This window comes from Aquibium microcysteis (genome assembly GCF_014495845.1).
Taxonomy (GTDB): domain Bacteria; phylum Pseudomonadota; class Alphaproteobacteria; order Rhizobiales; family Rhizobiaceae; genus Aquibium; species Aquibium microcysteis.
The window spans coordinates 6,064,208-6,109,263 of sequence record NZ_CP061080.1 but is presented as its reverse complement, the minus strand read 5'-3'; the positions used below and the strand labels follow the sequence as shown (position 1 = coordinate 6,109,263).

Below are 45,056 nucleotides of genomic sequence, written 5' to 3'. Positions count from 1 at the left end.
GTCGATCTCCGTCGATCAGAGGGTCTTCGAGGTCCGGAACCCGCCGATGAGGCGGTCCACGGCGGCGTTGAGATAGAGGCCGTTGGCGACGTGGACGCGCAGCCCCGCGGCGGCGGGGTGATGCGCCCAGAGCGGGAACAGCGACTGCGCCACGGCGATCAGCCCGAAGGAGCCGACGGCGACGACGACGAGCGCCCATTCCAGCGGCCCCGGTGCGGGCGGGGCGGGAAGGCTGGCGCCCCAGAGCAGGCCGGCGAGCACGTGGAAGCCGAAATAGCCGAAGGCGGCGGCGAGCGCGGCGAGGCCCGTCCGCCGCGTGAGCGCTGCCGGCGCGGCGTCGGCCAGGCCCTGCGCCACCAGATAGGCCACGCCGAAGATCAGGATGGCTCCCAGCGCCAGCGCCTGCGGCGCCTTGGGCGCGGCGAACCAGCCGAAGACGAGCGCCACGACGGCATAGACGGCGAGCGCCAGCGCGAAGGCGCGCAGGACGGCCCCGCCGCCAGGCACCGCGACGGGACCGGGGCGCCGCGTGGCGGCGACCGCTTCGACCGCGCCGCCCGCCGCCAGGAAGGCATGCGCCTTGTAGAGCGAATGGGCGACGATGTGCAGCAGCGCCAGCGTCCAGAGCCCGAGGCCGCACTGCAGCAGCATGAAGCCCATCTGGCTCACGGTCGACCAGGCGAGCGCGGTCTTCACCGCGCTCTGCGTCAGCATCACCATGGCGCCGAAGAGTGCGGTGAAGCCGCCGAGCATGACCAGCGCCGCCATGGCGCCCGGGCTCGCCTGAACCGGCTCGGCGAGCCGGATCAGGAGCACGCCGCCCGCATTGATGATGCCGGCGTGCAGCAGGGCGGAGACCGGCGTCGGCGCCTCCATGACCTCGGTCAGCCAGCCGTGCAGCGGGAAGGCCGCCGTCTTGAGGGCGGCGGCGATCACCACCAGCGCCACCGCGACCTGAGCGGCCGGCGGCATGGCGAGGGCGACGGACTGTGCGAGCGTCGCGAGATCGGTGGTGCCGTAGGCAATCCAGAACAGCGCCGCGGCGAGCGCGAGCAGGAGGTCGCCGCCGTGCCAGACGAGCGAGAACTTGGCCGCTGCCCGCCGCGCCTCCGGGCGGCCGGGGTAGAACATCAGGAGCCGCCGGAGCACGACGCCGATCGTCACGAAGACGAGGAGCATCAGCGCCAGACTGCCGGCCTGCACGAGCAGGAGCACGGCGGCGAGCGCGGCGAGCATCAGGCCATGGAAGGAGCCCTCGCGCGCCTCGCCGTCGAGGTAGCTGCGCGAATACCGCACCACGACCCAGCCGACGAAGGAGACGAGAGCCGCCATGGTCGCACCGACCGCGTCGAGCCGGAAGGAGAGGATGCCCTGCGGTCCGAACGCCAGTTCCGTCGTTCCACCGGTCGCGACCTGGACGATGCCGGCCAGGGCGAGCGCGAGAGCCGCCAGGGCGGCCGCTTCGGCCAGGCGCGGCAAGCTCCCGGGTCGCGCCCCCGGACGCAGGAGGAAGACGGCCGCGACGGCCAGCAGCAAGGGCGCGGCCAGCAAAGGCAGGGGCAGCATGGGCATTCCGGATCTCCGATTGGCGGGATGGGCCGGAGATAGCGCTTGCCGAACTTCCAGAAAAATACATAATATAGGAGATATAGTTCTATCAGATCGAATTATGTCCCTGCTGAACCTGCACCATTTGCGCCTGTTCCGCGCCGTGGCGACCGATGGCACGCTGACACGGGCGGCCGGGAAGCTGAACCTGTCGCAATCGGCGCTCTCCACCCAGATCCGCACGCTCGAGGACAGCCTCGGCCATGCGCTGTTCGAGCGCCGCGGCCGCGGTCTGGTCCTGACGGAGGCCGGGCGGATCGCGCTCGACCATGCCGAGGCGATCTTTCGCGCCGCCGACGACCTCACCGCCACGCTGCGGGAGACCGGGCGGACGCGGCGGGCGCTGCGGGTCGGCGCGCTGGCGACGCTGTCGCGCAACTTCCAGATCCGGTTCCTGCGGCCGCTGATCGGGCGGCCCGACGTCGAGGTGGTGCTGCGCTCGGGCAGCCAGGCCGAACTGCTGCGCGGACTGGAAGGGCTGGCACTCGACGTCGTCCTGACCAACCTGGCGCCGGCGCGCGACGCGTCCAGCCCCTGGCTGATCCACAGGCTCGACGAACAGCCCGTCGGAATGATCGGCACGCCCCGCCGGGTCGGGCCGGAACCGCGAAGCCTCGCCGATCTGATCGCCGCCGAGCCGCTGATCCTGCCCGCGCCGGACACGGCGCTGCGCGCGGCCTTCGACGCGCTCACCGCGCGGCTCGGTCTCGCGCCGACCGTGGCGGCCGAGGCCGACGACATGGCCATGCTGCGTCTGCTCGCCCGCGAGGATGCCGGCCTCGCCGTCATCCCGCCGATCGTCGTGCGCGACGAGCTGGAGGCGGGCTTCCTCGTGGAAGCGGCGACGCTCGACGGCATCCGCGAAAGCTTTCTCGCGGTGACGCTGCAGCGGCGCTTCCCCAACCCGCTGCTCGACGAGGTGCTGCGGCAATCGGCAGGCCGGTAGATTCATCGCCCTCGGCAAGGTCCCGCAATTCCGCTACCGTGACGGCCGCAGATCGCTGAAGGGGTGACGGGACTGGAACTGCAGCCTTATCTCGTTTCGAACACGCCGCCGACCCGGCCGCAGACGATGCTGGCGACGGGGATCGCGGCGTCGCTCGGCTGCGCCACGCTCGTTGCGATCCCTTTCGCGGACGTCCGGCTCGACGGGACCGAGCCCGTCCTGCCGGCCTATGCCGCCGCGCTTGCGGTCGTGGAGATCATGACGGGCGTGCTGCTCTTCGCCACGCTGACGCTGTCGCGCCACCGCGCGGTGACGGTGCTGGCGGCGGGCTACCTCTTTTCCGGGCTGCTGGCGATCCCGTGGGCGATCTCGTTTCCCGGCGTTTTCCCGGCGCTCGGCCTCGACGTCGACGTCCAGAGCACGGCAACGCTCGCGGCCGTCCGCCGGCTGGGTTTCGCCTCCTCGCTCGCTGCCTATGCCGCGCTGCGGCTCGCGGACGGGCCGGAAGCCGGCTCCGGCCAGTCGAAGGGCGCCCTCCTGGCCTGCGTCTTCGCCGTCGCCGTGGCGGCGATCGCCGTCTCGGTGCTCGCCCTGTCGGGCTTCGACGGGCTGCCCCGGTTCATGGCCAATTCCCGCGAGGTCACGCCGCTCTGGTCCTACGTGCCGGCAGCGGCGATGACGCTCTACGTGCTTGCGGCCGGGATGCTGCTCGCCGCCCGCAGATCGGTCCTCAACCTGTGGGTAACCGTAGTCGTGCTGACGCTCGCGATGGAACTGTTCCTCCTGTCCTATGTTTCCGGCGGGACGCGGCTGACGATCGGCTGGTGGGCCGGGCGCGTGCTGGGGCTCGCGTCGGCGAGCATGGTGCTGACGGTGCTGGTCTCCCAGACCGCGCTCCTCTATGCCCGTCTGGCGGACGCGACGGCCCGCGACAGGCAGGATCGCGAGGCGCGGCTGACGGTCATGGAAGCGCTCTCGGCCTCGATCGCCCACGAGATCAATCAGCCCCTGTCCAGCATGGTCACCAACGCCTATGCCGCGCTGCGATGGCTGGAAAGACCCGAGCCGCACGTCCCGGAAGCGAAGGAAGCCCTGCGGGACATCGTCGGCGACGGCCACCGGGCCGGCCGGATCGTCGAGGAGACGCGCGGCATCTTCCGCAAGGCGGGCGGCGAGCGGGAGCGGCTCGACCTCGCCGTCGTGCTGGACGAAGCGCTCGACCGGCTGCGCTACGACGTGGCGCGCGCGGGCGTCCGTATCGCAGTCGAGTCCTTCGGGGAGCCGGTTCCGGTGTCGGGAAACCGGATCCAGCTGGAGCAGGTGGTCTGCAACCTCGTCACCAATGCGCTCGAGGCGCTGCGCGGCTTCGTCGGTCGCGAACGGCTGGTCACGATCCGCTGCCGCCGCGAGAGCAGCTGGGCGGTGATCTCGTTCGCCGACAACGGGCCGGGCGTCGCGCAGCCGCAGGCCGCCCGGATCTTCGATCCGTTCTACTCCACGAAGTCCGACGGCATGGGCATGGGGCTGATGGTCTGCCGCACGGTGATCGAGGCGCATGGGGGCCAGCTGTGGCTGGAGCCGGGCGCGGGAGCGGGCGCGACCTTCTCCTTCCGGCTCCCGGTGCTGGAGAACGGCCGCGACGAGGGCCGCTCATGACGACGGGGACGACGGTCTACGTGGTGGATGACGACGACGCCGTCCGCGCCTCCATCGACCGCCTGCTGCGATCGGTCGGGCACGCGGTCGAAGGCTTTCCCGCCCCGCAGGCCTTTCTGGCCGCGCCGGGCCACGCCCGCCCGTCCTGCCTCGTGCTCGACGTGCGGCTGCCCTTCATGAGCGGCCTGGAGTTCCAGCGCGACCTCGCGCTGCGCGGGATCGACATCCCGATCGTCTTCATCACCGGCCATGGCGACGTTCCGATGTCGGTCGCCGCCATGAAGGCCGGTGCGATCGAGTTCCTGACGAAGCCGTTCCGAGACCAGGACCTGATCGACGCGGTCCACCGCGGTATAGAGCTCGACCGGCAGCGCGCCGGGGCCCGGCAGGCACTCGACGAGATAGGCGGCCGCCATGCCTCCCTCACCGTCCGCGAGCGCGAGGTGATGGCGGCCGTCGTCGCCGGACTGATGAACAAGCAGATCGCAGCGCTGCTCGACATCAGCGAGGTGACCGTCAAGGTCCACCGCGCCCAGGTGATGCGGAAGATGGGCGCCACCACGCTGCCCGAACTCGTGCGCCAGGCCGATCGCCTCGGCCTTCCCACACCAAAGTATCAAGCACCCTAACCGACCGCATAATTGCGCCCAACCGCCCGGCCGCGCGAAGGTCGCGTGCAGGAAAAGCGTGTCCTGCAGCGAGAAGGCGGCCCGTTCGGGCCGGCCGTCGCGGAACTGGACGAGGATGGTCGACGAACCCCTCATCGCGGTCATCGACGACGATGCCTCGGCGAGGAGGGCAGCCCGGTCGCTGATCGGATCGCTCGGCTTCCCGGTCGTGACCTTCGCATCCGCGGAGGATCTGATGGCGTCCGGCACGGTCGAGACCGTGGCCTGCCTCGTCGTCGACCTGAGGATGACGCAGGTGATCGCGGACGGCCTCCGGCAGCGCCGGGCGAGCGGCGGAGGCTCGGTGCCGATGATCGCCACGACCCGGCTCGCGCCTGACGCGACGCATCGCTGGATGCGGGACGCCGGGATCGTCGTCTGCCTCGAGAAGCCGCTCGAGCCCGAGCGCATGATGCGCGCGCTGCGCGCCGCACTGGAACCGGACGCGCCGCGTCCCGACGCCACCTGAAGCGCCGCCGCGAGCGGTTTCACTTACGGCCCGAGAAGGCCTTCGACACAGAGGAACGAACGATGACCCCGACTGCCTCCGCCACCCCTGCCCCCGCGCTCCTCACGCCGGACAACCATGTTCTGGTGATGATCGACTTCCAGTCGCAGATGGCCTTCGCGACGAAGTCGATCGACGCCGTGCAGCTTCGCAACAACGCCGCGCTGGTGGCGAGTGCCGCCGCCGGGTTCGGCGTTTCCGCCATCCTCACCACCGTGGCCGAAAAGTCCTTCTCCGGCCCGATGTTCGACGAGATCGGCGCCGCCTTCCCGGGCAAGCCGATGCTCGACCGGACCTCGATGAACACCTGGGAGGACGCGGCCGTCATCGCCGAGGTCAACCGGATCGGCAAGGGCCGGATCGTGCTGTGCGGCCTCTGGACGAGCGTCTGCATCGTCGGGCCGGCGCTGTCGGCGCTGGCGCAGGGCTTCGAGGTCTGCGTGATCGCGGACGCCTGCGGCGACGTGTCGGACGAGGCGCACGAGCGAGCGATGGAGCGGATGATCGCCGCCGGCGTGCAGCCGATGACGTCGCTCCAGTATCTGCTGGAACTGCAGCGCGACTGGGCGCGCGCGGAGACCTACGACCTGACCACCGGGATCGCCAGGCGCCTCGGCGGCGCCTACGGCCTCGGCATCATCTACGCCAAGACCATGTTCGGCGCCTCGGAAGGCCACTGATCCTCCGAAGCAGGCGGGCTCGCGCGAAACGCCGGAGCCGCCGTTCGACCGGGAGCGACGCGACATGCGCATCTACCTTCTCTCGCTCGGCGCCGGGCTGCTGGTCGGCGTCGTCTACAGCCTGCTCGGCGTGCGCTCGCCGGCCCCGCCCATCGTCGCGCTGGTCGGCCTGCTCGGCATCCTCATCGGCGAGCAGGCGGTGCCGATGGTGCGGCAGATGCTGCGCGGCGCCCCGGTGACGGTCGGATGGTTCGTCGAGCACAGGCTGCCGCATCTCTGCGGCGAACTGCCGAAGGGGACCGACGCCCGCGCCGATCGCCGGGAGCCCGGCGGCCGGTCGGCAGGCTGACGGCGCCACGCCGCGGGACACGAACGAAACCGGGAGACCGCCATGACACCCGACCTGGTTCTCTACAACGGGCGCATCACGACCCTCGACCGCAAGCGGCCGGCGGCGAGCGCCGTCCTCATCCGCGACGGCCGCTTCGAGGCGGTCGGCGACGACGCGGCGATCCTGGCGACGGCCGCGCCGGACACGCGGCGCGTCGATCTTCGCGGCCGCCGGGTGCTGCCCGGGCTGATCGACAACCACACCCACGTCGTCCGCGGCGGACTGAACTTCAACATGGAGCTGCGCTGGGACGGCGTCACCTCGCTCGCCGACGCGATGGACATGCTGCGCCGGCAGGTGGCCATCACGCCGCCGCCGCAATGGGTGCGCGTCATCGGCGGCTTCACCGAGCACCAGTTCGTCGAAAGGCGCCTGCCGACGCTGGACGAGATCAACGCGGCCGCACCCGACACGCCGGTGTTCCTGCTGCATCTCTACGACCGGGCGCTGCTCAACGGCGCGGCGCTCAGGGCCGTGGGCTACGACCGCGACACGCCCAACCCGCCCGGCGGCGAGATCCAGCGCGACGCGCGCGGCAACCCGACCGGGCTGCTGCTGGCACGGCCGAACGCCCGAATACTCTACGCGACCCTCGCCAGGGGACCGAAGCTGCCGCCGGACTACCAGCTCAATTCCACGCGCCATTTCATGCGCGAGCTGAACCGGCTGGGCATCACCGGCGTCATCGACGCCGGCGGCGGCTTCCAGAACTACCCCGAGGACTACGAGGTGATCCGGCAGCTCGCCGCGGCCGGGCAGATGACGGTGCGGCTCGCCTACAATCTGTTCACGCAGAAGCCGAAGCAGGAGAAGGAGGACTTCCTCGCCTGGACGCGCAGCGTCACCTACCGGCAGGGCGACGACTATTTCCGTCACAACGGGGCGGGCGAGATGCTCGTCTTCTCCGCCGCCGACTTCGAGGACTTCCGCGAACCCCGCCCCGACATGGCCGCGTCGATGGAGGACGACCTAGAGGGTGTGGTCCGCATCCTGGCCGAGAACCGCTGGCCCTGGCGGTTGCACGCGACCTATGACGAGACGATCAGCCGCGCGCTCGACGTCTTCGAGAGGGTCGCGCGCGACATCCCCTTCGACGGCCTGCACTGGATGTTCGACCACGCCGAGACGATCTCGGACCGCTCGATCGACCGGGTCGCGGCGCTCGGCGGCGGCATCGCCACGCAGCACCGCATGGCCTATCAGGGCGAGTATTTCGTCGAGCGCTACGGCGCCGCGGCCGCGGAGGCGACACCGCCGATCGCCCGCATGCTGGACAAGGGCGTGCCGGTCTCGGCGGGTACCGACGCGACGCGCGTCGCCTCGTACAATCCCTGGGTCTCTCTCGCCTGGATGGTGACCGGCCGCACCGTCGGCGGGACCACGATCACGCCACCGCGCAACCGGCTCGACCGCGAGACCGCGCTGCGGATGTGGACGGAGAAGGTCGCCTGGTTCTGCAACGACGAGGGCCGCCGCGGCCGCATCGAGCCCGGCCACCTGGCCGACCTGATCGTCCCGGACCGCGACTATTTCAGTGTGCCCGAGGCCGAGATCTCGCATCTCGTCTCCGAGCTGACGATGGTCGGGGGCAAGGTCGTGTGGGGCGCCGGCGACTTCGCCGCCCTGGACGAAAACCCGCTGCCGCCGGCCATGCCCGACTGGTCGCCGGTGCGCCGCTTCGGCGGATACGGCGCCTGGGCGGAGCCGGGGGCGACCGGATCGGCGCAAGCCTTCCGGCGCATCGCCTGCGGCTGCGCCGACGCCTGTTCCGTGCACGGCCACGATCATGCGCGCGCCTTTGGCGCCGCACTGCCGGTCGGCGACCCGAAGGGATTCTTCGGCGCGCTCGGCTGCGCCTGCTGGATCTGACCGATGGAGCGCGCGAAACCGGTCTCCGCACCCGCCGGCGCCTTCGCGCCGCTCGCCGGCCGCGTGTTTCTCGTCCTGTGGGTCGCCACGATCGTCGGCAATGTCGGCAGCTTCATCCGCGACACGGCGAGCGGCTGGCTCGCCACCGATCTCAGCGCCTCGCCGGCCGCGATCGCCACGGTCCAGGCGGCCGCGACGCTGCCGGTCTTCCTGCTCGCCATTCCGGCGGGCGTTCTGTCCGACATCCTCGACCGCCGCCGCTTCCTGATCGCCATCCAGCTCTTCCTGGCCTGTGTGAGCATCGCGCTCATGCTGCTCGCCGCCAGCGGCCTCACCTCGCTCACGGCCCTCGTCGCGCTGACCTTCTTCGGCGGCGTCGGCGCCGCGCTGATGGCGCCGACGTGGCAGGCGATCGTGCCGGAACTGGTGGAGCGGCCGATGATGAAGCAGGCGGTGGCGCTCAATTCGCTCGGCGTCAACATCGCCCGCGCCATCGGGCCAGCCGCCGGGGGCCTGCTGCTGGCCGTCGCCGGTGCGACGGCGACCTATGCCGTCGACGTCGCCACCTACGCGCTCGTCATCGCCGCGCTGTTCTGGTGGCCGCGCGCGCCGCACGGCGCCGATCCGCTCGCCGAACGCTTCGGCGGCGCCTTCCGTGCCGGTCTGCGCTATGCCCGCGAAAGCCGCGAGCTGCACCGCGTGCTCCTGCGTGCGGCCGCCTTCTTCCTCTGCGCCAGCGCGGTCTGGGCGCTGCTGCCGCTGGTCGCCCGCGAGGTGCTGGGCGGCGGCTCCGGGCTCTACGGCCTGCTGCTCGGCGCCGTCGGCCTCGGCGCCATCCTCGGCGCGGTGCTCCTGCCGCGGCTGCGCGGCCGGCTCGGCGCCGACGGCGTGCTTCTCGCCGCCGCGCTGGCGACCGCCTTCGTCATGGCGCTGCTCGCCGCCGGGCCCGCGCCCTGGCAGGCGCTGCTTTTGCTGCTCGTCCTCGGCGCGGCATGGATCGGGGCGCTGACGACGCTGAACGCCACCGCGCAGGCCGTGCTGCCCGACTGGGTGCGCGGCCGTGCGCTCGCGGTCTACCTCACCGTCTTCAACGGCGCGATGACCGCGGGCAGCCTCGCCTGGGGCGGCGTGGCGCAGGTCGCCGGCATCGCTCCGGCGCTGCTCCTCGCGGCGGCCGTGCTCGCCGGCGTCGGGTTCGCGTTCCACCGGGCGAAGCTGCCCGAGGGCGACGCCGACCTGATGCCCTCCCACCACTGGCCCGAGCCGCTGGTGGCGGCCGAGATGGAGGGCGATCGCGGCCCTGTGCTCGTCACCATCGCCTACCGGGTGAGTGCCGCCGACCGTTCGGCCTTCCTGGAGGCGATCCACCGGCTGTCCCGCTCGCGCCGCCGCGACGGCGCCTTCGCCTGGGGCATCACCGAGGACGTCGCCGATCCCGAGACCCTGCTCGAATGGTTCCTGGTCGCGTCCTGGGCCGAGCATCTGCGCCAGCATCGCCGGGTCGCCGGCCGGGATGCCGACCTGCAGCATGCGGTGCAGCGCTTCCACGCCGGCGGACAGCCGCCGGTCGTGCGCCATTTCCTCACCCTCGATCCGGCCTGAAGGAGACAGCCATGCGGCTCCAGCCCAACCGACGCCAGACGCTCGCCGGCGCCGGCGCACTCACCCTTTCCCTCGGCCTGCCGTTCGGCGGCAGCGCCTTCGCAGTCCAACCCACCACAGGAGACATGACCATGGGCACGATCACGACGAAGGACGGCACGACGATCTTCTACAAGGACTGGGGCTCCGGCCAGCCCATCCTGTTCTCGCATGGCTGGCCGCTGTCCGGCGATGCCTGGGACGCGCAGATGCTGTTCTTCGGGCAGAACGGCTACCGCGTCATCGCCCACGACCGGCGCGGCCACGGCCGCTCGAGCCAGCCCTGGGACGGCAACGACATGGACCAGTATGCCGACGACCTCGCCGAACTGATCGAGAAGCTCGACCTCAAGGACCTGATCATGATCGGGCACTCGACCGGCGGCGGCGAGGTGGCGCGCTATATCGGCCGCCACGGCACGGCCCGTGTCTCCAAGGTGGTGCTGGTCGGCGCGGTGCCGCCGCTGATGCTGAAGACCGACGCCAATCCCGAGGGCACGCCGATCGAGGTGTTCGACGGTATCCGCGAGGGCACCGCGCTGAAGCGCGCGCAGTTCTTCCTGGATCTGACGATGCCCTTCTACGGCTTCAAACGCGAGGGCGCGACGGAGCAGCCGGGGCTGCGCGAGAAGTTCTGGCTGCAGGGCATGGCGGGCTCCATCAAGGGCCACTACGACTGCGTCCACGAGTTCTCCGAGGTCGACTACACCGAGGACCTGAAGAAGATCGACGTGCCGGCGCTGGTGATCCACGGCTCCGACGACCAGATCGTGCCGATCGCGGCCTCGGCCGAGAAGGCGGTCAGGATCCTGCCGCAGGGCACGCTCGCCGTGTTCGACGGCGGACAGCATGGTCTGGCCGAGCTGGAGCCGGAGAAGTTCAACGGGACGGTCCTCGACTTCATCCGCTGAGCCTCGGCCCGGAAGAGGCCGCCGCAGGGCGGGCCTCTTCCGGCATGGTGGGCGCCGAGGTCACGAACGACCCTCGCCACGGCCCGGTGCGCGGATCAGTCCGCGACCGGGATTTCCATGCCGACGCCGAAGGTCGGCCCCTCCGAGTGGCGCAGGACGCCGTTCCATTTGCGCTCGACGAGCGCGCCGATCAGCTTCGAGCCGAAGCCGCTGCCCCCTGTCGCCGGTCGTGCCGCCGCGTCCGCGTCGTCCCAGTCGAGGACGAAGACGCGCGTTCCGTCGTCACGCAGGCGGAAGGCCCAGCCGACCCGAACGGTGCCTTTCCGGCGCCCGAGCGTCCCGTACTTCATCGAGTTGGTGGCCAGTTCGTGCAGCACGAGGCCGAGGTCGAAGCACAGTTCCGGCGGCAGCAGGACGTTGCGTCCTTCGGCCGTCACCCGGTCGCCGAACGGCTTCAGCGTTTCCGCCACAAGTTCGGCGAAGGGGGTCGACGACCAGCCGCCGCGCGCGACCACGTAGTTGGAGCGCGCCAGCGCGCTCAGCCGGTCGCTGAAGGACCTGCGGGCCGTCTGGGCATCGGCATCGGCGCCGAAGGTCTGGCTGGCGATGCTGTTGACCAGCTGCAGCATGTTCCCGGCCCGATGCGCCATCTCGCGCATGAGCAGCAGCCGATGGTCGGCCGCTGCGGCCTGACGCGCGGCGCCGGCGACGATGTGGGCCAGCGACTGGAGAAATTCGGCGTCGGCGTCGTCGAAGGTCCTGACGTCGCGGGAATGGATGCCGAAGACACCGAAGGGACGTGCCTCCGGACCGGGGATGGTGACGGAGACGCCGCTCCGCACGCCATGGTCGTGCAGGAGTTGCGGGCCGGTGAACCGCTTCTCCGATCGGAGATCGCGGACGATGACGGGAGCGGTGTCGAGCAGGGTGAAGCCGGCCTGCGAGTCGCGGTCGATGCCGACCTTTCCCTGCCCGACGAGACCGTCGGCCCAGCCGATGCCTGCGCGGAGCATCAGATGATCGGCCGCGTCGGCGAACTGCAGGATCTTGGTCAGCGGTACGTCGAGCACCTCGGCCGCCAGGCGCACGGCTTCGTCGAGCACACCTTGCAGATCGGTCCGGCCGAGCGCGAAAGAACCGAAACGCGCGACGGCGCGCTGCTGGCCGAGGATCCGCTTCAGCTGCCGTTCGTTGCGGACGCGTGCCGAGACGTCCTGGCAGACCCCGGTGAGGTATCGGGCGCCGTCCGCCCCCTGCACGATACCGCCCGCAGTCTCGATCCACACCTCCGCACCGTCGGGCCGGGGCGCGGTCCGGTAGACCGCACGGTACGGATCGCCGGTCTGGATGCAGGCGTTGATCTTTCTCCACACGCCCTCGGCGTCTTCGGGGTGGAGGTCGCGCTGGAAGCTCGCAAGGCTGCCGTCGAAGGATCCCGGCGGAAGATGGTGGACGGTCTCGAGGTTGCGGGTCCACTGCAGGCGGTCGCCGTCGATGCGCCAGCGCCATATGCCGGCGCCGCCGAGACGCAGGCCGTCGGCCAGCGCACCGGCATCCGAGAGGAACGTATCGGCCCCGGCGGATATCTCTTCGATCGTCTTCATTCGTCGATCCTAAAGCATCGCCTGGGCAATGAACATTGAACGTTTCCCGAAGGGGCCACGCCGAGACGCGCGAACGTCGGCAGAGGGCGAAGGTTCCCACGGTCCCGCGCCCGCGACCGCCGACAACGCGCCGTCGGCGCCCCGGGACCGACATTGCCGTGCGGGAGAAGCCGTCTAGACCTCGAACGCACGCCGGCTCAGGCGCCGCGTGAAGCAGCGATTGCTTCGGCTATGAATACTCGCTAATATACTGCCGGGGCGATGCTCTTTCGGGTATACGTCGATGCCATTACACTGGAAGCCACTTCTTCTCGCGGGCTTTTTTGCGCTCGCACCTTCTCACGCGCCGGCGGCCGAACAGGTCGGGGAGGCGGTTCTCATCAACCGGACGGTATCGGGTGACGGACGAAGGCTTGCCGTGCGGTCGCCCGTTCATCGCGACGAACGGATCGTCACGTCCAGCACGGGCATCGGCGAATTCCTCTTCCGCGACGGCACGAAATTCGCGGTGGGAATGAATTCTTCGGTCGTGATCGACAGTTTCGTCTATGCCGGCGACCGCTCCTTCAAGGATCTGACGCTGAAGGCCGCGAAGGGGAGTTTTCGCTGGATCAGCGGCGGGTCGCCATCCTCCGCCTACAAGATCAATACCCCCGCCGGCATCATCGGCGTTCGCGGGACGGCGCTCGACATCTACGTGGGCGACGGCGGGCTGACCGCGGTGGTGCTGCTGACGGGGGCGGCGCGCTTCTACGGGCGGAGCGGCTGCCAGGACCTGCAGCGACGCTGCGACTACGTCATCGCGACGCCGCAGGGCGCGATCACGCGGCCCGCGCGGGTGACCCAGGGTGTGCTGCGCCAGCTCTCCAACGTCTGGGCGCTGCCATTCCTGACCGGCGACCAGTCCCTGTCGCAGGGCTTCCGCACCGGACCCAGCTGCGGTTTCGCCAGCGCCACCGCGCCGAGTTCCTCGGAAGGCCGCGACGGCGCCGGCTCGCCGAGCCCCGCTCCGTCTCCCGACGACGGCGAAGGCAACGATCCGGACTACTGAAGCGGGCGGAGCGTGTCGGAAAGATCGCGGTACGCTTCAGGAGCAGCCGATCCGCGGCCAGGCCAGGCCGGCCGGAGATCCGGCCGCCTCCTGGCGGACGTCAGAGGTCGAGTTCGCTCTGCCCCTGATCCAGCGCCGTGATGACGCCGGCGGCGAGCGAGCGGGTGACCCGCGTCTTCTGCTCGAGCGCGATGCGGTCGAGCTGATCGACGACGCGGCCTGCGGTCGACAGCGAACGCTCGATGCGCGAGATCAGATAGGCGACGACGTGGGCGTCCACCTCGACCTGGCGGTCGGCGAAGAGCTTGGTGATGACGCCGGCGAGCAGGAGGTCGTCCGGCTCGCCGATCCCCACGACGGTGGCGGCGCGCAGGCGCGAGGTGAGGTCGGGCAGCGTGACGCCCCACGCGGCCGGCAGGACCCGCGACGTCAGGAGCATGTGGGAGCCGGCGGCGCGGACCTGGTTGATCAGATGAAAGAGCGCGGTCTGGTCGATCGTGCCGGCGGCGATGCCGTCGACCACGATCGCTCTTCCTTGCTGCGCCGCCTCCTGCCCCTGCCCGAGCCGGTCCGGCGCCAGCCGCACCGCGTCCGCCGCCTGGGCCCAGACCTCCGCCAGATGCGACTTGCCCGAACCGGCGGGTCCGGTGAGGATCGCGACGGGGGCTGCCCAGTCCGGCCAGCGGTCGACGAGTGCCACGGCAGCCGCGTTGGCCGGCGAGACGATCAGGTTCTCGCGCGACAGTTCGGCATGGTGGCCGAGATCGAGCGGCAGTTGCCGCGCCTTGCGGTCCGGTGTCCGCGGCATGGACCTACTCGGACCTGACGGCTGGATCGGCGGGGAGATCGCCGGTCTGCCGGTGGCCGCGATACAGCGGCGAATCGAGGTAGCGGCCGAGCGCGAAGCGGACGAGCACGGCCACGGCGGCCGAAGCCGGGACGGCGAGCAGCAGGCCGACGAAGCCGAACAGCGAGCCGAAGGCGAAGAGCGCGAACATGAGCCAGACGGGATGCAGGCCGACGCTCTTGCCGACCAGCTTCGGCTGCAGGATGTTGCCCTCGACGAACTGGCCGGCGAAGAAGATGGCGGCCACCGCCGCGACCATCGTCCAGTCCGGCCAGAACTGGACGAAGGCGACGCCCACCGACAGCACCAGGCCGACCAGCGATCCGATGTAGGGGATGAAGCTGATCAGACCGGCGAACAGGCCGATCAGCAGCCCGAAATTCAGGCCGACGATCGTCAGGCCGATCGCGTAGAGGACGCCGAGGATGATGCAGAGCGTGCCCTGCCCGCGCAGGAAGCCGGCGGTGGCCGTGTTGATGTCGCGCGCCAGCCGGCGCACCGTGCCGACATGGTCGCGCGGGACCCAGCTGTCCACCTTGGCGATCATGCGGTCCCAGTCGAGCAGCATGTAGAAGGCCACGACCGGGGTGACGACGAGCAGGCCGCCGATGTTGATGATGGCCAGCCCGGAGGTCCAGAGCGACTGGAACAGGCCGGTCAGGAAGCCGGCGCCCTGCGAGATCAGGCCGCTCAGCGCCTCGCGCAGGCTCTGGGCGTTGACGCCGATGGTCCGCTCCAGCCAGCCCGGATCGAACTCGGTGATCAACGCCTGCAGGGTGGCCAGATAAGCCGGCAGATTGGCGGCGAAGCCTGCGAACTGGGTTGCGAGGATCGGCACGATGACCATCAGCGCCACCACGAAGGAGACGAGGAAGGCGAAGAGGATGACGATGGTGGCGGCGAGCCGGGACAGGCCGTGGCGCTCCAGCCAGTCGGCCACGGGATCGAGGAAATAGGCCAGGACCATGCCCGCCACGAAGGGCAGCAGGATGGAGCTGAAGACCAGCAGGAAGGCGATCACCGCGACGAAGGCGCCGAGCCAGAACAGGATCTGGCGCGTCAGCGACGCCTTCGGCGCCGGTTCGGCCTCCGCATCAGTGCCGGGTGGGGTCGCTCTCGCCATTGCCGTTCATATGCCTGAGCCAGGCCACGAGATAGGCTGCCGCCGAAGCGACGGTCAAGAGCCCGGTAAGCAACACCAGGGCATCGCGCAGATTGTCGATCGCCGAGGCGAAGGCGAGTTCGCCGAGCACCAGCGCCGCGAGCACGATCTGGGCGGTGGTGTTGGCCTTGGAGACGAAGAGCGGCTTCACGACGACCGGATTGCCCATCACGTAGGAGAGCAGCACGGCGCCGACGATCAGGGCATCGCGCGAGACGACGGCGATGACCAGCCACAGCGGCAGTTCGCCCATGTGGCCGAGCACGACGAAGACCGAGACGAGCAGGAGCTTGTCGGCGATCGGATCGAGATAGGCGCCGAGTTCCGAACGCTGGTCGAACTGGCGCGCGATGAAGCCGTCGACGCCGTCGGAGATGCCCGCGACGATGAAGCCGGCGAAGGCCCAGTCGAGTTCGCCCGACATCAGCGCGTAGACGACGCCCGGAACGAGGATGAAGCGAAGGATCGTGATGACGTTGGGAATGGTCACGGCACTGTTCCGGCGGGGAAGGCTCCGCCCGGCGCTGCAGCCTGCCAATCGTGCCTGCGCGCCGGGGTCGACCTTCCGGTTGCGGGCGTACATGGCGGCTCTGGCGCCGGGCTTCAAGCGGCCAGCGCCGTCTTGCCCGCAGTCCAAGCCGGAGCGTCTCCCGGGGCAGGAAACCCGACGGCCTGTGGCGCAGGAATGGCCGCGCCTTCTTGCGGAGGCTCGCCCCTTCATGCGATGGACCCGGCACGACTGGCCCAATCGCGACGGGAACACGGCATGAGCGAGGGAAAGAACGGGCTCACCTATGCGCAGGCCGGCGTCGATATCGATGCCGGGAACGCCATGGTGGAGCTGATCAAGCCGCTGGTGCGCCAGACTCGCCGGCCGGGCGCGGACGGCGAGATCGGCGGCTTCGGCGGATTGTTCGACCTGAAGGCGGCGGGCTTCACCGATCCGGTGCTGGTGGCCGCCAATGACGGGGTCGGCACCAAGGTCAAGATCGCCATCGAATCGGGCATCCACGACACGGTCGGCATCGACCTCGTGGCGATGTGCGTGAACGACCTCGTCGTGCAGGGCGCCGAGCCGCTGTTCTTCCTCGACTATTTCGCGACCGGCAAGCTCGACCCGCAGCAGGGCGCGGCGATCGTCAGGGGCATCGCACAGGGCTGCGTGATGGCCGGCTGCGCGCTGATCGGCGGCGAGACGGCCGAGATGCCCGGCCTCTACGGCAAGGGCGACTACGACCTCGCGGGCTTCGCCGTGGGCGCGGCCGAGCGCGGGCAGATGCTGCCCTCCGACGACGTCGTCGAGGGCGACGTGATCCTCGGGCTCGCCTCGTCGGGCGTGCATTCGAACGGCTTCTCGCTGGTGCGGCGGATCGTCGAGAAAACGGGGCTTTCCTGGGACGATCCGGCCCCCTTCGCGCCCGGGAAGACGCTGGCGCAGGCGCTGCTCGAACCGACGCGCATCTATGTCCGACCGCTGCTGCACGCGATCCGCAACACCCATGGCATCAAGGCGCTCGCCCACATCACCGGCGGCGGCTTTCCCGACAACATCCCGCGCGTGCTCACCGAGGACTGGGCGGCCGAGATCGACCTCGAGGCCATCGACGCGCCGCCGGTGTTCGGCTGGCTGCAGAAGACGGGCGGCGTGGCCGATCTCGAAATGCTGCGCACCTTCAACTGCGGCATCGGCATGATCGCGGTGGTGGCCGCCGGCCAGGCCGCGCAGGTGGCGGCCGTGCTGGCGGAGGCCGGCGAGACCGTGACGCCGATCGGCCGCATCTGCCCGCGCCGCGACACGGGCGTCATCTACCGGGGGACGATCGACCTATGAACTCGAGAAAACGCGTCGCCATCCTGATCTCGGGCCGCGGCTCGAACATGGAGGCGCTGATCGCTGCGGCGGCCGGTGACGACTACCCGGCCGAAATCGTAGGCGTGATCGCCAACACGCCGAAGGCGCGCGGACTGGAATCGGCGCGCATGCGCGGCATTCCGACCCGCATGGTGCCGCAGCGCGACTATCCCGACCGCGCAGCCCATGACGAGGCGATCGGGGCGGTGCTGGAGGAACTGGGCGCGGAGATGGTCTGCCTCGCGGGCTACATGCGGCTTCTGACGCCTGCCTTCGTGGAACGCTGGGCCGGCCGGATGATCAACATCCATCCCTCGCTGCTGCCGGCCTTCCCCGGGCTCGACACGCATTCCCGCGCGCTCGCGGCCGGCGTGCGCGTGCACGGCGCCACCGTGCATTTCGTCACCGAGGCGATGGACGACGGCCCGATCGTCGCCCAGGCGGCCGTGCCGGTGCTGGCGGGCGACACCGCCGACGCGCTCGCCGCCCGCGTGCTGAAGGCCGAACACAGGCTCTATGCGCAGGCGCTGGCCATGGTCGCGCGCGGCGAAGCCCGCGTGGAAGGCGGCCGCACCGTGTTTTCGGCCACCAGCGACTGGGGCGCGGAGGATGCGCTCTATTCGCCCGCCCCCGATGCGCCGGTGAGCCTGGAGACGCTGGACCTGGAACGGCTGGCGCGGTTCACGCCGTAGCGGCAGGCGCCGGCAGCGGCGCAGCCGTCGCAGCGCCGTCGTCTCTCCGGGCCGGCGCAACGCCGCGAAACGTCGGTTCCCCGGCGGGGAATTCCGGCTCGATGACCCGGGCCGGTCCGCCACTCAGTTCGATGCGGATGCTCGCGCCCGTTCGCCGTCCGTCGCAGGCCGTCACCCGCCAGCCATGGGCGGCGGCGGTCTCTCGCACCACCGCGAGCCCGAGACCGCTCCCCTCGGCCGTGGAGCGGTCGCGCTCCAGCCGGCGCCCGCGATTCAGCGCGTCCTCGAACACCGTGCCGCTCAGTCCCGGACCCGTGTCGTGGATTTCCACGCGATGGCCCGGGCCGTGACGCCGCAGGCCGATCACGACCCGCCCCTCCGGCGTGTACTTGATCGCGTTGGAGACCAGGTTGGCGACGATGCGCATGAGCGGATAGGCCGCCACGGCGGCGTCGGGCGCGGCGAGAACCAACCGGAGTTCGATTCCTCTGGCCTGCGCCTCCGAGGCGAACATGTCGGCGGTGCCGCGCAGGACGTCGTGGAGGCCGGGCTCCCCCGGCTCCGCGCCATGCGCCGGCGCAGCCGGTTCGCTCTCCCCGCCGGGCGGGAACGGACGATCGGCAGAGACCGTATCGCCATCGTCGACCAGCCGCTCGGCGACCAGCCGTTCCATGTAGTCGAGGGCAGCCTCGATCTGCGCCGCATCCATGTTCCTGTCGGCCTGATCCAGGAACATCTGCCGGACGGAAAGCCGCAGGGCGTGCATCGGCTGGCGGAGATCATGAGCCGTGTCCATGGCACTCTCGGCCCGCCGCCGCTCCAGCGCCCGCGCCTGGGCGTAGCGCTCCTCCAGCAGCGCCAGACGCTCGCCGAGCGCGAGGTTGCGCCGGGCCTCCGCGAGGTTCTCCTCCAGGGCCAGCCGCCGCGACTGGCGCAGCTGGTTGAACCGGTCGACGATCGCGAGGCCCATCATCATGGCCTCGAAGACGAGTGCGATGCGCACCGCGTCGTACAGGTTGAACCGCTCCGGCTCGAGGCCGAAGGTGTGCCGCGCCGTGAACAGGCCGGAGGGAATGACCGTCGCGAGCCAGCCGAGGACGTAGAAGCGCACCTCGCGGAAGCGCGTCCGTGCCGCGACCAGGCCCGCGACGAGCAGCGTCATCGTGGTGATCGAGATCATGATGACCAGCAAGCGCTTCAGCAATTGCGGATCGATGGCCCAGAGCACGACGTCGAGGAGGAGGACCGATCCGACGACGGTCTGCAGGACGCGGTGCATGCGCGGATGGTGGACGGCGGTCTGCAGGATGGCCATCGCGAACAGGCCGCCGAAGACCATGACTCCGGATCCGACCACGACGGAGGCCATCGAGTTGAACCCTGGCCAGTACGGCCAGAGGTACTGGAAGGCGATGCCGTCGGCATGCGCGACATAGAGGAACACCGAGAGCAGATAGGCCGCGTAGGCGGCGAAGACCATCTGCCGGAACATCACCAGCGCGAGCAGCGCCGCGGCGATGAGGATGCCCATCATCCCGTAGAAGACATAGTTCTTGGCGGCGTTCAGCCGGGCCTGGACGGCGAAGCTCTCCGGCGTTTCCACCGACATCGGAAGCCGCGACGCCCCTTGCGAATAATAGGCCACGAGAAGCGTCGCCGCCTCGCCGGGTGCCAGTGCGAAGGGCGCGACCATCTGGGGATAGTCGACCGGACGTGCGGTGAACGGGCTTTGCGTGTCGAGATCGAGGAGCGTGACGCTTTCGCCGCCGGCACCGATCCGGTAGACGGCGATCCGCTGGGTGAAATTGGCGTGGACGAAGAACGACCAGTCTTTCGTATCGGCGGTCCTGTTCGCCACGTCCACACGCAACCATATCCGCGCCGGGGTGTATCCGAAGTCGGGCACGGGGCCGGGCAGCGGCTGCATGGCAACGGCGGCAGGTTCGACGAAGTCGTCGACCTCGAGCGTCCAGTCGTGATCGAGCACGTACTCGAAATGGCGCGCCAGCATATCAATGTCCGCAGGACCTGATAAGATCAGCGGGCCGCGATCATCAGCTTCGGCTGGCGCGGCGAGGAGCGTCATGAGCATCGACAGGACGAGCGGGATCAGGAAGCGCAGGACGCCGGACCAGACCGGGGCGGGAGCGCTCCGGTGAGGAAGAACGTCCTCATTGCGGACGACCATGCGTTCGTCTCCTGGGGGCTCGCCAAAGCCCTCTCGGCTCTCGATGACGTCGATATCGTCGGCTCGGTCAACAACGGGATCGACGCGATCGTCGACATCCGCAAGAAGAAGCCGGATTGCGCAATCCTGGACTACAATATGCCGGGCGCGAACGGACTGGAAGTCTTCCTGGAGTGCAAGCGCTGGTCTCCGCAGACGCGCTTCGTCCTGCTCACCGGCTCGGTCTCAGCCCCGACGATCGTCAAGCTCGTCGAGGCCGGGATCCACGGCGTGTCGCTGAAGGACGGTTCGGAGACCGATATCGTCGACATCGTCCGCCAGGTGCTCGCCGGCCGGACGGCGATCGGCGCCAGCGCGCGGCGGCTGATCGAGACGCCCGGGCAGACCCTGCCGGTCACGGATCGCGAGCTCGCCGTCCTGCAGGCCATTGCGCGCGGTCACACCAATGCCAGCGCCGCCGAGGCGCTCGGCGTCAGTCCGAAGACGATCGACAGCCACCGCACGAGCCTGATGCGGAAGTTCGCGGTCAACTCCACCGCCGCCCTCCTGCTTTCCGCGGTGCGCGCCGGGCTTCTCGACCCCGCCAGCATCCGCTGACGCGCCCGCGCGCGACAGCCGTCATCCCCCCTGCCGCAGCGTCAATTCAGGTGATCGCCTGATAGGCCGGCGCCGCGCTTTCCGCTGAATTGGCCCCTGTCGAACGGTTGCTTCGACGCGGCGCAAGGCCCGCCCCGGGCCGATGCGGAAACAGGGATCGGTGGAGATGGACATGATGGGAACTTTCGTGAACCGCGGAACCCTCGGCGCAGGCGTCGTCGCCCTTGGCCTGATCGCGGGCGCCGTCGGGCTTGCCGGTCCGGCGGCGCGGGACTGCCTGTCCGCTGCGGCGATGCAGCCAGCCGGCCGGGCCGAGCCCGTCCGCGCCAAGGTCCGTCCGGCCTATGCCACGCAGACCGTCGGCTCGACCGTCGACGGCGCCACGCAGCCCCGCGCGAGGAACCGGCCCGTCAGTGCCACCTCCGGCGACGCGACCGCTGCGGCGACGAATGCCCCGCATCGCAGCAGGAGCCGTCCCGTGTCGGCTTCGGCGGCGAAGGATGTCCTGCCCGACAGGGCGGCCGCCGCCTGCGCCTGACCGGCCGGCGCGTCTCGAACGACTTGCGGGACGCCGGACGGCCCCGCCCCCCTTTGCATCGCCCGAACGATCCGGCCGGAACGCCCTGGGGAGGAACCCGGGAGGGCGCCCGGCCGACGACCGGGCGCGGCCACATCCGATGGCCGCCTTTCTTCCGGGAGGAACCCATGGACCACTCTGCCCTCTTCGCCTATTCCGGCGCGCTCGCGGCCCTGACGGCCGCGCCCGGACCGGTCGTGGCCGTGCTCGTCGCCCGCTCGCTCGGCCGCGATTCGACGGGTGCCGCAGCCTTTGCCGCCGGGCTCTGCCTCGGCGACGTCCTGGCCGTCTGCATCGTGGCGCTCGGCGTCGGCGTGTGGGCCGAGGGCCGGCCCGACCTGTTCTCGGCAGCGAAGTACATCGGCGTCGCCTATCTGATCTGGCTGTCGGTCCGGATGTGGAACGACGCCTCCGGCCTCGCCGCCGGCGAGGAGCGGCGGACGGGCTGGCTGGCGTCGGCCTGCGCCGGCGTCGCCCTCTGTCTCGGCAACCCGTCGACGCTGCTGATCTACATCCTGCTCCTGCCGACGGTCGCGCCGGCCGGCATCGCCGACCTTCCGCAGCTGGCCCTGCTCGTGCTGGTGACGTTCGTCTCCGTCGGCGCGGTCTTCTTCGGCACGATCGTGCTCGCCCGGCAGGTCGACCGGCTCTTCGCGTCGCCCCGCGCCTCCAGCCGGTTCAGCCGGATCTCCGCCGCCCTGATCGCGCTGACCTCGATCTGGGTGCTGGCCTCCTGATCGCGGCGCGCAGCGGTTGCGGGGCTTGATCCGCCGGCCGGTTCTGACCCACACTGCCCTCGCCACCGCCGGGGATGGCATGGGAACGGACGACATGGCGCATCGCTGCGATCACACGCTGCACAGGACCATCCACCACCACGGCTGGAACAACGCCAACCCGCCGGCGATCCGCATCGCGCCGGGGCAGACGGTGGAGTTCGACACGATCGACGCCTCCGGTGGCCAGATCTCGCCGGTCTCCGGCGTGGAGGCGGTGCGCAAGCTCGACTTCGCCCTGGTGAACCCGGTGACAGGACCGGTCTACGTGGACGGCGCCGAGCCGGGCGACGCGATCCGGGTGAAGATCCTCGGCTTCAAGCCGAGCGGCTGGGGCTGGACGGCCAACATCCCGGGCTTCGGCCTGCTCGCCGACCAGTTTCCCGATCCGGCGCTGCATCTGTGGAGCTACGCCACCACCTCAATGGGTCCCGCCGCCTTCGGGCCGGGCGGGCGGGTGCCGTTGAAGCCGTTCCCGGGCACGATCGGCCTCGCGCCCGCCGCGCACGGCACCCATTCCATCGTGCCGCCGCGCCGGGTGGGCGGCAATCTCGACGTGCGCGACATTTCCGAGGGCGTGGAACTGTGGCTGCCGGTGGAGGTGGCGGGCGGACTGTTCTCGGTCGGCGACATGCATGCCGCGCAGGGCGACGGCGAGATCTGCGGCACGGCGATCGAAAGCCCGATGTCGGTGGCGATCTCGTTTAACCTCGAGAAGCGCGCCAACCTGAAATACCCCCGCTTCCGCACCCCCGGCCCGGTGACCCGCCACCTCGACGCCAAAGGCTACGACGCCACCATGGGCATCGGCCCCGACCTGATGACCGCCGCCCGCGAAGCCGTCTCGCAGATGGTCGACCTGCTGTCCCGCCGCACAGGCATGGCCGCCGTCGACGCCTACATGCTCTGCAGCGTCGCAGGCGACCTGCGCATCAGCGAGATCGTGGATCAGCCGAACTGGGTGGTATCGTTCTATTTTCCGCGGGTGGTGCTGGAGTAGAGGGGGGTATGGGGGCGGCTGCGGAAGGTCTCGTACTCCCGGCAGCCATTCAAACGGGGCATCGTCTTCGACCGTAAGCCGGCCTTTCGGTGCAATCGGACGGGCGCTCCGTGTTGCCGCACATCAACCGCTTCTTCCCCGCGCCGCGACACGCGCCTGCGATCAGCCGAGAACCGCGGCCAAGGTCTTCGCTTGCATCGATCGCAGGCCGCCCTACGACCCGATCACCACGGTCGCGCCGGTTCGCGCTGATTGCTTGACGGCTTCGACGACCCTGAGCGCCTGGAGACCGTCGCGTCCGGAGACGAGCGGCGCTTCTTCTCCGCGCACCACGGCGGCGAACTGACGGATCTGACGCCGCAACGGATCCTCGAACCCGAACGGCACATGCGTCGCGTCGATCGGTTCCCACCAGCTGCGCCGGCCGCGATTGCGCCAGAGACGCAATCGCGGCAGTTCCAGGGAGCCGTGCGTCCCGCCGATCAGATAGCAGTGCTGGTCCGTGGGCGGATAGGAAGGGTTCTCACGCGCGGTCAGTTCCCAGCTCCAGGGAGCGACGATGGCGTCCGACACGTTGATCGTGCCGAGCATGCCGTTGCGGAACTTCATGCTGACGACTGCCGTCTCCTCCACGGCATTGCCGCGGACGGCGTTCGATTCCCAGGCGTGGATGATATCGATCTCGCCACAGAGATAATGCACGAGGTCGATGTCGTGGATCATGTTGAGATAGACCGGGCCGGCGCCCGGCATCCGCCGCCAGTCGGTTTCGAAATAGTCGTCCGGCTTGCAGAGCCAGGTCACGCCGCTGAACGACAGGAGATTGCCGATCGCGCCACCATCCAATTCCGCCTTGGCGCGCTGAATCAGCGGATTGTGCCTGCGGTGATGTCCCACCAGCACAGGCGTGCCGCGGGTATCGGCGGCGCGGATGATCGCTGCGGCTGCCTCGGAATCGGTAGCGACGGGCTTTTCGATCAGGACGGGGAGCCCGGCGGCGATGCATCGCAGGCTGTTTTCGGCATGCAGCTGGTTTGGCGTGGCGACGATGACCGCGTCGGCGAGGCCCCGTGAGATCGGATCGTCCAGGTCGATGAAATGCGGCACGCCGCGATCGGCCGCGTATGCCGCAGCGCCCGGCGCCGGATCGACGATGGCGGCCAGCTGCGCTTCGGGCGTTTCGAGGATGGCTTCCACGTGCCTGCGGCCGATCTGTCCCGCGCCGGCGACTGCTATCCTGATCTTCTGCCGCATCGATCGTTCCTCGCCATTCAGCCGATCTGCGGCAGCGAAGCCTGCAGGGACTGGATCACCGTCCCGGTTTCCGGCCGAACGCCTCTCCACCATGCGAAGGCTTCGGCCGCCTGTTCGACCACCATCCCGACGCCATCGACCGCGCGGCCTGCGCCGCTGGTCAGGGCAAAGCTCATGAACGGCGTCAGTCCCTTGCCATAGACTAGGTCGTAGGCGAGCGTGTCGTGATGGAACAGCCGCGCCGGAATGGCAGGCAACTGGCCAAAGAGGCTCGCTGACGTCGCATTCACCACCAGGTCGAAGGGCGCGCCCTCGACGTCGTCGAATCCTGAGGCCTCGAACGCGCCGAGGTTGGCGAAGGCCGCCTTGAGCGAAAGAGCTTCGTCCGCGCAGCGATTGGCTATGGCCACACGCGCCGGCCGGGCTTCGAGAAACGGCAGGATGGCTCCACGCACGGCCCCGCCGGCGCCGAGCAGGAGCACATTGCGACCGGCGATCTCATAGCCGAGGTTGCGCCGGATGTCGTTGACGAGGCCGATCCCGTCGAAGTTCTCGGCGATGATCCGCCCGTCCTCGAATTTCAGGCAGTTGGCCGCACCGGCCATCGCGGCATGGGGGCGGCACTCGTCAGCGATCGCGAGCGCCTGGAGCTTGAACGGCGTCGTGACGTTGCAGCCCCTGCCGCCGCCGGCCATGAAGGTCCGAACGCAGCACGCAAACCCGTCCAGCGGCGACTCGATTGATTGGTACTCCAGTGTCTCGCCGGTCATTCTGGCGAATTCCGCATGGATGCCGGGCGAGCGCGAATGCGCGACCGGGTTTCCGAACACGGCATACCGGTCCGGCTCCGGAGCGTGCGCCAGCCGCCCCTTCATTGCGAATACGGATCGAACGACGCAGCCGACCCCTTCATGAGCCCCCGTGCGATCACGCTGCGATGGATCTCCGAGGCGCCGTCGAAGATGCGGTAGATCCGGGCGTCGCGGTAATAGCGTTCGATCGGCAGGTCCTTGCAGTATCCCATGCCGCCGAAGATCTGCACGGCGCGGTCCACGACCCGTCCGAGCGTCTCGGACGCCTGCACCTTCACCATGGAGATGCGTTCGCGCGGATCGATTCCCCGATCGATCTCCATCGCGGTCCGCCAGAGCGCCAGGCGCGCGGCGTCGATCTCGATGGCGCTGTCGGCGAGCATCTGCTGAACCATCTGGAACTCGCCCAGCGCCTTCGAGAATTGCCGGCGCTCGCGGGAATGTTCGAGCATCAGGCCCATGATCCGGGTGGCTTTGCCGACCGAACGCGCGCCCACCTGCGCCAGACGCACGCGGCCCAGCACGGTCAGCGCGAGCTTCAGGCCCTCCCCTTCGGCGCCGAGAAGGTGCACGTCCTCCAGTTCGACGTCGTCGAAGGACAGTTCGACGTGGCTCGTTCCGCGCAGCCCCATCATCTTCTGGTCGCGGCCGATGGTAAAACCGGGAAGTCCCTTGTCGACGAGGAAGAGGGATATGCCACGATGACCGGCGGAGGGGTCGGTCACTGCCGTCACGACGAAGAAATCGGAATGAAGCCCATCGGAGATGAAATGCTTTCCGCCGGTGAGCAGCCAGCGGCCGCCCTTCCGTACCGCACGGGTGCGGATTGCAGCCGCGTCCGAGCCGGCGCCCGGTTCCGTGAAGGCGATCGAACAGGTTCGCGTTCCCGCCGCGCACGGCTTCAGCCACCGGTCGACCTGCTCTCCACGGCATGACAGGAGAACCTCGTAGACGTTGCCGAAGGCCCTCCGCACCAGGATGTCGCTGGTGTGTCCGAACTGTTCCTCAACCAGCATGGTGTCGAGAGCCGACAGGCCGCCGCCGCCGAACTCTTCCGGAACATTCATGGCGTAAAGTCCCAGCGCCTTCGATTTCGAGAAGATACGCTCGGCGTCATCCGGTGGCAGGACCCCGCGTTCGTCGACCATGTCTTCCAGAGGATGAAGTTCGTCGGCGATGAAGCCGCGCACGGTCGTGACGAGGAGCTTCTGCTCCTGACTGAGTTCCAAATCCATGGCTTCGGGTTCCTTCCGCCCGCTACTGGCCCCGCCACCGAGGCTGGCGCTTCTGGGAGAATGCCAGAGGGCCTTCCCGCGCATCCTCGGAATCGAGCATTGCCCGATAGGCGGGGAACTCGCTCGCGAAAGCGGCAGCAAGCGTCGGCTTGTCCAGCCCGTCGAGCATCATCTGCTTGGTCGCGCGCAAGGCCAGCGGCGCGCATCGGGAGAGCGTCTCGACCAGCGCCTCGACCGTTTCGGCCAAGGCCTCAGCCGGCACCACCTGGTTGACCAGGCCCAACGCGCGGGCTTCTTCGGCAGGAAACAGGCGTCCGCTGAGCGCGATGTCCATCGCATGCTTCATCGGGATCTGCCGGGCGAGGCGGTGCAAACCGCCGCTCGCCGCAAGTCCGACCCGCGGCTCCGGCAGGCCGAACCGTGCCGTTTTCACGGCCACGGCAAGGTCGCATGCAAGCACGATCTCCAGCCCGCCGCCAACGGCGTCGCCGTTGACGGCTGCGATCACCGGCTTCGTCAGACCGAAGCGCTCGGCGAGGCCGGCAAACCCGCTTTCGGGAACGAAGGCGTCTCCCGTCGCCGCGCGATACTTGAGGTCCGAACCGGTGCAGAAGGCTTTCTCGCCGGCGCCGGTAATCACGGCACAGTGCAGGGCATCATCAGCTTCGAGTATGTCGAATGCCCTCGCCAGTTCGCGATGAGCAGGCGGATGAAGCGCGTTTCTTACGTCCGGGCGGTCGATCGTCAGGTGAAGCGCATGGCCGCGGACATGCGCGCGAATGAACTCGAAGGCCGGGAATCCCGCGGAAACAGACATGGTCTCGTTCTCAACCAATCGTCAGCCACCGCTCAAGCGGGAGAACAACAGCGATATTCGTCCGAGCCGGCCGAAGTCGGCCACCGCCCGCGTGCCCGGGACGACCGGTACGGTGTCGGTCGCCGACCCGGTGGTGATGTAGGTTCCCGCCTCGAGCCCGATGCCCCGCGCCGACAGAAGGTTCGCCACGTCGACCAGAGCGTGGAACGGACTGCACCGGACGTCGGGCGGACTGTTGGGCGCCGGATCACCGCCGTCGATCGTCAAAACGATCGGATGGCGATGGAAGTCGACCGCAGCGGGGTCCGTGATGGCGTCGCCGATGACCAGTCCGACGCCGTTCCCGTTGTCGGCGATCGTGGTCAGCGTGGTCAGCTCAGCTGGCGGTGTATCGGCACGATAGCGGCTTCCGATCAGCTCGATCGCGATATGGGCGGTGACGCGGGGCGTGATTTCCTCGACACTCCATGCTTTCTGCCGGGCCGGAATGGGCTCGTCGATGCGGAAGGCGAACTCCGGCTCGATCCGTGCGCCGCGGACCAAGCTTTCGTCGATGACATGTTCCGAGCCGACGAAGAAGCACGACGCGAAGGCGCGGCCCGGCACGATGTCGTCGTGGCCGTCGCGCTGGCGCATGGCATCGCTCGTTGCCCCGGCCTTCCAGCCGACTACCGGTGCACCGATCAGGTCGGCCATCCGATCCTGTACCCGGTAGGCTTCGGCACGGTCCCTGGGTCTGCTGGCGGGTTCGGGGAGCACGATCTTGTGCCCCGTGCGCCATGCTTCGGCGAGCGAGGCGGCAAGCGCCTCGAGCACGTCCTGCCTTTGCGGAGACATTCTTCCTCCATCCCTTTGCCGCCGTCCGCCGCCCCGCCGGGCGCCGTTCACGAACGGCTCATGGTCTACCTTCCGGATCGTGCCCTGTCACCGCGACAACCGCATTGATGCATCTTGACACATAAGAAAATGAGGGTGAATCTCCGCCATGACCGAAAATGATGCATCAGATCGGAAGACAGACCCGGTGCCTGGCAAGCCGCGCATCGTCGACATTGCGCTTCAGGCCGGCGTGAGCACGGCGACGGTGGACCGCGTCCTGAACGGTCGCGTCGGCGTGAAGGGCAAGACCGTCAAGAAGGTGCTCGATGCAGCCGAATGGCTGGCGAAGAGCGGCGGCCGGCCCAAGGTCGTCGTCTCGTCATTGAAGGCGCTCACGATCGACGTGCTCCTTGCAGGCGGACCCGGTTTCGCCAACGAGATCCTGATGCGCGAGTTCCATCGCGCAAGCCGCCAGGCCGGCGTGAAGCTCAATGCGCGCTTCACCCAGCGCGCCAACGTGGCGGCCTTGAAGGAAGCGATCGAGGAATGCGCCGAGCGCGGCTCGGCAGGCGTCATCGTCCAGCCGATCGACCATCGCCTCATCCGCGACGCCGTCCTCGATATCGTCAGCAGAGGCGTGCCGCTCGTCTGCGCGCTCACCACGCTTCCCGGCGTCGACAGCCTCGCCTATTGCGGTCTGGACAACCGCGCCGCGGGACGGGCAGGCGGGCTGCTGCTCGGCCATCTGTGCGCGCGCAAGGGAAAGGTCGCGGTCTTCATGAGCGACATGCTGTATCGAAGCCATGAAGAACGCGAAAGTGGCGCCCGCAGCGTGCTCCGCTCGGATTTCCCGCAGATCGAGGTGCTGCCGAGCATCAACACGCGGGACAATCCCGAAACCTGCTACAGCGAGACGCGGGAGTTGCTGAAGCGGCATCCGGACCTCGCGGGAATGATCAATCTCGGCGGCGGCAACAGAGGAATCGAAAAGGCGCTGCTGGAGTCCGGCAAGGCAATCGACGTCGCCTACGTCGCGTTCAACCTTACGCCGCTCACGAGAAAGGCCCTGCTCGACGGCACGATCGATGCGGTGGTGCATCAGGACATGGGGAGGATCAGCCGCCGCGCGGTGGACGCCATCATCGGGCACCATGGCGGAAAGCCCCCCGAGACCGGCTACATCCCGGCCGAAATCATCATGCGCGAGAACATTCGCGACACCGACCGGGCCGAATGGCTACCATTTTGAAGCATGCCTGCAGAAAACAGGCACCGTGGAAGGCCTGCGCTGAGACACAATCCTGACGCGTGCGGAGCGAATCCGGACGTTCGCGACCCGGTTCCGTGCGTGCAACGACCGGACTTCCCGCAGCGCCTCGGCGAGAATGGCGACCGAGATCATGCCTTCGTCGGCAGTTCGACCGGAAACAGGCATCTCCGAAACGCCCGGCTCCCGATCTGCAGCTCAGCTCGCTCCCTTCACGAGCCCATGATGACGGGCGATCCGATCTGCGGCGGGACGGTCCCGCGGCCGGCGGCGGCCAGCACCTGCCACCCCGCGTGGTATGCCGTTTTGATGTAGCCTTCGAGTCCCAGCCCGGCGCGAAGGACATCGTTCGGGACCTCGATACCGAAGACGAACCCCTTCGGCATCGCGCGGATCAGTCCTGAAAGGTCGACGTCTCCCTGACCGGGCATGAGCCGATCATGGCGCGCCGCATGGATCATTGCCGCATGGTCGCGGGCGAAGTCGGCCGGGCCGTCGCAGAGTTGCATGTAGTTGAGCATCCTCTCCGGCAGCGCCGCCACCTCGTCCAGTCCCGATCCGCATTTCTGGTAGTGGAGCGCGTCGATCAGGATCGCTCCGTTCGGACACCCCGCCTCCTCGACGACTTCGCGGGCGGAACGGAGATCCGGAACGCCCGTCCACGGCATGAACTCGAGATCGACGGTCATACCGTACTCGGCAGCGAGGCTGCACAACCGGCCGAAATTCTCGATCAGCCGCGACCGGACCAAGTCGTCTCCGGCCGCCAGGACATGACGCCCCCCAAGCAGCGCCGCCCGGTCGAAGAACGGGCGCAGACTTCCGACGTCGGATCGAGCGTCGAGGCGGATCATCTCGATGTCGGAAACCGTCAGGCCCAGATCGGAGGCACATCGTGCCGCGTCCCTTGCGACCCGTTCGTCCTGCCCCAGAGCCGGAATGGGTTGACCCGGTCCGGAAGGGAGGATCCGCATACCCACCTCGTCGAAGCCTGCGGAGGCGGCGAGGCGCAGCATCGTCATCGGATCGCAATCGCCATAGGTGAGATAGGAGAGAGACAGCCTGTCCATCGGAAGTTTACCTCCGCTTACGTTCCCGCGGATGCGGGCCCACCGGTTTCTGATGCATCATTTTGGAATGGTAGGCCCGAATGATGCATTATGCATTCGATTTCGGGCATCATCGGATGGAAAGTTTTTGAGCCGGAAGAGGACATCTCCTATGGTCACCGCAACCGGTGCTGCGGGGGAGTGATGTCCGCCGGCGGAGAAGGCAGCCGGCTCCCGGCGCGAAGAGCCAATTCGATCGCCGCGCGGGGAATAAGAAGCAACCTAGGAGGAGCATCATGATCAGGAAACTTGCGCTCGCTGCCATCCTGGCGGCGGGCCTGGGCGCGACCCAGGCGACGGCCGAAACCATAAAGCTCGGCAACGTCGCCGAACTGTCCGGATCGGGTGCGACGGTCGGAAAGGCATGGACCGACGCCATCACGATGGGGGTGGAGGAAATCAATGCGGCCGGCGGCGTGCTCGGCAAACAGATCGAACTCTCGACCTACGACAGTCAGACGGACGCGCAGACCTCGCGCGCACTGGTGCAGAAGGCGATCGACGACGGGGCCTTCATGATCCTCGGCACCGTCTATTCGGGCTCCACGATCGTGAACATGCTCGTGACCCAGCAGCAGGGGATTCCGCAGATCGTCGGTTCCGAAGCGCCCGCGATCACCCAGAAGGGCAATCCGTACATCTTTCGGTCGTCCTTCGGGGCACACAAGTCGATGCCGAAGATCGCCGACTACCTGAAGAACGGCCTCGGGATTTCCAAGGTCGCAGTGTCGTGGGTCAACAACGAGTTCGGCAAGGGCGGCCATGACGCCTTCGTCAAGGAAGTGACCGATCGCGGCATCGAGGTGGTGGCCGACGTTTCCAGCGAGGTCGCGCAGGCCGATTTCGCCGCGGACGTGGCGAAGCTGAAGGGCTCCGGCGCGGAGGCGATCTTCGTCTATCTGCACGAGGAGGAGAGCGCCCGCATCCTGCGCGAACTGCGAAAGCAGGGCGTGGAGGTTCCGATCGTCGGCGAGTCCACGCTCCTGAACCAGAAGGTCGTGGAACTCGCAGGCGAAGCCGCCAACGGCATCATGGGCCATGTCGGCCTGACCGTCGACGCTCCGAACCCGGAAATCCAGGCGTTCGGGAAGGCGTTCAGCGAGAAGTTCGGCTACAAAGCCGACCACAACGCCATGAAGGGCTATGTGGCGATCTATGCCGCGAAGACGGCGCTCGAACGCGCCGGCGAGCTCGACCGTCAGAAGGTGGCCGACACGCTGCACTCCATGACCGTCAAGGTCTCCGACGTGCCCAACATCCTGCTCGACGTCAGCTGGGACGAAACGGGCGAGGTGTCGCGGGAGAGCTTCCTGGTCGAGATCCAGGATGGAAAGAGCGTGGTGAAGGACACTCTTCCCGCCAACTGACCGCCGCTTCCGGTCGTCATCCCGACGAAGTCCGGCGCGTCGCCGGACTTCCCCACCTCGCCCGCTCCTGCGGCGCGAGACGAGAGGTTTCATGTCCGAGTTCATGCAAGTCCTGATATCCGGCCTCGCGACCGGGTCGATCTACGCGCTCGCCGCCATCGGGTTCACCCTGCTGTGGCAGGCTTCGCAGACCATCAATTTCGCGCAAGGCGAGTTCGTCATGCTGCCGGCCTTCTTCGTGCTCATCGGCATGCACGTGCTCGGCCTCGGCCTGATTCCCGCGATCGCCCTGGCGCTCGTGACATCCGTCGTCCTCCTCGGCCTCCTGTTCAAGCGGGTGATCATTCAGCCCATGCTTCCGCACGGGGTGCTGCCGATCGTGATGGCAACCATCGCGCTCGCCATCCTGATGCGCGAGATGGTGAAGGAGTTCTACAGCGCCGAGGCGCAGCCATTTCCCTCGATGTTCTCCGAAACGACCTTCAAGGTGCTCGGAGCGACCGTTTCGTACCAGGATGTCGGCAACCTCGTCGTCTCGGCGGTCGCCATCGTCGCCCTGCAGCTCTTCCTGGGCCGGACCCGCACCGGGCGCTGCATGCAGGCCACTGCCCAGAACCCCGCGGTTGCGGAGATACTCGGCGTCAACATCCAGCGCATGGTGCTCTACACGTTCATGATAAACGCCGCGCTCGCCACCATTGCCTCGGTGCTGATCTCGCCGATCTACCTCGCGAAGTTCTCTATCGGCGAGCCGATCGGCCTGGTGGCCTTTCTCGCGGCCATCGTCGGCGGCTTCAACCAGGTCCGGGGGGCACTGGTCGGCGGATTGCTGATCGGCGTGATCGACAACATGTCGGCCGCCTATCTCTCCTCGGAATACCGCATCGCGGGTCCCATGATCCTGCTCATCGTCATCATCCTCCTGCGCCCCCAAGGTCTGCTGGGGACATCGGAAGGGAGAACCGTCTGATGCCGCTGTTCCGCCTCCTGGCCCTCGTCGCCGGGCTCGTCCTGCTGGTGGTCGCCCCGATGACGCAGGCGACCTATGGCACCTACGTGCTTTGCTCGTGGCTCATCTTCGCCATCGCGGCGATGGGCCTCAACCTCACGCTCGGCTATGCGGGACAGATCTCGCTGGCGCAGGCGTCCTTCATGGGGATCGGCGCCTATGCGACCGCTCTCATCACCATGGCGGGGATCCACTGGATCGTCTCGGTCTTCGCCGGCATGGGACTGTGCTTCGTCATCGGCCTCGTGCTCGGCTATCCCGCGCTGCGGGTGCAGCATCACTTCCTCGCCTTCATCACGCTGGCCTTCTCGACCCTGGTCTTTCTCGTCATGCGGAACGAGGAATGGCTCACGGGCGGCATCTATGGCCTCGTGGGAATTCCGCGGCCGGCGTTCGGTCCGATCTCCACGATGAACCAGCGCAGCTACTACTACTTCACGCTCGTCGTCTTCCTGATCGCGTTCGCAGGCTTCTACTGGATCGTGCGCTCGCCCTGGGGGCGCGCCTTCAAGGCGCTTCGCGAAAACCCCGTGCGCGCAAACAGCCTCGGGGTCGACACCCGACTGATCACGCTCCTGGCGTTCGCCATCGGCGCCGCCTATGGCGGCCTCTCCGGCGCGCTGATGTCGCCGCTCGTCCAGTACATCGATCCGATGTCCTTCACGCTCATCATCTCGCTGAAGATTCTCCTGATGGTTGTCGTCGGCGGCTCGGGATATCTATTCGGACCGCTTCTCGGCGCCGGACTCGTCGTGATGCTCCCGGAGTTTCTCCGTTTCGCGGAAAGCTACTATCTGATGATCTATGCCGGACTGGTGATGATACTGATGGTCTACTGTCCGACCGGCCTGATCGGCCTGGTTGACAAGACCGTCAACGCGTTCCGGTCGAAACGGGTCGAGCGCGGCGATCTCAAGCAGGGAGCACAGCTGTGAACGCCGAAGCGCCGATCCTCGACGTCCGCAACATCAGCAAGTCCTTCGGCGGCATCAAGGCCGTCAACGACGTCACCTTCACCGTGAACCGCGGCGAGATCCTCGGCCTGATCGGTCCGAATGGGAGCGGAAAGTCCACCTTGTTCAACTGCATTCTCGGCCAACTGAGACCTGATCACGGAGAGGTCTCGGTCAGCGGCAGATCCGTCCTCGGCACACGACCTTGCGACCTCAACAAGCGTTTCGGCGTCGCCCGTACCTTCCAGATGCTGCAGGTCTTTCCGCAGATGAGCGTGCTGGAGAACATCATCCTTGCCGGGCAGGAGCATCAGGGATCGATGTTCGGACGTCTCCTCGGCGCATCGGACGCCGGGCTGACCGCCAGTGCCGACAAGCTGATCGAATTCTTCCGGCTCGGTCATCTGCGCGACGCGCTGGCCGGATCTCTTTCCTACGGCCAGCAGAAGTTGCTCGACGCGGCAATGGCCTTCATGGCGGGACCGAAACTCGTCCTGCTCGACGAACCGGCCGGCGGCGTCAACCTGACGATGCTCGAGCATCTCAAGGAGCGGCTTGCGACGTACAACCGCGAGAACGGCTCCACCTTCGTGGTGATCGAGCACAACATGGAATTCGTGATGTCGCTTTGCACCCGCATCGTCGTGCTCGCCAACGGCGCCATCATCGCCGAAGGCACCCCCGAGGAAGTGCGCGCCAATCCCGTCGTCATCGAAGCCTATCTGGGGGCTTGACCATGCTCGAACTGCGGAACCTCCATGGCGGATATGGCCGCATAACCATCCTGAACGGGGTCTCCTTCACGATTCCCCAAGGCTCGATCACCACCATGATCGGTCCGAACGGAGCCGGAAAGTCGACCGTCTTCAAGGCGATTTTCGGACTGCTCAACATCCATTCCGGTGCCATCGTCTTCAACGGCGAAGACATCACGGGGCTCAAGCCGGCGCAGCTGATCGCGAGGGGCATCAGCTATGTGCCGCAAGGCCGCAACATCGTCCCGCACCTGTCGGTCGAGCACAACCTCGAACTGGGCGGCATCACCGCCCCCGACCAGTCGGTCGTCAAACGGCGGATCGACGAGGTGTTCACCCAGTTTCCGGTCCTGCGCGAGAAGCGCAAGCAGCATGCCATCACGCTTTCGGGGGGACAACAGAAGCAGCTCGAAGTCGCGCGCGCCCTGCTGCTCGATCCGAAGCTGATCCTCATAGACGAACCCTCGATCGGGTTGTCGCCGCAACTCGTCCAGGAAGTGTTCCGGACGCTGATCCGTCTGCGCGACGGCGGCGTCACCATTCTGATGGTGGAGCAGAATGCGCGCAGCGCCCTCGGCATCTCGGATTTCGGGATCGTGCTCGAACTCGGCCAGATGCGCATGCAGGGCAAGGCGTCGGAACTGCTGTCCGATCCTCGGGTCGGCCAGCTGTTCCTCGGCGGTTCGATGCAGAAGGCCTGACATGGCGACAGATCCGAATTCCGAAATCCGTCCGATGGGCGCCGTTCTGCAAGGCCAGATCGCCGTCGTCGCGGGCGGGCTCGGCGGCATCGGCCGCGCCTTTGCCGAGAAAGCGAAGGCCGCCGGCGCGATCGTCTCGTGCTGGGACGTTCCCTCCGCAGCTTCCGGCGATTTCCTGGATCATTACGTCCGCTGCGACGTCACCGACGAGCGATCGGTCGCCGTCGCCGCCGAAGCCACGCTCGCGCAGTTCGGCCGGATTGACGTCCTGGTCAACTCCGCCGGGGTGACGGGACAGACCGCAAGGACCGAAGACACGGATCTGTCGGAGTGGGAACGGGTGATGGCGATCAATCTCACCGGCACGTTCCTCACCTGCAAGACGGTGGTCCGCGCGATGCGCGCGCGCGGCTATGGACGCATCGTCAACGTCTCGTCCATCGCCGGCAAGGAGGGAAATCCCAACCAGGCCGCCTACTCCGCGTCCAAGGCCGGCGTGATCGGCCTGACCAAGAGCATCGCCCGGGAGAATGCCGACTCCGACATCTGCGCCAACTGCATCACGCCCGCCATCACCGCAACCGATCTCGTGCTGCAGATGACCGAGGCGCAGCGTCAGCTCGTGCTGGCAAAGATCCCGATGGGTCGCCCGGGGAAGCCGGGAGAGATCGCCGACCTGATGCTGTTCATGGCCTCGCCCGCCTGTTCGTTTTCCACCGGCGCCGTCTTCGACGCGTCCGGCGGCCGTGCAACCTACTGATGGGAGCGGAGATCGTGACCAGCGGACGTGACGTCATGAGGATCTGCATTCTCGGTGCCGGCTCGCTCGGCTGCGTTTTCGGCGGGCTGCTTGCGGCCGCCGGTCACGACGTACTGCTGGTCAACCGATCCGCCGATCTGGTCGAGCGGCTGAATAGCGGCGGGCTCACTCTGGCCTTCGACAGCGGCGACCGGGTCATCCCCGTCCAGGCGGCGACCGACTGCCGGGGACGGGTCGCCTTCGACCTGATCGTCGTGCTCGTGAAATCGTTCCATACCCGTGAAGCGCTGGCAGCGGCACGGGAGGCGATCGGTCCGGAAACTGTGGTGATGTCGCTGCAGAACGGCCTCGGACACGAGGATGTCATCGCCGAGATCGCAGGGCCGTCGAGCGTGGTGATCGGGAAGACCTATGTCGGCGGCGTCATGGTCAGCCCGGGAAAGGTCGTGGCCGGCGTGGTCGGCAAGCCGACCTACATCGGCGAGCCTGACGGCACGGCCTCCGAAAGGGTGCGCAGGATCGCCCGTGCGTTTTCCGCGGCGGGTCTGGAGACGCTCGCGAGCGACCGGATCATGGGGGTGGTCTGGGACAAGCTTCTGGTCAACGTCGCGACCGGCGCTCTCAGCGGCATCACCGGGCTCGCCTACGGCGATCTCTACGACGTGCCCGAGGTCGCCGAATGTGCATGCGCCGCCGTCCGGGAAGCCATGGAGGTCGCCGCCGCCGCCGGCATCGCCCTGTCCTGCGACGACCCCTACCGCCCGTGGCGGATCGCAGGGGAAGGGCTGCCCCCGGGGTTCAAGGCCTCGATGCTGCAGAGCCTCGAGAAAGGATCGACCACCGAGATCGACTTCGTGAACGGAGCCGTGGTGCGCTGGGGCGATCGCTACGGCGTGCCGACTCCAGTCAATCGGACCCTGGTCGCCGCCATCAAGGGAGTGGAGCGGTCCCTCGCCCCGACGCACGGCCGCTCACGGCGTAGAGACGAATCTCCAACAGCAGGATCGGCGATCATTCGATGACACGGGAACTCTTCTTCGACGAGATCGAGATCGGCGCCGCCGGCGTGAGCCCGACGGTAACGATGACCTCCGACATGATCATGGCCTACGCGAACCTGACCGGGGACCATACGCCCGTCCACACCGACGAGGAGTATGCCCGCAGGTCGTCCTTCGGCGAGCGTGTCGCGCACGGGCTGTTCGGCCTGTCGCTGGCGGACGGCCTGAAGACCCGCGCCGACCTGCGCTTTCAGCCAGGGATGTCGCTGGGCTGGACCTGGGACTTCCGCCTGCCGATCCGCATCGGCGACGAACTGCATGTCGCGTTCCACGTCGCGAGCAAGCGCGAGACGCGCCGCAAGGGGTGGGGCATCGTCATCCTTCCGTCGAAGCTGATCAACCAGAAGGGCGAGATCGTCCAGGAGGGCGAGCACAGGCTGATGCTGCCGATGCGCAGTGAAGCCGTCGCCGCCTGATCCCTCATCACTTCCAGGAAAGACAGACATGAACAAGCCCCTGCCCCTGACGGGAATACGCGTCATCGACTACAGCCACTTCCTGGCGGGTCCGTTCCTGTCCCGCTCGCTCGCCGCGATGGGCGCTGACGTCATCAAGGTCGAGCGCCCTCCCCTTGGCGACGCGGGACGGCGGCACGGCTACTTCGTGGGGGACCATAGCGGCTACTTCCTTCAGCAGAACATGGGCAAGGAGGGCCTGTGCGTGGACCTGCGCCAGCCTCAGGGCGCCGAGCTGATGCGCCGCCTGATCAAGTCGGCCGACGTGTTCGTCGAAAACTATCGGCCAGGAGCGCTGAAGAAGCTCGGGCTCGGCTACGAGACGGTCTCGAAGGACAATCCGGGTCTCGTCTACTGCTCGATCTCGGCCTACGGTCAGACCGGGCCCTATTCAAGCCGGCCCGGCTTCGGACTGATCGCCGAGGCGATGAGCGGCGCGATGTCGATCATCGGCGTGCCCGGGGAGGCGCCGCCCCTGTTCCGGATGCCGCTCGCCGACATGTACACCGGCATCCATGGCGTGGCGGCGGTCTGCGCGGCTCTCTTCGGCCGGCAGTCGAGCGGCAGGGGCCAGCACATCGATCTGGCGCTCTACGACTGCATGGTGTCGATGCATGACTTCGCGGTCCAGGCCTACACGATGAGCGGCGGCAAGGAGCTGCCGGTTCAGACCGGGCACGACATGCCAGACTCTACCGTCTATGGCGTGTTCACCGCGAGAGACGGACATCTCGTGATCGCCGCCCAGGTTGACGAAGCCTGGATACGCCTCGCCAGGCTGATCGGCGGCGATGCGCTCGCCGCCGACACGCGTTTCCACCATGCCGCCGGCCGCAACGCCAACCGCGAGGAGATCCTTCCCCTGGTGCGCCAATGGACGATCGCGCAGGAGAACGTCGCCGCCTGCGTTCGAGCTCTGGATGAAGCGGGAGTGCCGTCCGCACCGGTCCAGACCATCGACCAGGTCGTGAACGACCCGCAGATTGCCGCGCGCCGTATGATCATCGAGCAGGACCATCCGGTTCTCGGCAAGATCCGTCTGCCCAATCTTCCCTTCAACTTTTCCGAATCCGAACCGCTGACGCCTCGGGTCGCTCCCGAACTCGGCCAGCACAACCGCACGATTGCCGTCGATCTCGGCTTCACCGAAACCGAAATCGACGCAATGATCGCCAACGGAACCCTGTACTCGGCCTGACGGCTCTACCCGCTCCGGCTCTGGCGTCTTCGGCGAACTCTATGTTTCCCGGCCGGCCCGGATCGTCATGTTCGGATGGCGCACGCTTGCCCGGGTCTCCGGCGAGGATGGGCAGGGGCGAGGCAGCGAAGCCCCCCCTACACCCCCCGCACCCAAACCCTGTTGTCGTGAAACGCCGCCCCGCCATACGGCGCCGCGGCATCCGCGCCCGTCAGCACGTTGATGCCCTCCCCACGTTCGTGCGCCGAATTCGGCCAGATGCCTTCGGCGATGACGACGCCGCGCCGGACGCCGTCGAAGAGCTTGGCGTGCAGCACCACCTCGCCGCGGGCGTTGCCGAGTTCGACGCGGGCGGCGTCGGTGATGCCGAGGGTGGCGGCGTCGTCGGGGTGGATCAGGAGTTCGGGGCGCCGTTCGCGGGCCTGCGAGGTGGGGGTCTCGGTGAAGCTCGAATTGAGGAAGTTGCGGGCGGGCGAGGTGGCGAGGCGGAAGGGGTGGGCTTCGTCGGCCTCCTCGATCAGGTCGACATGGTCGGGCAAGACCGGCAGGCGCTCGTGCGGGCCGAGCAGGCCGAGCGACTTCGGCGGCTTGTTGGGGGCGGCACCGCCCTGCCATTGCGGCCGGAAACGGAACTTTCCGTCGGGGTGGCCGAAGCCCTTGAGATAATGCGCGGTCTCGAAATCGGGCTGCAGGTCGGCCCAGCGTTCCTCCTCGAAGGTCTCGAAACTGCCGAGCCCGCGCTTGCCGAGGATCAGGTCGATGTGCTGGCGCTCGGTCAGGCCGAAGCCCGGCCGGTCGGCGACGCCGAGGCGCTTGCCCAGCTCCTCGATGACGAAAAGATTGGTGCGCGGGCCCTCCGGCGGGTCGATCAGCTTCGGCCCGAGCGTCACGTGCTGATTGCCGCCGCCCTTGTAGAGGTCGTCATGCTCGACGAACATGGTGGCCGGCAGCACGACGTCGGCGAGCGCGGCCGTATCCGTCATGAACTGCTCGTGGACGCAGCTGAACAGGTCGTCGCGCAGGAAGCCGCGCTTTACGAGCCGCTGCTCGGGGCAGACGTTGACGGGGTTGGTGTTCTGGATCAGCAGCGCGGTCACCGGCGGGCCGTGGCGCAGGGCTTCGGCGTCGCCGGTCAGGACGCGGCCGATCTGCGACTGGTCGAGATGGCGGATGTTCGGGTCGCGCAGGCGCTCGCCTTCCAGAAGCGTCGTGTCGAAGCGGTAGATGCCGCTGTTGGAATGGAAGGCGCCGCCGCCCTCGTGGCGCCAGTGGCCGGCGACGGTGGGGATCGACAGCGCCGCATGCATGGCGACCGCGCCGTTGCGCTGGCGGGCGAAGCCGTAGCCGAGGCGGAAGAAGCTGCGTGGCGTCGTGCCGACCAGCCGCGCGAAGGCCTCGATCTCGGCGACGGTGAGGCCGGTGATGGCCGCGGCCCATTCCGGCGTGCGGGTGGCGAGATGCGCTTCCAGCCCGGCCGGGTCGTCGGCATACCGCGCCATGTAGTCCCGGTCGGCGAGGCCGTCGCGGAACAGCACGTGCATGACCGCGCAGGCCAGCGCGCCGTCGGTGCCGGGGCGCAGGATCAGGCCCATGTCGGCCTGTTTCATGGTGGCGTTGTCGTAGACGTCGATGACGACGATCCTGGCGCCGCGCTCCTTGCGGGCGCGCACGGCATGGGTCATCACGTTGACCTGCGTGACGACGGCGTTGGTGCCCCAGATGACGACGCAGTCGGACTTGGCGATCTCGCGCGGATCGACGCCGGCCAGCCGGCCGGTGCCCATGACGTAGCCGGTCCAGGCGAGGTTGGTGCAGATCGTGTCGAAGAAGCCGGAATAGCGCTTCGCATGGCGCAGCCGGTTGATGGAATCGCGCTGCACGAGACCCATCGTGCCGGCATAATAGTAGGGCCAGACCGTCTCGGAACCGTGCCTCGCCTCGGCCTTCAGGAAATTCTCCGCCACCAGGTCGAGGGCCGCTTCCCACGAGGCTTCCTTCCAGCGCCCCTCCCCCTTGGCGCCCGCCCGCACCAGCGGCTTCAGAAGCCGGTCGGGATGGTGCACCCGCTCGGCATAGCGCGCGACCTTGGCGCAGATGACGCCGGCCGTGTAGCTGTTGTCCTTCGACCCGTGGACGCGGCCGATGCGGCCGGGGCCGAGGATCTCGACGTCGAGCGCGCAGGTGGAGGGGCAGTCGTGCGGACAGGCCGAATGGCCGATGCGGATGGGAGCGTGCTGGTTCATGCGGCTTTTCTAGCGGGAATTCGGCCCGGCTTACAGGGCGGCACCGGCGAAATGATTTGATCCATCGCGCGCGCCGTGATGATGGATGCGGCGAACGGGCAGAGACAGGCCATGAACTACCGTCACGTCTATCACGCCGGGAACTTCGCCGACGTGGTCAAGCACGCCATCCTGGTGAGGATCGTCGACTACCTGAAGCGCAAGGACAAGGCGTTCCGGGTGATCGACACCCATGCCGGGATCGGCCTCTACGACCTCACCTCGGAGGCGGCGCAGAAGACCGGCGAATGGCAGGGCGGCATCGGCCGGGTGATCGACGCGGCGGTCGACCCTGCGGCCGCCGCGCTCTTGTCGCCCTATCTCGACGCGGTGCGGGCCTTCAACCCGGGCGGCGGGGTGCGGTTCTATCCCGGCTCGCCGCGGCTCGTGCGGCACCTCCTGCGGCCGCAGGACCGGCTGACGGCGGTGGAACTGCATCCCGCCGATGCGGAGACGCTGAAGCAGGAATTCGCGGGCGACTTCCAGACGCGCGTGATCCCACTCGACGGCTGGCTGGCGCTCGGCGCCCAGCTGCCGCCGAAGGAGAAGCGCGGGCTGGTGCTGATTGACCCGCCCTTCGAGGAGACGGGCGAGTTCGAGCGGATCGCCGCGAAACTCGCCAAAGCCCATCGACGCTGGCCGGGCGGGGTCTATGCCGTCTGGTACCCGGTCAAGGACCGGCAGGCGGCGGAGCGTTTCCGCGACTCCTTTCGGGCCGGCGGCATTCCGCGGGTGCTGGACGTTTCGCTGACGATCCGCGGCGCCGGGCCGGTGCCGCGGCTGGACGGGACGGGCATGCTGATCGTCAACCCGCCCTTCCCGCTCGCCGGCGAACTGGAGACGATGCTGCCGGTGCTGGCGCGGCTGCTCGCCGACGGCCCGGGCGCCGCCTGGCGTGTCGAAGAACTCGCCGGCGAGGCGCCGCAGACTTGACCGGACCCGCCAACCTCCGCACAGTGCCGAACATAGTCTTCCGACCAACCGACGACGACAGGCCCGCCATGTCCCGCCTCGCCTCCCTCGCCCTTTCCGCCGCGCTCAGCCTCTGCAGCGTCGCCGGGCTTTCCGGTGCCGCCGCGGCCGCGGACTACCGGGCGGCGCCCGCCTATGACGACAGCGTCTGCAGCGAAGGCTGGGTGCTCAACCGAATCAGCCGCAACTTCCGGCACCAGGTGAAGAACGTTTCCGGGCTGCCGCAGGTCGAGATCGTCGACTTCTACGGTCTGCACCTGACCCGCTACCATCCGCAGCGCGATTTGTGGCCGGTGGCGCGCACCTACTGCGAAGGCACCGTCCGGCTATCCGACGGCCACGAGCGGCCGATCTGGTTCTTCATTGAGGAAGGCATGGGCTTCGCCGGCGTCGGCCACAACGTCGAGGCCTGCGTTTCGGGCTTCGACCGCTGGAACGTCTACAACGGCCGCTGCCGCGTCGCACGCTAACCGGCCCTGCCCGGCCGCGGGCGCAGCGCCGGGCGCCGGTTCACGCACTCGCGCCCGTCCGGTCCTTCCATGACGAAAATCCTGATGTCCAGCGCCTCGCCCTTCGCCAACAAGGTGATGGCGGCGGCGGCCTATGCCAAGATTCCCTTCGAGGCGGTGGCGGTCGACACCAATGCCGATCCGGCGGTGCTGATCGAGGCCAATCCGCTCGGCAAGATACCGGTTCTCGTTCTCGACGACGGCAGTACGGTCTACGACAGCCGCGCGATCACGCAGGAACTGAACCGGATGTCCGGGAACCAGCTGTTTCCGCGCCAGGCCGTCAAGCGGCGGGAGGCGGAGACGCTCGAGGCTCTGGCCGACGGCATCGCCGACTGCCTGCTGGCGCAGGTCTACGAGAAGCGCTTCCGACCGGAGGAGAAGCTGCACCAGCCCTGGATCGACCGGCAGGCGGCGAAGGTCGCCCGCGGCCTCGACCATCTGAACGACAACGCACCGCGGCTGGGGAAGAAGGCCCATGCCGGCCACATCGCGCTGCGCTGCATGCTGGCCTACGCCTCGCTGCGCTTCGGCAGCGGCTGGGAGCGCGGACGGCCCAAGCTGAAGCGATTCGTGAGGCGCTTCGACGAGCAGTTTCCCGATCTCCAGCCCTACCTGCCGCACTGAACCCGGTCTCCCCGGGTCGTCGCCCGGAAACGAGAAAGGCCGGATCCCTCGCGGGATCCGGCCTCATCCATCGGGCTCGATGCGGCGCCGGTGGCGCCGAACCGGGCGATCAGAACTTCATGCCGATGCCGAGCAGGAAGTTGTTCGACTTGGCATCGACCTCGGTCGCGCCGCCCGACAGGGCGAAGTCGTCCGAGCCGTAGTCGGTGTAGCGGTACTCGCCGCGGGCGAAGACCTTCTCGGTCAGCTTGACGTCGGCGCCGACGCCGGCCGTCCAGCCGAACATCGTGTTGGAGTCGGAAGCGATGCCGTCATTGACCTCGACCTTGGCCGCCGCGCCACCGCCGGTCGCGTAGACCAGGATGTTGTCGGTCGCTGCCACGCCCATGCGGGCCCGCAGCGAGCCGTTGAAGCCGCGATCGGTCGAGGCGCCGGCATTGGCGCCGTCCGCCCAGTCATAGCCGACGTCACCCTCGAGACCGTAGACGAACATGCCCGACTGGCCGTTCCAGCCGCCGAACAGGCTGCCGTTGAAGCCGTCGGTGTCGATGGAATTGTTCACGCCGGAATTGATGTCCGTGTCGCCCGTGCTGTAGGCGCCCTGGATACCGGCATAGCCGCCGGCCCACGAAGCGACCGGAACCTGCTCATAGGGAACCGGCTGCGGCGCCGGCGGCTCCATGCCGATCACGTCGGCGGCGAACACGGAGGTGGTGGAGAGCAGCGCGGCGACGCCGAAGGCTGCGGCGGCCGAACGGCCGATGTTGGAACGGATGGACATAGGTTACTCCTTGCACAATCTGGAAGGGTTATTGCCCCCCTTCTCGCCTCGGATCGCCAGGGAGGAACGGTGACGACCCCAAGTGTTGGTAATGTCGTGCCCAAATGCGGCCGAACCGCAGAGCAAAAACGGTCATCCGTCGGCGGCGATATGGCCGAAACATGACGTGTCGTCCATGCAACACCTGGGGCAGCGGCCGCCCCGCGCACCACCGACGCGCGGCAGCAACGCGCTGTATTCGCTTCAAATTTTAGACAATCCCTGACGGCTCGGACAAAGCCGCGAGCCGCGCGGGACGGCACCGGACGTTGCGGCAGCCACGCCTTTCCTTCTCGATTCCGCCGCATATATGACTGGAGGGTAAACGGGGGCGGCGGGATGAACGGGCACAAGGGGATTGCGCTGGTGACGGGCGGCGCGCGGCGGATCGGAGCGGCCATCGCCGCCGATCTGGCGCAGGCGGGGTTTGCCGTCGCCCTCCACTGCAACCGCTCCACCGGCGATGCCGAGGAGGTGGCGGGTCGAATCGCGCGAGCCGGCGGAACGGCGCGGGTCTATCAGGCCGAACTCGCCTCTCACGAGGGGGTGGCACGTCTCGCCGCAGACGTTCACGAGACGCTCGGCCCGGTGCGCCTGCTCGTCAACAATGCCTCGGTCTTCGAACCCGATTCGGCCGCGGCGCCGGACTGGGACCTCTGGGAGAAGCACTTCGCGCTGCATCTGAAGGCGCCCGTGCAGTTGGCCGGCGAGATGGTGCGCCGGCTGCCGGCCGATGAGACCGGGCTCATCGTCAACGTCGTCGACCAGCGGGTCTGGAAGCTGACGCCGCAGTTCTTCTCCTACACGCTGTCCAAGTCGGCGCTTTGGACGGCCACGCAGACCATGGCCCAGGCCTTCGCGCCGCAGGTGCGCGTCAATGCCATCGGCCCCGGCCCGACGCTCCCCAACGAACGCCAGCAGCCCGGCGATCTCGCCGCGCAGGAGGAAGCCCTGCTTCTGCGGAAGGGACCGCTGCTGACGGAATTCGGCAGCACGATACGCTATCTGTGGGAAACACCGTCGATCACAGGCCAGATGATCGCGCTCGAC

At 68.2% G+C, this 45,056-nt stretch carries 44 protein-coding genes (1 of these 44 cut by a window edge); 30 read left to right on the top strand and 14 right to left on the bottom strand.

From position 1 onward, the window contains the following. Positions 1 to 15 precede the first annotated feature (15 nt). The gene (locus IAI54_RS28775; RefSeq protein WP_187970429.1) at positions 16 to 1,572 is read right to left on the bottom strand and encodes a proton-conducting transporter transmembrane domain-containing protein; all 1,557 of its coding nucleotides are present in this window, start codon (positions 1,570 to 1,572) and stop codon (positions 16 to 18) included. Positions 1,573 to 1,669: 97 nt separating this feature from the next. Here IAI54_RS28775 and IAI54_RS28770 point away from each other — a divergent pair, with 97 nt between their 5' ends. The 9 genes from IAI54_RS28770 to IAI54_RS28730 all read left to right on the top strand — a co-directional run bounded on the left by IAI54_RS28770 (position 1,670) and on the right by IAI54_RS28730 (position 10,878). After that, positions 1,670 to 2,554: a LysR family transcriptional regulator gene (locus IAI54_RS28770; RefSeq protein WP_187970428.1), complete on the top strand. Its 885-nt coding sequence runs from the start codon at positions 1,670 to 1,672 to the stop codon at positions 2,552 to 2,554. Between the two features lie 63 nt (positions 2,555 to 2,617). Then, on the top strand, positions 2,618 to 4,210 hold the full coding sequence (locus tag IAI54_RS28765; protein WP_187970427.1) for an ATP-binding protein: 1,593 nt from the start codon (positions 2,618 to 2,620) through the stop codon (positions 4,208 to 4,210). Then, positions 4,207 to 4,839 (top strand): response regulator transcription factor, encoded by a 633-nt coding sequence (locus IAI54_RS28760; protein WP_187970426.1) that lies wholly within the window; start codon positions 4,207 to 4,209, stop codon positions 4,837 to 4,839. The genes IAI54_RS28765 and IAI54_RS28760 overlap by 4 nt, the downstream gene beginning before the upstream one ends. Positions 4,840 to 4,954: 115 nt before the next feature. Beyond that, positions 4,955 to 5,347 (top strand): response regulator, encoded by a 393-nt coding sequence (locus IAI54_RS28755; RefSeq protein WP_187970425.1) that lies wholly within the window; start codon positions 4,955 to 4,957, stop codon positions 5,345 to 5,347. A 62-nt stretch (positions 5,348 to 5,409) separates the two neighbouring features. Then, entirely contained in the window at positions 5,410 to 6,066 is a 657-nt protein-coding gene (locus IAI54_RS28750; RefSeq protein ID WP_187970424.1) for a hydrolase, read from the top strand. A 64-nt stretch (positions 6,067 to 6,130) separates the two neighbouring features. Then, positions 6,131 to 6,415, top strand: coding sequence for a XapX domain-containing protein (locus IAI54_RS28745; protein ID WP_187970423.1), 285 nt, complete (start codon positions 6,131 to 6,133; stop codon positions 6,413 to 6,415). 42 nt (positions 6,416 to 6,457) lie between these two features. Further along, positions 6,458 to 8,326 carry an amidohydrolase gene (locus IAI54_RS28740; protein WP_187970422.1) on the top strand — a complete coding sequence of 623 codons (1,869 nt, stop codon included), beginning with the start codon at positions 6,458 to 6,460 and terminating at the stop codon, positions 8,324 to 8,326. Positions 8,327 to 8,329: 3 nt separating this feature from the next. Then, complete coding sequence (locus IAI54_RS28735; RefSeq protein WP_187970421.1) at positions 8,330 to 9,928, top strand: MFS transporter; 1,599 nt, start codon at positions 8,330 to 8,332, stop codon at positions 9,926 to 9,928. 131 nt (positions 9,929 to 10,059) lie between these two features. Next, complete coding sequence (locus tag IAI54_RS28730; protein ID WP_187973401.1) at positions 10,060 to 10,878, top strand: alpha/beta fold hydrolase; 819 nt, start codon at positions 10,060 to 10,062, stop codon at positions 10,876 to 10,878. A 95-nt stretch (positions 10,879 to 10,973) separates the two neighbouring features. Here the strand turns inward: IAI54_RS28730 and IAI54_RS28725 are convergent, their stop codons facing one another. After that, positions 10,974 to 12,482 carry a sensor histidine kinase gene (locus IAI54_RS28725; RefSeq protein ID WP_187970420.1) on the bottom strand — a complete coding sequence of 503 codons (1,509 nt, stop codon included), beginning with the start codon at positions 12,480 to 12,482 and terminating at the stop codon, positions 10,974 to 10,976. A gap of 418 nt (positions 12,483 to 12,900) precedes the next feature. On the opposite strand from IAI54_RS28725, the gene IAI54_RS28720 reads away from it, so the two are divergent. Next, complete coding sequence (locus tag IAI54_RS28720) at positions 12,901 to 13,533, top strand: FecR family protein (protein WP_235679201.1); 633 nt, start codon at positions 12,901 to 12,903, stop codon at positions 13,531 to 13,533. A gap of 100 nt (positions 13,534 to 13,633) precedes the next feature. On the opposite strand, the gene hdaA is transcribed toward IAI54_RS28720, so the two are convergent. From hdaA to IAI54_RS28705, 3 genes are read right to left on the bottom strand one after another with little or no spacing between them, the layout of a single operon-like run. After that, the gene (gene hdaA, locus IAI54_RS28715; protein WP_187970418.1) at positions 13,634 to 14,341 is read right to left on the bottom strand and encodes a DnaA regulatory inactivator HdaA; all 708 of its coding nucleotides are present in this window, start codon (positions 14,339 to 14,341) and stop codon (positions 13,634 to 13,636) included. Between the two features lie 4 nt (positions 14,342 to 14,345). Next, positions 14,346 to 15,503 carry an AI-2E family transporter gene (locus IAI54_RS28710; RefSeq protein ID WP_187970417.1) on the bottom strand — a complete coding sequence of 386 codons (1,158 nt, stop codon included), beginning with the start codon at positions 15,501 to 15,503 and terminating at the stop codon, positions 14,346 to 14,348. After that, a complete protein-coding gene (locus tag IAI54_RS28705) occupies positions 15,475 to 16,032 on the bottom strand; it encodes a CDP-alcohol phosphatidyltransferase family protein (protein WP_187970416.1) in 558 nt (185 codons plus the stop codon). Before IAI54_RS28705 ends, IAI54_RS28710 begins: the two co-directional genes overlap by 29 nt. Before the next feature lie 276 nt (positions 16,033 to 16,308). On the opposite strand from IAI54_RS28705, the gene purM reads away from it, so the two are divergent. Next, complete coding sequence (gene purM, locus IAI54_RS28700) at positions 16,309 to 17,373, top strand: phosphoribosylformylglycinamidine cyclo-ligase (RefSeq protein WP_187970415.1); 1,065 nt, start codon at positions 16,309 to 16,311, stop codon at positions 17,371 to 17,373. Then, a complete protein-coding gene (gene purN / locus IAI54_RS28695; protein ID WP_187970414.1) occupies positions 17,370 to 18,086 on the top strand; it encodes a phosphoribosylglycinamide formyltransferase in 717 nt (238 codons plus the stop codon). The genes purM and purN overlap by 4 nt, the downstream gene beginning before the upstream one ends. On the opposite strand, the gene IAI54_RS28690 is transcribed toward purN, so the two are convergent. Continuing rightward, positions 18,076 to 20,274 carry a sensor histidine kinase gene (locus tag IAI54_RS28690; protein ID WP_187970413.1) on the bottom strand — a complete coding sequence of 733 codons (2,199 nt, stop codon included), beginning with the start codon at positions 20,272 to 20,274 and terminating at the stop codon, positions 18,076 to 18,078. The two genes, purN and IAI54_RS28690, sit on opposite strands and share 11 nt — an antisense overlap. On the opposite strand from IAI54_RS28690, the gene IAI54_RS28685 reads away from it, so the two are divergent. The 4 genes from IAI54_RS28685 to IAI54_RS28670 all read left to right on the top strand — a co-directional run bounded on the left by IAI54_RS28685 (position 20,242) and on the right by IAI54_RS28670 (position 23,224). Then, positions 20,242 to 20,871 carry a response regulator gene (locus tag IAI54_RS28685; RefSeq protein ID WP_187970412.1) on the top strand — a complete coding sequence of 210 codons (630 nt, stop codon included), beginning with the start codon at positions 20,242 to 20,244 and terminating at the stop codon, positions 20,869 to 20,871. The genes IAI54_RS28690 and IAI54_RS28685 overlap by 33 nt on opposite strands. Positions 20,872 to 21,043: 172 nt before the next feature. Next, positions 21,044 to 21,409: a hypothetical protein gene (locus IAI54_RS28680; RefSeq protein ID WP_187970411.1), complete on the top strand. Its 366-nt coding sequence runs from the start codon at positions 21,044 to 21,046 to the stop codon at positions 21,407 to 21,409. Positions 21,410 to 21,576: 167 nt separating this feature from the next. Next, positions 21,577 to 22,185 carry a LysE family translocator gene (locus IAI54_RS28675; RefSeq protein ID WP_187970410.1) on the top strand — a complete coding sequence of 203 codons (609 nt, stop codon included), beginning with the start codon at positions 21,577 to 21,579 and terminating at the stop codon, positions 22,183 to 22,185. 94 nt (positions 22,186 to 22,279) lie between these two features. Then, positions 22,280 to 23,224 carry an acetamidase/formamidase family protein gene (locus IAI54_RS28670; RefSeq protein ID WP_187970409.1) on the top strand — a complete coding sequence of 315 codons (945 nt, stop codon included), beginning with the start codon at positions 22,280 to 22,282 and terminating at the stop codon, positions 23,222 to 23,224. 213 nt (positions 23,225 to 23,437) lie between these two features. Here IAI54_RS28670 and IAI54_RS28665 read toward each other — a convergent pair whose 3' ends face one another. The 5 genes from IAI54_RS28665 to IAI54_RS28645 are packed head-to-tail and all read right to left on the bottom strand — an operon-like array spanning position 23,438 to position 28,158. Further along, on the bottom strand, positions 23,438 to 24,478 hold the full coding sequence (locus IAI54_RS28665; protein WP_187970408.1) for a Gfo/Idh/MocA family protein: 1,041 nt from the start codon (positions 24,476 to 24,478) through the stop codon (positions 23,438 to 23,440). Between the two features lie 17 nt (positions 24,479 to 24,495). Then, the gene (gene aroE, locus IAI54_RS28660) at positions 24,496 to 25,353 is read right to left on the bottom strand and encodes a shikimate dehydrogenase (protein ID WP_187970407.1); all 858 of its coding nucleotides are present in this window, start codon (positions 25,351 to 25,353) and stop codon (positions 24,496 to 24,498) included. Further along, a complete protein-coding gene (locus IAI54_RS28655) occupies positions 25,350 to 26,609 on the bottom strand; it encodes an acyl-CoA dehydrogenase family protein (RefSeq protein WP_235679200.1) in 1,260 nt (419 codons plus the stop codon). Before IAI54_RS28655 ends, aroE begins: the two co-directional genes overlap by 4 nt. After that, positions 26,548 to 27,360, bottom strand: coding sequence for an enoyl-CoA hydratase-related protein (locus IAI54_RS28650; RefSeq protein WP_235679199.1), 813 nt, complete (start codon positions 27,358 to 27,360; stop codon positions 26,548 to 26,550). The genes IAI54_RS28655 and IAI54_RS28650 overlap by 62 nt, the downstream gene beginning before the upstream one ends. Before the next feature lie 3 nt (positions 27,361 to 27,363). Then, entirely contained in the window at positions 27,364 to 28,158 is a 795-nt protein-coding gene (locus IAI54_RS28645) for a 2-keto-4-pentenoate hydratase (protein WP_187970406.1), read from the bottom strand. Positions 28,159 to 28,366: 208 nt separating this feature from the next. On the opposite strand from IAI54_RS28645, the gene IAI54_RS28640 reads away from it, so the two are divergent. Continuing rightward, on the top strand, positions 28,367 to 29,410 hold the full coding sequence (locus IAI54_RS28640) for a LacI family DNA-binding transcriptional regulator (protein ID WP_187970405.1): 1,044 nt from the start codon (positions 28,367 to 28,369) through the stop codon (positions 29,408 to 29,410). 230 nt (positions 29,411 to 29,640) lie between these two features. Here the strand turns inward: IAI54_RS28640 and IAI54_RS28635 are convergent, their stop codons facing one another. Continuing rightward, positions 29,641 to 30,498 carry a sugar phosphate isomerase/epimerase family protein gene (locus IAI54_RS28635; protein ID WP_187970404.1) on the bottom strand — a complete coding sequence of 286 codons (858 nt, stop codon included), beginning with the start codon at positions 30,496 to 30,498 and terminating at the stop codon, positions 29,641 to 29,643. 275 nt (positions 30,499 to 30,773) lie between these two features. Between IAI54_RS28635 and IAI54_RS28630 the strand changes: the two genes are divergently transcribed. The 9 genes from IAI54_RS28630 to IAI54_RS28590 all read left to right on the top strand — a co-directional run bounded on the left by IAI54_RS28630 (position 30,774) and on the right by IAI54_RS28590 (position 38,796). After that, positions 30,774 to 31,904 carry an ABC transporter substrate-binding protein gene (locus IAI54_RS28630; protein ID WP_187970403.1) on the top strand — a complete coding sequence of 377 codons (1,131 nt, stop codon included), beginning with the start codon at positions 30,774 to 30,776 and terminating at the stop codon, positions 31,902 to 31,904. A 91-nt stretch (positions 31,905 to 31,995) separates the two neighbouring features. Continuing rightward, positions 31,996 to 32,874 (top strand): branched-chain amino acid ABC transporter permease, encoded by an 879-nt coding sequence (locus IAI54_RS28625; RefSeq protein WP_187970402.1) that lies wholly within the window; start codon positions 31,996 to 31,998, stop codon positions 32,872 to 32,874. Further along, the gene (locus tag IAI54_RS28620; RefSeq protein WP_187970401.1) at positions 32,874 to 33,848 is read left to right on the top strand and encodes a branched-chain amino acid ABC transporter permease; all 975 of its coding nucleotides are present in this window, start codon (positions 32,874 to 32,876) and stop codon (positions 33,846 to 33,848) included. The genes IAI54_RS28625 and IAI54_RS28620 overlap by 1 nt, the downstream gene beginning before the upstream one ends. Then, complete coding sequence (locus IAI54_RS28615; protein WP_187970400.1) at positions 33,845 to 34,600, top strand: ABC transporter ATP-binding protein; 756 nt, start codon at positions 33,845 to 33,847, stop codon at positions 34,598 to 34,600. Before IAI54_RS28620 ends, IAI54_RS28615 begins: the two co-directional genes overlap by 4 nt. A 2-nt stretch (positions 34,601 to 34,602) precedes the next feature. Then, positions 34,603 to 35,322, top strand: a complete 720-nt coding sequence (locus tag IAI54_RS28610; protein ID WP_187970399.1) for an ABC transporter ATP-binding protein — start codon at positions 34,603 to 34,605, stop codon at positions 35,320 to 35,322. 1 nt (position 35,323) lies between these two features. Next, entirely contained in the window at positions 35,324 to 36,082 is a 759-nt protein-coding gene (locus IAI54_RS28605) for an SDR family NAD(P)-dependent oxidoreductase (RefSeq protein WP_420838256.1), read from the top strand. Positions 36,083 to 36,096: 14 nt separating this feature from the next. After that, on the top strand, positions 36,097 to 37,104 hold the full coding sequence (locus IAI54_RS28600) for a ketopantoate reductase family protein (protein ID WP_235679198.1): 1,008 nt from the start codon (positions 36,097 to 36,099) through the stop codon (positions 37,102 to 37,104). Beyond that, positions 37,101 to 37,559, top strand: coding sequence for a MaoC family dehydratase (locus IAI54_RS28595; RefSeq protein WP_187970398.1), 459 nt, complete (start codon positions 37,101 to 37,103; stop codon positions 37,557 to 37,559). Before IAI54_RS28600 ends, IAI54_RS28595 begins: the two co-directional genes overlap by 4 nt. Positions 37,560 to 37,587: 28 nt before the next feature. Next, complete coding sequence (locus tag IAI54_RS28590; RefSeq protein ID WP_187970397.1) at positions 37,588 to 38,796, top strand: CaiB/BaiF CoA transferase family protein; 1,209 nt, start codon at positions 37,588 to 37,590, stop codon at positions 38,794 to 38,796. Between the two features lie 137 nt (positions 38,797 to 38,933). On the opposite strand, the gene IAI54_RS28585 is transcribed toward IAI54_RS28590, so the two are convergent. Further along, positions 38,934 to 41,039, bottom strand: coding sequence for a molybdopterin-containing oxidoreductase family protein (locus IAI54_RS28585; protein WP_187970396.1), 2,106 nt, complete (start codon positions 41,037 to 41,039; stop codon positions 38,934 to 38,936). Between the two features lie 111 nt (positions 41,040 to 41,150). Here IAI54_RS28585 and IAI54_RS28580 point away from each other — a divergent pair, with 111 nt between their 5' ends. The 3 genes from IAI54_RS28580 (at position 41,151) to IAI54_RS28570 (ending at position 43,186) form a co-directional block, all read left to right on the top strand. Next, positions 41,151 to 42,011, top strand: coding sequence for a 23S rRNA (adenine(2030)-N(6))-methyltransferase RlmJ (locus tag IAI54_RS28580; RefSeq protein WP_187970395.1), 861 nt, complete (start codon positions 41,151 to 41,153; stop codon positions 42,009 to 42,011). Between the two features lie 68 nt (positions 42,012 to 42,079). Continuing rightward, positions 42,080 to 42,520, top strand: coding sequence for a hypothetical protein (locus IAI54_RS28575; RefSeq protein WP_187970394.1), 441 nt, complete (start codon positions 42,080 to 42,082; stop codon positions 42,518 to 42,520). 69 nt (positions 42,521 to 42,589) lie between these two features. Then, the gene (locus IAI54_RS28570; protein ID WP_187970393.1) at positions 42,590 to 43,186 is read left to right on the top strand and encodes a glutathione S-transferase family protein; all 597 of its coding nucleotides are present in this window, start codon (positions 42,590 to 42,592) and stop codon (positions 43,184 to 43,186) included. A 109-nt stretch (positions 43,187 to 43,295) separates the two neighbouring features. Here IAI54_RS28570 and IAI54_RS28565 read toward each other — a convergent pair whose 3' ends face one another. Next, the gene (locus tag IAI54_RS28565) at positions 43,296 to 43,967 is read right to left on the bottom strand and encodes an outer membrane protein (RefSeq protein ID WP_187970392.1); all 672 of its coding nucleotides are present in this window, start codon (positions 43,965 to 43,967) and stop codon (positions 43,296 to 43,298) included. 378 nt (positions 43,968 to 44,345) lie between these two features. Between IAI54_RS28565 and IAI54_RS28560 the strand changes: the two genes are divergently transcribed. Continuing rightward, positions 44,346 to 45,056, top strand: the 5' portion of a protein-coding gene (locus IAI54_RS28560; RefSeq protein ID WP_187970391.1) for an SDR family oxidoreductase. The gene runs 54 nt beyond the window's last position; 711 of the gene's 765 nt are visible here — the first part of the coding sequence; it begins with the start codon at positions 44,346 to 44,348; its stop codon lies beyond the right edge, outside the window.

Coding starts and splice junctions, on each gene's coding strand:
- purM (WP_187970415.1), top strand. CDS start 16,309: ATGAGCGAGGGAAAGAACGGGCTCACCTATGCGCAGGCCGGCGTCGAT.
- IAI54_RS28625 (WP_187970402.1), top strand. CDS start 31,996: ATGTCCGAGTTCATGCAAGTCCTGATATCCGGCCTCGCGACCGGGTCG.
- IAI54_RS28690 (WP_187970413.1), bottom strand. CDS start 20,274: ATGGTCGTCCGCAATGAGGACGTTCTTCCTCACCGGAGCGCTCCCGCC.
- aroE (WP_187970407.1), bottom strand. CDS start 25,353: ATGAAGGGGCGGCTGGCGCACGCTCCGGAGCCGGACCGGTATGCCGTG.
- IAI54_RS28630 (WP_187970403.1), top strand. CDS start 30,774: ATGATCAGGAAACTTGCGCTCGCTGCCATCCTGGCGGCGGGCCTGGGC.
- IAI54_RS28675 (WP_187970410.1), top strand. CDS start 21,577: ATGGACCACTCTGCCCTCTTCGCCTATTCCGGCGCGCTCGCGGCCCTG.
- IAI54_RS28735 (WP_187970421.1), top strand. CDS start 8,330: ATGGAGCGCGCGAAACCGGTCTCCGCACCCGCCGGCGCCTTCGCGCCG.
- IAI54_RS28565 (WP_187970392.1), bottom strand. CDS start 43,967: ATGTCCATCCGTTCCAACATCGGCCGTTCGGCCGCCGCAGCCTTCGGC.
- IAI54_RS28620 (WP_187970401.1), top strand. CDS start 32,874: ATGCCGCTGTTCCGCCTCCTGGCCCTCGTCGCCGGGCTCGTCCTGCTG.
- IAI54_RS28745 (WP_187970423.1), top strand. CDS start 6,131: ATGCGCATCTACCTTCTCTCGCTCGGCGCCGGGCTGCTGGTCGGCGTC.
- IAI54_RS28680 (WP_187970411.1), top strand. CDS start 21,044: ATGATGGGAACTTTCGTGAACCGCGGAACCCTCGGCGCAGGCGTCGTC.
- IAI54_RS28590 (WP_187970397.1), top strand. CDS start 37,588: ATGAACAAGCCCCTGCCCCTGACGGGAATACGCGTCATCGACTACAGC.
- IAI54_RS28725 (WP_187970420.1), bottom strand. CDS start 12,482: ATGAAGACGATCGAAGAGATATCCGCCGGGGCCGATACGTTCCTCTCG.
- IAI54_RS28575 (WP_187970394.1), top strand. CDS start 42,080: ATGTCCCGCCTCGCCTCCCTCGCCCTTTCCGCCGCGCTCAGCCTCTGC.
- IAI54_RS28740 (WP_187970422.1), top strand. CDS start 6,458: ATGACACCCGACCTGGTTCTCTACAACGGGCGCATCACGACCCTCGAC.
- IAI54_RS28610 (WP_187970399.1), top strand. CDS start 34,603: ATGCTCGAACTGCGGAACCTCCATGGCGGATATGGCCGCATAACCATC.
- IAI54_RS28770 (WP_187970428.1), top strand. CDS start 1,670: ATGTCCCTGCTGAACCTGCACCATTTGCGCCTGTTCCGCGCCGTGGCG.
- IAI54_RS28760 (WP_187970426.1), top strand. CDS start 4,207: ATGACGACGGGGACGACGGTCTACGTGGTGGATGACGACGACGCCGTC.
- IAI54_RS28730 (WP_187973401.1), top strand. CDS start 10,060: ATGGGCACGATCACGACGAAGGACGGCACGACGATCTTCTACAAGGAC.
- purN (WP_187970414.1), top strand. CDS start 17,370: ATGAACTCGAGAAAACGCGTCGCCATCCTGATCTCGGGCCGCGGCTCG.
- IAI54_RS28710 (WP_187970417.1), bottom strand. CDS start 15,503: ATGGCGAGAGCGACCCCACCCGGCACTGATGCGGAGGCCGAACCGGCG.
- IAI54_RS28595 (WP_187970398.1), top strand. CDS start 37,101: ATGACACGGGAACTCTTCTTCGACGAGATCGAGATCGGCGCCGCCGGC.
- IAI54_RS28755 (WP_187970425.1), top strand. CDS start 4,955: ATGGTCGACGAACCCCTCATCGCGGTCATCGACGACGATGCCTCGGCG.
- IAI54_RS28635 (WP_187970404.1), bottom strand. CDS start 30,498: ATGGACAGGCTGTCTCTCTCCTATCTCACCTATGGCGATTGCGATCCG.
- IAI54_RS28775 (WP_187970429.1), bottom strand. CDS start 1,572: ATGCCCATGCTGCCCCTGCCTTTGCTGGCCGCGCCCTTGCTGCTGGCC.
- hdaA (WP_187970418.1), bottom strand. CDS start 14,341: ATGCCGCGGACACCGGACCGCAAGGCGCGGCAACTGCCGCTCGATCTC.
- IAI54_RS28585 (WP_187970396.1), bottom strand. CDS start 41,039: ATGAACCAGCACGCTCCCATCCGCATCGGCCATTCGGCCTGTCCGCAC.
- IAI54_RS28670 (WP_187970409.1), top strand. CDS start 22,280: ATGGCGCATCGCTGCGATCACACGCTGCACAGGACCATCCACCACCAC.
- IAI54_RS28605 (WP_420838256.1), top strand. CDS start 35,324: ATGGCGACAGATCCGAATTCCGAAATCCGTCCGATGGGCGCCGTTCTG.
- IAI54_RS28655 (WP_235679200.1), bottom strand. CDS start 26,609: ATGCGCGGGAAGGCCCTCTGGCATTCTCCCAGAAGCGCCAGCCTCGGT.
- IAI54_RS28750 (WP_187970424.1), top strand. CDS start 5,410: ATGACCCCGACTGCCTCCGCCACCCCTGCCCCCGCGCTCCTCACGCCG.
- IAI54_RS28580 (WP_187970395.1), top strand. CDS start 41,151: ATGAACTACCGTCACGTCTATCACGCCGGGAACTTCGCCGACGTGGTC.
- IAI54_RS28665 (WP_187970408.1), bottom strand. CDS start 24,478: ATGCGGCAGAAGATCAGGATAGCAGTCGCCGGCGCGGGACAGATCGGC.
- IAI54_RS28570 (WP_187970393.1), top strand. CDS start 42,590: ATGACGAAAATCCTGATGTCCAGCGCCTCGCCCTTCGCCAACAAGGTG.